The sequence below is a fragment of the Frigoribacterium sp. RIT-PI-h genome (genome assembly GCF_001297205.1).
GTDB lineage: Bacteria > Actinomycetota > Actinomycetes > Actinomycetales > Microbacteriaceae > Frigoribacterium.
In genome coordinates this window covers 1-47,125 of record NZ_LHOZ01000068.1, presented here as the reverse complement: position 1 = coordinate 47,125, position 47,125 = coordinate 1, and the positions used below count along the sequence as shown (strand labels likewise).

Here is a 47,125-nt window from a genome sequence, read left to right as displayed (position 1 = left end):
GCCCCATCCCGCCTAGCGTCCGATGCATGACCGTCACCCTGCCTCCCGCCGCCCGCCTCGACGACCGGACCGTGGTCGTCACCGGAGCCAGCTCGGGCATCGGCCGCGCCGCCGCCCGTGAGCTCGCCCGCCGTGGTGCCACCGTCGCCGTGGTCGGTCGCAACCCCGACCGCACCCGCACGGTCGCCCACGAGATCGGTGGCACCGCCTACCTCGCCGACTTCTCCGACCTGTCGACCGTGCGCGAGCTCGCCGACCAGCTGCTCGCCGAGAACCCCCGCATCCACGTGCTCGCCAACAACGCGGGCGCCACGATCCCCGAGCGTGCGCTCACGGTCGACGGGCACGAGACGACGTTCCAGGGCAACCACCTCGCTCCCTTCCTGTTGACCGCGTTGCTGACGCCGCGCCTCCTCGAGACGGCGAAGGAGGCGCCGGCCGGGTCGGTCCGCATCGTCCAGACCTCGAGTGCCGGCAACCTCTTCGGCAAGGTCGACCTGGACGACCTCGACAACGCGCGGGGTGCGTGGGCCGGCGGCTTCCGCGCCTACGGCACGTCGAAGCTGCTCAACGTGCTGTTCACCCGCGAGCTGGCCCGACGCCTGCCGCGCGCCGGCGGCGGGGTCGACGCGTTCGCGTTCCACCCCGGGTTCGTCGCCTCGGGCTTCGGTGGCGACGGCGCCTTCATGACCGCGGCCAAGCGCCTCGCGGTGTCCACCGAGGACGGCGCCGAGCCGCTGATCCGCCTCGCGGGTGCCGCGACCGTGCCGGCACCGAGCGGCAACTACTTCGATCGCCTGAAAGCACCCGGCCGCGTCGCCCGTCAGGCGAATGACGCCGACCTCGCCCGTCGCCTCTGGGAGGAGAGCGCCCGCCTGCTCGACCTCGACGAGACCATCTGACCCGGGCGGGCGCCTGCCGCCCTCGCCCGTACCGCCCCGCGCCAGACCGTCGAGTGGTCCCGAATCGTCCTTCCCTGGCGATCGAAGGACGTTCTGGGACCACTCGTCGGAGGGACGAGGAGGCGCGGGGCGGGCGAGGTGCGCGGCCCGCGACCCGGCCGCCCAAGTCCCAGCAAGTGCCCAGCCGGTGTGGGTGCACCGAGTGCGTCGCTGCACTTAGTGTAGGCAGGTGACCGTCAAGACCCTGGTGCCCGACCGCCGTGCCGCCCTCAAGGCGAAGCACCGTCAGGCCATCGTCGACGCCGCCGACGCGCTCATCGCCGAACGGGGGGCTCCCCGCTTCAGCGTCGACGAGCTCGCCGAGCGGGCCGACGTCTCCCGGCGCACGGTCTTCAACCACTTCTCGTCGCTCGACGAGGTCGTCATGACGGCCTGCACCCGCGTGCTCACGGGCGCCGTCGACGAGTTCCGGGCCGCGACCGCCGCGACGCCCGTCGGTGACGGCAGCCGCGCCTCCTTGTTCGCCGAGGTCATCCAGGCCATGCAGGGCATCGACCTGCCGGCCGTCGTCTCGTACCTCTGGGGCGTCCTCGGCGACGACGGCAGCGACCCGCGGTCGCACAGCCTGATCCAGGACGTCTTCACCCGCGTCACCGAGCAGCTCTCGATCGAGATGGCCGAGCGCAGCCCCGCCACCGACCCGCTCGAGGCCGAGGTGCTGGTCAGCTCGCTGATGAACGGCATCGCCGTCGTGGCCCGCCACTGGATCATGCGGACCGGCGCGGTCGTCGACGCCGACAGCCGCGACGTCTGGGCCGACCTGCTCGACCGCATGACGACGAGCATCCGCACCGGTTACGGGACGACGCCGACGCCCACCCCGGCAGCAGCCGCCCCGACGGCGCCCGACCCGACCACCCCCTGACCCGTCGGCCGGCGTCCCCGGCCGACCCGCACCTCCTTCTCGACGACGCGACGTGAGGCCCACCCCCGCAACCCGCATCACCCCGCACCACCCCTGGAGGAACAGACACCCATGGCATCCCTGCTCTATCGACTCGGCCGGTTCTCGGCCCGGCGGGCCTGGCTCGTCATCGTGGCCTGGCTGGTCGTGCTCGGCCTCGCCGGCGGCGCCTTCGCGCTGTTCGGCGGCACGCTGACCACCGCCCTCAGCACCCCCGGCACGGCGCCCCAGCAGGCGAGCGACGAGCGCGCCGAGACGGTCCCCCCGGCGAGCGGCGGCGCCGGCACGGTGGTCTTCACGACCACCGACGACTCGGCCTTCACCGACCAGCAGAAGTCCGACATCGCGGCCCTGCTGACCGACGCGAAAGAGCTGGACGACGTCAAGGGCACCACCGACCCCTTCGCGACCCAGCAGCAGATCGACGACCAGGCCCAGAAGATCACGGACGGCCGCGCGCAGATCACCGCGGGCGAGGCCCAGATCACCTCGGGCCAGGCACAGATCGACGCCGCCCAGGCGCAGATCGACGCCGGCCAGCAGCAGCTCGACGCCGCCAAGGCCCAGGCACAGGCCGCCGGTGGGGCCGCGCTCGCCGCCGCCACGCCGCAGCTCGACGCGCAGCAGGCCCAGCTCGACGCCGGGAAGCAGCAGATCGCCACGCAGCAGTCCACCCTCGACTCCGGCAAGGCCGAGCTCGAGACGCAGGGCGCCACGCTCGAGCAGGGCGCCTCGTTGCTCGAGCTGACCGACGGCATCCGCCAGGTGTCGACCGACGGCACCACGGCCGTCGCCAGCATCCAGTTCGACAAGGCGCTCAACCTCGTCACCAGCGAGAACAAAGAGGCCGTCGTCGAGGCGATGAACGACGCCGACATCGACGGCGTCGAGGTCGAGGTGTCGAACGACATCGCCGCTAGCATCCCCGAGATCCTCGGCCCGGGCGAGGTGGCCGGCGTCGTCATCGCCGCCATCGTGCTGTTCGTCATGCTCGGCACCCTGATCGGTGCGGGGCTGCCCCTGATCAACGCCCTGATCGGCGTCGGCGTCGGCGTGCTCGCCTCGCTGTCGCTCTCGGGCGCCGTCGAGATGCTGTCGGTCACGCCCGTGCTGGGCGTCATGCTCGGCCTCGCGGTCGGCATCGACTACTCGCTGTTCATCCTCAACCGGCACCGCACCCAACTGAAAGAGGGGGTGCCGCTGCACGAGTCGATCGGCCTGGCCAACGGCACGTCGGGCAACGCGGTCGTCTTTGCCGGCTCGACCGTGCTGATCGCCCTGCTCGCGCTCAACTTGACCGGCATCCCGTTCCTCGGCCTGATGGGCACCGTCGGCGCGGTCTGCGTGTTCGTCGCGATCCTGATCGCCATCACGCTCACCCCGGCGCTGCTGCGCCTCGTCGGCCTGCGCATCCTCACCAAGAAGGCCCGCAAGGCCGTCGGCAACACGGGTGCCGTCCGGGTGCCCACCAAGCCGATGAGCACCACGCGGGCCGTGCTGACCCTCGTGGCCGGCGTCGCCGTGCTGTTGATCGTCGCGATCCCCGCGCTCTCGATGCGCCTCGGCCTGCCCGCCGGGTCGTCCGAGCCGGTCGACTCGAGCGCCTACAAGGCGTACAAGCTGATCGACGAGAAGTTCGGCGCCGGCGTCAACGGCCCCCTGGTCGTCGTCGCCGACCTGCCGACCGCGATCTCCGAGGACGACCTCGTCTCGGAGCAGGTGCGCATCGGCACGATCCTCAAGGACCAGGACGACGTCGCCGCGGTCGCCCCCATCGGCGCCTCGGACGACGACACCCTGCTGGCGTGCCCGGTCGGGCCGACGGGCGGTCCGCCCGCCGAGTCGACCGAGCAGCTCGTGCGCGACCTGCGCGGGCTCGACATCGACGACGTCTCGTCGCTCGGCGTCGCCGGCAACGCCTCGGGCAACATCGACGTCAGCGAGAAACTCGCCGGAGCCCTGCCGCTCTACCTGCTCGTCGTCGTCGGCCTCTCGTTGATCATCCTGATCTTCGTGTTCCGGTCGATCCTCGTGCCGATCACCGCCACCATCGGGTTCGTGCTGTCGCTGTTCGCCGCGTTCGGCGGCGTCACCGCGGTGTTCCAATGGGGCTGGCTCGGCCCGGTCTTCGGGGTGCACGACCCGGGTCCGATCCTGAGCTTCCTGCCGATCCTGATGGTCGGCGTGCTGTTCGGGCTCGCGATGGACTACCAGCTGTTCCTGGTCAGCGGCATGCGCGAGGCGTACGCCCACGGCTCGTCGGCCCGCCTGGCGGTGCAGCGCGGCGTCCACGCCGGTCGCACGGGGGTCACGGCCGCGGCCCTGATCATGACGGCGGTCTTCTCGGGCTTCGTGTTCTCGAACTCGGTGATGATCCAGTCGATCGGCCTCGGCCTGGCGCTGGGCGTGCTCGTCGACGCGTTCGTCGTGCGCCTGCTGCTGATCCCGGCCGTGATGCACCTGCTCGGCGACGCCGCGTGGTGGCTGCCGAAATGGCTCGACCGCATCCTGCCCGACGTCGACGTCGAGGGCGCCTCCCTCGAGCGGTCGCAGCCGCACGCCTCGGCCGGTGACGCCGCGGGTGCGGGCTCGGACTCGGGCGCAGGTGCAGGTGCAGGTGCGGGCTCGGCCTCGGCCTCGGCCTCGGCCTCGGGTGACGGGCACGTCTCGCACGTCGACCCGGCGGCTCCCATCGACGCCGTCCCCGACGGCAGCGACCCCGACCACCACGGGCGCCACGCGGGCTGACCCTGCGCGTCGCACCACCGACCGGACGTCGTACCGCCGAACACGGCGGTGCGACGTCCGTTTCGTGGTGCCTCGGGGCCGGCGCCCGCCTCGTGGACGCGACCCGCGCCTCCGGAACCGGCGAAGCGTTCCGGGTCGAACCGTCGATGCGCCGTCGAACCGCGCATCTGCATGGTTCGACGGCGCACCGGTGGTGCGACCCCGACCGCAGGAGGCGCGGCCCCGTTGCCGCCGGAGCCCCACCGCCCTAGGGTGGCCCGGTGATCACCCCGTCCGCACCTGCGACGCCCTCCGGGCGTGAGGGGGTCGTCGGCGCCGCGTGCGCCGGCTGCAGGTAGTCGTGTCTCCGCAGCGGATCGGCCGTCCGGGTCGATCCGTGCATCGCCGTGCCGCGCGGGCTTGAGCCCCGGCACGGTCCCACGAGAACACCCGGGTCGGCCGACGCGTCGACGGCGGGCAGCCGGGCGGTCACCGACCGCCCGTGCCCGCGGACGTCGCCGCCCCGGGCCCGACGACCGGAGAACCACATGATCCCCCTGACCGAGAAGACCGTCCGCGCCTCGTTCGTCAACGCGAGCCGCAAGGAAGCCACCGACCTCACCCTGCCCCCGGGCTTCGCCGACCTCGACTGGGCCGACCTCGAGTACCTCGGCTGGCGCGACCCCAAGCTCGCCCGCCGGGCCTACGTCGTCGTGCCGACCCTCGACGCGGACGGCCGCCCGGGCCCCGCGGTCGCCGGCGTCGTGCTGCGCCAGGCCGAGGCGTCGCCCCGTCAGCGCGCCCAGTGCACCTGGTGCCAGGACGTCCGACTGCCGGCCGACGTGCTGTTCTACGCCGCCAAGCGCGCGGGCGCGGCCGGACGCAACGGTGACACCGTGGGCACGCTCGTCTGCGGCGGGTTCGAGTGCTCGGACAACGTGCACGTGCTGCCGCCCGAGGCCTACCTCGGGTTCGACGTCGAGGCCGCCCGGCTCGAACGCATCGCGAGCCTGCGCGTGCGGGCCGCGGGGTTCGTCGAGAACGTGCGCCGCGCCTCCTGACCCGCGCCGCGCCTCCTGACCCGGCGAGAACCGGGACGCAGGAGGCGCGGGTCGGCCCGCTCACGGACCCCGGCGGTACCCTGGTGGGCATGTCGTCCCCCGCCTGCCCGTCCCGCGCCCCGCGGCGGACGCGCACGGCGCAGCAGGCGTTCCCGAAGCGGCTCGTGCTGACGAAGCGCACCTGCGGCACGAACGGCTGGATGAGCCTCTGGGGCAGCAACGCCCACGGCGAGATCGCCGGCTGCCCGCCGCCCGTGGCGTAGAACCGCTCCTCGTCGTTGACGGGTCGAGCGGACGCCCCGCCCTCCTCACCGACGCTCCCGAAGGACGACGCCCATGACCGACCCCACCCCCCCCGCCGCTACGCCCACTTCTCCTGCTCCCGCCCACGCGCCCCACGCCGAGGGTCGGGCCGCACGCCTCTCGCGCTTCCTCAGCCGCGACACGACCGGCGGCCTGCTGCTGCTCGTGGCGACCGTGCTCGCGCTCGTCCTGGCGAACAGCCCGGCCGGCTCGTTCTACTCGGCCGTGCGCGACGTGTCGTTCGGACCCGAATCCCTGCACCTGAACCTCAGCGTCGGCACCTGGGCGGCCGACGGCCTGCTCGCGATCTTCTTCTTCGTCGTCGGTCTCGAGCTGAAGCAGGAGTTCGTCGCCGGCTCGCTGCGCGACCCTCGCGTGGCCACGCTGCCCATCGCGGCGGCGGTCGGCGGCGTCGTGCTGCCCGCCCTGATCTTCACGCTGGTCAACCTGAACGCCGGCCCCGACGCCCTGCAGGGCTGGGCGATCCCGGCCGCGACCGACATCGCGTTCGCCGTCGCCGTGATCGCCGTCGTCGGCAAACGGCTGCCCCCGGCACTGCGCACCTTCTTGCTGACGCTCGCCGTGGTCGACGACCTGATCGCGATCACGATCATCGCCGTGTTCTACACGGCCGGCATCGCGTTCGTCCCGCTGCTGCTCGCCCTGCTGCCGCTGGCCGCGTTCGCCGTGCTCGTGCGGCGTGGGGTTCGCTCGTGGTGGCTGTTGATCCCGCTGGGCGTCGTCGCCTGGGCGCTGGTGCACGCGTCCGGTGTGCACGCCACCATCGCCGGCGTCGCCCTCGGGTTGCTCGTGCCGGCGGTCGCCACCGCTCGGGCCGGCGTGACGCACGTCGGCCCCGACGGCCACGAAGAACGCCACCCGTTGACGCATCACTTCGCCGAGAAGTGGAGCCCGATCTCGTCCGGCATCGCCGTGCCGATCTTCGCGTTCTTCTCGGCCGGAGTGACCGTCGGCGGCTTCGGCGGACTGACCGAGTCGCTGGGCGACAGCGTCGCGATCGGCATCGTCGTCGCACTCGTCCTCGGCAAGTCGATCGGCATCACGGGGGCGTCGCTGCTCGTCACCCGCCTGCCCGGCATCCGGCTCGACCCGAGCCTGCGCTGGGGCGACGTGCTCGGGCTGTCGTTCGTGGCCGGCATCGGGTTCACCGTGTCGTTGCTCGTCGGCGAGCTGGCCTACGGCACCGGCAGCGAGCAGGACGACGTGGTCAAGGTCGGCGTCCTCGTCGGCTCGCTCGTCTCGGCCCTGATCGGCGGCACGATCCTCGCCGTGCGCGGTCGGGCCCGGGCCCGCCTCGACGCCTGACGGGCCGCCGTCCGCCGAGACCCCCGGAACCCTCCGAGACCCCAGGAAGTCGCCGAGACCCCGGGGCGCGCACGAGGGTCTCGGCGAGTTCCCGGGGTCCGGCCGCCCTCCGTGCGCCGTCCTGCGTCGGCCGGGCCGCGCCTCCTGCGGTCGCGTGCCTCGGTCACGGCAGGGCAGGAGGCGCGGGTCAGCTCGCGGGCCGCGTCGCGACGGTCGCCTCCGCGGCCGCGACCAGCAGCGACGTCATCTCGGGCGTGGCGCCGCTCGCGTAGCCGACCTGGAGCCACGATCCGTCGCTCAGGAGGTCGATGTAGCACGAGCTGCCCTCGCGGGACACGCAGGTGACCGTCGCGGCGTCGGCCCCGGCGACCGTCACGGCCCGGCTGTCGTCGGTGGGCTCGTAAGCCCACTCGCCACCGGGCACGATCGTCACGCGGAACTCGCCGAAGGAGCCCTCCGGGAGCGGCCCCGTGGGGGGTGCGACCCAGCGGCAGTCGAGCGACGAGTCCTTCGTGTCCGAGATGCCGTCGACGGGAGGCGTCGAGACGTGCTCGTCCGGGCCGACGAGCGCAGGCGATCCGAGGATCGTCGGGATCGACGTGGCCTGCAGGGAGGCGCACGTCGCGTCGGCCCAGACGGTCTCGGGCGGTTGCCAGGCGGCGGTGGGAGCGAGCCCGCCCAGCGTCGACGTCAGGCTCTGCAACGCTCCCGAGACGTCGGCCTGCGCCCCCGTCGAGTCCCAGCCGCTCGCGGTCGGGTCGAACGAACCGGACGTGTCGTCGAGGAACGACAGCGAAATCCACCACGGTGCCGACACGACGGAAGCGCGACACGACGCCATCCCGTCCTCGCCACACGAGATCGACGACGTCTGCCCCACGCCCAGGCCGGGTTCACCCGCGGCCCGACGCTCCGCGTTCCACCGCGAGCCGGTCGTCACGTCGTCCGACACCCGGACGGTCACGTTCGCGAACGAGCCCGCCGTCGAGGTCCAGACGCACGAGAGGACGCCCTGCTGTGCCAGCCCCGCCTGACCGGTGCGGTCGTAGTCCGACGGCAGCAGTGCCGGGGCGTAGACCGGGTCGGGCACGAACGAGGTCAGGTCGATGCCGCTCGCCAGCGTCGCGCAGTCGATCGGCGCCGACGGCACCGGCGCGACCACGGGTGCCACCGTCGGCGTCGGCCGTGACGTCGCCGTCGGCGTGACGGTCGGCGTCGGGGTGGGCGTGCTCGTCGGCGTCGCCGGTGCCGAGGCCTGGAACGGCGAGGGCAGCATGCCGAGCGCCAGGGCCCCCGAACCACCGCCGATCGCCAGCAGGGCGGCCAGGCCGAGGCCGAGGCCGAGGTTCCGGTTGCGCTTGCGACGCGGGGACTCCGTGGTGCGTTCGAGGACGTTCTGCTTCATCGTGACGAGCATGCTGTTCAGCTCGTCCCCGGTGGGGGGCTCAGAGTTCATCGTTCATCACCGCCTTCTTCTTCAGTCGCGATCGGGTGCGCGACACGCGTTGCGTCACGGCGCCGATGCTCAGGCCGACCTGGGCGGCGGCCTCGCCGTAGGGGCGCCCTTCGATCAGGCAGAGCTCGACGATCTGCCGGTCGACCGGGCCGAGGGCGTCGATCTCGTCACGGACCCACCGCAGCCGGTCACGCGCCTCCTCGCCGTGGTCCGGGGCGACGAGGTCGTCGGGCAGCTCGTCGGTGGCGGCACGGGCCTGCTTGCGGCGCAGGTTCGCGGCGTGGTTGCGGCAGACGACCAACAGCCAGGGCAGCAGCGAGTCCTCGGGCAGGTCGATCTGGTCGACCTTCTTCCAGAGGGTCACGAACGTGTCCTGCACGATCTCCTCGACGTCCATCCGGGTCGCCGCCAGCGCCCACGCGTAACGGGTCACCGTCGCGGCGTGCCGGTCGAACAAGGCCGACAGGGCCCGTCGGTCACCCCCGACCGTGCGTCTGACGAGCTCGTCGTCGCCCTCCGTGTCGTGATCCACGTCCACCCCCTTCACTAGAGGAGTGTCGCGGAACCGGCGAACCTGACACGGGACCTCGGACGGGTCGGCGGGCGTCCCGTCTCCGTCCCCCGAGACCCCGGGAAGTCGCCGAGACCCCGGGGCGCGCACGAGGGTCTCGGCGAGTTCCCGGGGTCCGACGCGGGCCCGTCAGGGGCCCGGCCACCTGGGGTGGGTACGGTGTGCGCATGACCTCGACCCGCGCCTCCGTCCTGTTCGTCTGCCAGAAGAACGGGGGCAAGTCGCAGATGGCCGCCGGGCTGATGCGTGACCTCGCCGGCGACGAGGTCACCGTCGTGTCGGCCGGCACGAAACCCGGCACGGACCTCAACGCGCAGTCGGTCGAGTCGCTCGCCGAGCTCGGCATCGACCTCGGCGACGAGCACCCCAAGGCCCTCACCGAGCAGATGGTGCGCGACGCCGACGTGGTCGTCGTCCTCGGTCAGGAGGCGCGGGTCGACGAGGTCCCCGGCACCCGGTTCGAGACCTGGGTCACCGACGAACCCTCGGAGCGCGGCATCGAGGGCATGGAGCGCATGCGCCTCGTCCGCGACGACATCCGCGCCCGCGTCGCCGAGCTGCACGCCCGCCTCTGACGCCGAGACCCCAGGGGGTCGCCGAGACCCCGGCACGCGCCGGGGGGTCTCGGCGACTTCCCGGGGTCTCACGCGCGAACGGAGGCGGTGGCGACCTCTCAACGTCACCACCGCCTCCCGGGCCGCCGCTGCCACGGCCACGGCCCACCCGCGCCGACCCCCACCGTGAACCGGGGGTCGGGCGGGAGTCGAGCCGCCTACCCCTTGACGCCGCCCGCGCTCAGGCCGGACTGCCAGAAGCGCTGCAAGAACAGGAACGCCACGACCAGCGGCAGGATCGACACGAACGAGCCGGTCAGCACGGTCGAGAACAGCACCTGGGCGCCGCCGCCGCCGGTGGCCGCCTGCTGCCACTGCGCCAGGCCGACCGTCGCCGGGAAGAGCGACGGGTCGTTCAGCATGATCAGCGGCAGGAAGTAGTTGTTCCAGGTCGAGACCAGCGCGAACAGCAGCACCGTGACGATGCCCGGCGCGAGCAGCCGCGACGCGATGGTCAGGAAGATCCGCAGCTCGCCCGCCCCGTCGATCCGGGCCGCCTCGAGCAGGCTGTCGTCGACCGCCTCGCTCGCGTAGACGCGCATCAGGTAGACGCCGAACGGGCTGACCAGCGACGGCAGGATGATCGCCCAGGGGGTGTCGACGAGGTTCGCCGCGCTGAACAGCAGGTAGGTCGGGATCGCCAGCGCCGTCAGCGGCACCATGACGGCGCCGAGGATCAGCCCGAACACGAACGACTTGCCCTTGAAGACGTACTTGGCGAGCGAGTAGCCGCACATCGTGGCGAGCACCGCGGCACCGACCGAGCTGACGACGGCGTAGAGCACCGTGTTGCCCATCCACTGCACGAAGATGCCGTCCTGGAACGTGAACAGCTGCGCGAGGTTGTCGCCCAGGGCGAAGGTGCGGCCGAAGGCCAGGCCGAACGTCGAGAAGATGTCGCCGTTCGTCTTGGTCGCCTGGATCGCCAACCAGATCAGCGGCAGCAGGAAGTACGCCAGCGTGATCCACAGGAGCACGGTGAGGATCGGCGTCTTGCGCTTCGACCGCTCGACGCGACGTCGCGGGCGGCGCCGGCCCGCGCCTCCCGAGCTCTCGAGGCGGCGGACGGGGCGGTCGACCGACGTGGCCCCGGCGGTGTCGACGGGTGCGGGTGCGATCGTCACGACAGTCGCTCCTTGCGTGAGGTGGCGAGCTGCACCACGTAGCTGATGATCATGATGAGGAACCCCAGCAGGAACGCGATGGCCGCGGCGTAGTTGACGTCCTGGTTCTTGAACGCGACGTTGTACGCGTAGAGGTTCGGGGTGAAGTCCGAGCCGATCGCGTTGGGCGCGATGCTGTACAGCAGGTTCGGCTCGTTGAAGAGCTGGAACGACCCGATGACCGAGAAGATCACGGTCAGCAGGATCGCCGAGCGGATGGCCGGGATCTTGATGCTCCACGCCACCCGCCAGGGCCCGGCTCCGTCGATCTCGGCGGCCTCGTACATCTCGGTCGGCACGCTGCGCAGTGCGGCGTACAGCACGATCATGTTGTAGCCGATGAACTCCCAACTGACGATGTTCATCGTGCTGCCGAGCACGTTCTGCGGCGACAGCAGGTCGGGCGGGGTGAGCCCGAGACCGCTGATCACCTGGGCGATCAGGCCGGACTCGCGGCCGTAGAGGTAGCCCCACATCAGCGTCGCGACGACGCCGGGCACGGCGTAGGGCACGAAGATCGCGAGGCGGACGAACTTGCTGCCGGCGACCCGACCGGTGTCGAGGGCGAGCGCGACGAACAGGGCGATCACGAGCATGATCGGCACCTGCACGAAGAGGAACAGGGCGACCCGGCCGAGGCCGGCCCAGAAGCTCGGGTCGTTCAGCGCGCGGCTGTAGTTGGCGAGGCCCGAGAAGACCTGCCCGCCGACGAGCTGCGAGGTGAAGGTGCTCAGGTAGCCCGCGTAGCCGAGCGGCACGAGGAACATCGCCGCGAAGACGACCAGGAACGGGATCGCCAGCGCCCAGGCCGCGACGAGCTGCGGCCGGTGCAGCGAGCTCGTGCGCCGCGGGGTGGCGGGCTGACGGGACGAGGAGGCGCGGGTCGCGTCTCGACGAGGTGTGACGGAGGTGGACATGGGGGCTCCTTGCCGGGCCGAGGGGTGCCGCCCGCGGGCGGGCGGCACCCCGTGAGCGCTATTTGACGGTGAAGCCCTGCTGCTTCGCGTAGGCGGTGACGTCGTCCTGCCACGCCGTGAGGGCGGCGGACAGGTCGGAGTGGTCGGCGATGGCCTTGCCGAGCGTGTCGTTGAAGCTCGAGTAGACGTAGTCCATGAACGGCAGCCACTGGAAGTCGGTGCTGACCGTGTCCGAGACGCCGGCGAAGAGCTCGTTGACCTTCTGACCGCCGTAGAAGTCCGAGGCGGTGTCGGTGAAGTCGCTGCTCGACAGGGTGTCGGTCGTCGTCGGGAACAGGAACTGCTCGTTCGCGAAGGCGAGGGTCGACTCGGGATCGCTGTTCAGGAACTTGCTGAACTCGGCCGCGGCGATCGGGTTCTGCGTGCCCGTGATGACGGCGTCGCTCGATCCGCCCCAGTTGCCCGAGACGTCCTCGCCGGCCTTCCACTGCGGGATCTTCGCGGCGGTCCACTTGCCGCTCGTGTTCGCCGCCGTGCCCTGCAGGAAGACGGGGCCCCACGCGGCGGTCTGCCAGCTGGCGTACTTGCCCGACGAGAAGCCCTGGTACCAGGCGTCGTTGAAGTCGGCGTCGGTCGAGACGAGGTCCTTGTCGATGAGGTCCTGCCAGAAGGTCACGACCTTCTGCGTCTCGGTCGAGTCGAGGTCGATGCCGACGGTCTTGTCACCGTCGTACGAGAACGGCTTGGCGCCGGCCTGCCAGAACAGCCCGACGATCTGGCCGGGGTCGTTGCCGGGCAGGTTCGAGATGTACGAGTCGGTCTTGTCCTTGATCGTCTGCGCGTCGGTGGCGAAGTCGGCCCAGGTCTCGGGTGCCTTCGTCAGCCCGGCCTGCGCGTAGATGTCCGAGCGGTAGAGGTTGCCGAGCGGGCCCGAGTCCTGCGGCACCGACCAGACGCCGGTGTCGTCCGCGACCTGGTTCCAGACCCACGGGACGTACTTCGACTCGAGGTCCGCGCCTCCGTAGGGGGTCAGGTCGACGAGGCTGCCCGTCTGACGGAACGACGGGATGTACTGGTACTCGATCTGGGCGACGTCGGGCGCGCCCTTGCCGGCCTTCAGGGCCGTCCGCAGCTTCGGGTACTGCGCGGTGCCGGTGCCCACGTTGACGACGTCGACCTTGATCTTCGGGTACTTCGCCTCGAACAGGTCGACCTCCTTCTGGACGTCGGGCACCCAGGTCCAGAAGGTCAGGGTCGTGTCGGTGTCCATGGCCTCGTCGATGTCGGCCTGCGAGACGGGCGCGGTGTCGCCACCGCCACCCGCGCCTCCGCCGGACGGAGCGCAGCCGGTCAGCACGAACGCCGACACGACGGCGAGTGACACGAGCGCCTTTGCTGTGGTCTTTCTCTTCATGGTGGTTCTTCCTCGAGGGGGTGGGGGAGTGGTGCGGCCGGGCGGGCGGGGGCGCGGCGGGGTCGCGGTGGGCGGCACGGACGAGGGGGATCTCATGACCGATCGGAACGACGGAGCGGACGAGCAGGGTGGCGCGGTGCCGCCGTACGGGCGGCCTCCGCAGGGCGGGCAGCCGCAGGGCGGACAGCCGCAGGGCGGGCAGCCCCAGCAGCCGCCGTACGGGCAGCCGACGCCTCCGCCGTACGGGCAGCAGGCGCCGTCCGGGCACCCCCCGCCACCGCCCCTGAACGACCCGCCGCAGCCCGGGTCCGCACAGCCCTCGTACGGCCAGCCCTCGTACGGCCAGGCGCCGTACGGCCAGACGCCGCAGGGGCCCGCCTCCGGCCAGGGCGGGGCCGTTCCCCTCTGGGCGCCTCTGTACGGAGCGGGTCCGGTCGCCGCGGTGAAGCGGTTCTTCAAGAAGTACGCCGACTTCACGGGGCGGGCGAGTCGCAGCGAGTACTGGTGGGTCGTCCTGGCGAACACGGTGATCTGGTTCGTGCTCAGCATCGTCGGGTTCCTCGCGGGCCTCCCGGGGAGCACGACGGACTACGACGGCACCCTCGAGCCCGGACCGGGTTTCATCCCCTTCGGCTTCGTCCTCGCGGTCCTGCTCTTCGGGACGATCGTGCCGTTCCTGTCTCTCGGAGCCCGACGACTGCACGACATCGACCTCAGCGGGTGGTTGCAGCTGATCAACCTCGTGCCCTCCCTCGGCGGGTTCGTCCTCTTCATCCTGTCGCTGCTCGGCCCGAAGCCCGCCGGTGCCCGGTTCGACCGGCCCAGAGCCTGAGGGCCGAATGCGTCGACCGTGGTCAGGGGCTTCCGCGGAGTCTTGCGTCGACGGGACGTGACCGTCGGCGAACCGCGCCGCAGTCAGGCCCGGCGGGATCTCGTCGATCGGGTGCTCGTCGAGTTGAACGCACTCGACCCGTACGGGCTCGAGCCCGGTGCCGAGGACGGCGCCCCGTGGGACGAGTACGAGCTCGAGGCCGTCCCGATGGTGCGTGAGCTGATCTCGGCCGGGGGCATCACCGGCGACCGGGTCGACGCGATCTGGACGGCATGGTTCGGCGAGACGCTGAGCGGGCGCACGGACCCGTCCCGGTTCGAGGCGTTCCTCGCCCGGTTGAACGCGGTGGGGCCGTGGCCTCAAGGGCGCTCGTAGCACGTCGACTCCGGCCGCATCGAGGTGCATCTCCGGCGGTAGCGTGAACCGGTGTCCTCCCACCTCCGCCTGATCGACCCGCGAGACGCCTCCGAGCTGGCACGAGCGTTGACGCGCAACCGTGAGTTCCTGGCTCCTTGGGACCCCGTGCGCGGTGACGCCTACTTCACGCCCGAGGGGCAACTGTCGGTCATCTCGTCGCTGCTGGCGCAACGGTCCCGGGGCGAGGCGCAGCCGTTCGTCATCGTCGACGAGGGCGCCGTGGTGGGCAGGCTGACCCTGAGCGGGATCGCCCGGGGCCCGTTCCGGTCCTGCGACCTCGGCTACTGGCTGTCGGAGGACCGCAACGGGCGGGGCATCATGACGTCGGCCGTCGGCGAGGCCGTCGACTGGGCATTCGGCGAGGCCGGCCTCCACCGCGTCCAGGCGGGGACGCTCCGTCACAACGTCGCCTCGCAACGTGTCCTGCGGAAGGCCGGCTTCGAGCAGTACGGCATCGCGCCGTCCTACCTCGAGATCGCGGGACGCTGGCAGGACCACGTGCTGTTCCAGCGGATCGACGACTCGACAGGCCGGTGATCCGCCCGAGACGGTCCCTGCTGTTCCCTCCGAGGACGAGACCCCTGCTGCCGTTCGCCCGCCTGATCCGGTAGGTACCGGATCGAGTGATGAGCGAGGTCCCCCTAATGGAAGAGCAGACGCGGGTGGACGGGCAGTCGCGGTTCAGGGCGTCGCGAGCAACGCGGTGATCGCAGTCCACGCCCGCGCGCCGAGCTCTCGGTCCGCGGCCTCGGTGCCGCCCCGCCGCATGGTCGAGCCGCCCCACACCACCGACTCCCCGGGCAGGATCGTCCGGTGCCCGGCAGCGGCGCCCGCCACCACGACGGTGTCGGCACCGTGCTCCGCCCGCCGACGCCGGATGTTCTCCGCATGCTGCGCGCTCGACCACACCTGATCGTCACCTCCCGCGACCACGACGACGTCGGCGATCCGCTCGACCGCGATCACCGCCGCGGCCACTCGGTCCGCGAACATCCGTCGCGACCGCTCGTACACCGGCAAGAAGTGAGGAAGCGCGTCCGTCCCCCAGTCGTCCTGGTCGACCGGCACGAACGGCACGGGTGCCCCACCCCACGACCAGTGCGAGCGTTCGGCACCGGCCGGGTCGTAGCCCGCCCACACGACGTCCGACGGGGCGAACGCGACCACACCCGACGCCTCCGGGGCTCGGGCGGCGGTCACCAGGGCGGCTTCGGCCCCGAACGACGTCCCGACGATCCAGACCCGGTCGCTCTCGCTCGCGAGGGCGTCCCCCCGGTCCACGAACGTCTCGAGCGGGACGGCCCACGGCCCGACACTCTGTCCCTCACCCCCGAACCACCGGATCGACTCGGCCAGGCAGCCCCGCGACGCGCAGAGCCGAGCACGCTCGACGCCCACCCGCCCACCCGAGCCCGCCAGCACGAGGACGCCGTCGCCCGAGTGGTGCTCGGGCACCCAGCGCACCCCGTCGGGCCGGACGAGGTCGATCCGACGGAGGCCGGGCACGGCGGGCGGGGCCGGCACAGCCCAGCGACCCCGCCGAGTGCGGCCCTGAGCGCCCCGCCCTGCCGCGGACCGCCGTGCCCCTCGCCCGCGACGACGGTGAGGGTGCTCGCCGGCCACGCGCGATGCAAACGCCACGGAGTGGCTGCGGGGCCGCTCACATCGCGGCGGCCGTGCACGAGCGCGGCGGGAACGCGATCGACCCGTGGCAGCCGCGCCATGACCGACCGCTCGCCCGACAAGAAGCCGTCGTTGCTCCAGTAATGGGTGACGAGCGTGGCGAACGCCTCCCGTCGCCCGGGCCCCAGGTGCCCCTGCGCGCGGGAGTCCGGGTCGTCGAGGCTGACGTGGACGCTCTCCCACCGGTCCCAACTCGCCGCGGCGGCCGCACGATCGGCCTCGTCGTCGGAAGCCAGCCGTCTCGCGTACGCGTCGGCCGGTCTCTCGTCGTCGCGCCGCCTGCTCTCGCGGTCGAACACGGCCCACTCCTCGGGGAACAGCCGTCCGACCCCCTCGGTGATCCAGTCGACCTCCTCGCGGCTCGTGGTCGTGACCGCCATGAGCGCCAGGGCTCGGACGCGGTCCGGGTGCTCCTCGGCGTAGGCGAGCGCGAGCGTGGTTCCCCACGAGACCCCGCCGACCACCCAGCGCTCGATGCCGAGCCGTTCGCGGACCTCCTCGAGGTCGGCGACGAGCCGCGGTGTCGTGTGCCGCCCGAGCCCGGCCAGGTCGTCGACGACGTTGGGGGTGCTGCGCCCGGACCCGCGCTGGTCGATGCCGACCAACCGGAAGGCCCGTGGATCGAACGACCGTCGGTAGCCGCCGAGACCGAGCGAGCCGCCGGGTCCGCCGTGCAACCAGAGGGCGGGGACGCCGTCGGCACGCCCCGACTCCTCGACGTAGAGCGAGGCGCCGTCCGTCGTCTCGAGGAAACCCGTCCGATACGGGTCGTGCGGCGGGTAGGTCATGCGGCCACCGTAGTCACCGACCCGCCGCACGTGCGGCGAACCCCGCGCGGCTGCCGGGTCGTCCCGTCGGCAAATCCTGACTCCTGTCGCGGCCGCGCCCGTCCCACGCCGATCCCGGCACCCGGCCGCAACGCCAGCCCGGAATTGCCGACACCGACACCGGCGGAGAACCCGAACCACTGAGGGCCCGCGCCGTCGTGCGACGGCAGGGGAGGCAGCCCCGACAGAGCCCCGTGTCCCCGGCGGCGAGCGCCGAGCGGCCCGTCAGGGCCGGCAGGAGGCGCGGTGCGTCAGCCGCCGGAGCATCGGCCACGAGGGCGCCGAGCACGACCAGCGACTGACGACCCGCGACCTCGGGAGCCTGCCCGTCGAGCCCGCCGGCCGTCCGGAGATCGCCCGTGTGCACCATGAGCTCGAGGACGCGCGTCGGCAGGTACTCCTCGAGCCGCCACTCGCCGACCGGCGTCTCCACCCGCGCGTCCGCAGTCCGTCCGGCCACCACGCCGGTCACCCGTCGCACAAGGGCCTCGACGCTCTCGGGCAGGTCGGCGCCGAGGTCGCGTCCCGCGCGCCTCCCCCTCTCGGCGACCTCGTCCGGATCGGCGCGGCCGCCCCGGACCGCCCGGTGGTAGTCGACGGCGAGGCGGTCGGGCTCGGCCGGCCCGGGCCGCAGGTACTGCTCGACCGTGAGCAGGGCCCTCGACGTGTGCCCGACGAGGTCACGGCGGCTCCACGCGCCGAGGGCCGGGGCCTCCCACGGGGCCGGGGGCCGGTCGAGCTCGTGCACCGTCTCGGCGAACCAGCGCGCCGCCGCCCCGAACGCGTCGCGGACCGTCTCGAAGCTCTCGTCCACGGGGTGAGCCTAGATCCGGCCACGACCCGCGTTCCAGGGCGTTCCGCCGGCCGTCGCCATGCCCTAGCCTCGCCCTCGTGGGGAAACGTCAGATCTACGTCGAGACCGTGATCGACGCCGACCTCGACCGGGTCTGGGCCGCCACGCAGGACCCCGCTCAGCACGTCCGTTGGGACGTCCGCTTCTCGAGCATCACCCCCGGGCCACCGGACGCCGACGGGTCGACACCGTTCCACTACGTCCGTCGCACGCCCGTCCACACCGTCGAGGGCACGGGCGTCAGCATCGGCGAGCGCCACGGCCCGGACGGCTCGCGCACCTCGGCCCTGCGGTTCGCGACCGACGACGTCCTCTCGCCGATCCGGGCCGGGCCCGGCTACGGGCGCCCCCTCCCGCCCGCCGCCGGACGGCCCCGCTCCGTCACCGGGTACGACTAGGACTCGGGCTGGGGTCCGCTCGCCCTGGTCGTGCGTCCGCTGCTCGGTTGGGCGACGGCGTTCAGCTTCGACCGCCTGCGCCTCTGGCTCGAGACCGGCCGCGAGCCGGAGCGGTGGCCGCTCACCAGCGCCCTCGCGTTCTGGCGTCGGGACCGGCCCCGCGCCTCCCGCACCCTGCGTGCGCCCGCGGGCGGCACGCGAGCGGGCGACCACCTGCGGGAGGCGCCGGTCACCCTGGCCACGCTGCCCGACCCCGCGAGGCGGTCACCCCGATGACGTCGATCTTCGAGCAGGCCCTCGGCGACGAGTTCGCGCGCCTGCACCCGATGATGCAGCGCCGATTCGGCGTCGGTCTGGACTCGGGCGAGGCCTGCGTGGGCCGGGGCGTCATGTCGTCGATCCGGCGGGGCCCGTGGTGGACCGTGCCGTTCCTGCAGATCGGGCGGTTGCGCAACATCCTGGTGCCCGACGTGGGCCACGACGTGCCCTTCGTCATCGAGAACTACCCGTACCGAGACGGGCTCGGACGCGAGACCGTCACCTTCGTCCGCTCGTACTCCGTGCCGCGCCGCCGCGTGGGCCGACGCCCGGTCCGCTTCGACGCGACGATGGTGCTCGACCGCGGGCGGGTGCTCGACTACCTCGGCACGCACCAGCACCTCGCGGTCGACCTCGACCTGACGGTCGACGACCGCGGCGGCCTCGTGCTCCGCTCGGAGGCGCAGCGCTTCCACGAGGGCCCCGTCTCGTTCCGCTTCCCGATGCTCTTCAGCGGCCGGGCCGAGCTGCACGAGTGGTGGTCGGACGAGGACGAGTCGTTCCACGTCGACCTCGAGGTGCACAACCACCGCTTCGGGTTCCTCTTCGGCTACCGCGGCCCCTTCACCTGCGAGTGGGTCGCCGCGTCCGACGCACCCGACCGGCTGAAGCCGAGACGCACCGAGGCCCGTCTCTAGGCCACGGAGGCGCGGCCCGACCACGGGGATCGAACGGGCTCACGAGCAAGCCCCCACCCCGAAGCGCGTCGGCATCTCCTGACCCCTGTCGCGGCCGCGCCCTTTCCAGGCCGATCCCGGAACAGCGCTGCCGCACCGACCAGGACTTGCCGACTCCCACGCCGCCTCCCACGCCGCCTCGGACACCGACGTCGAAACCGGGTGGCCGAGGGCCGGGCCGTCGTCGAGTCCGGCGGGGCGGCCCGCCCCGCACGTCCCGAGGACGACCCGCCCCGTCGCGGTCCGCAGCGTCAGAAAGTGGACAGCGCGCTGACCGTCATCTGCTGCACCCGGGCGTTCGCGCACGCCTCGAAGCTCGACCCCGAGGCGGGCACGAAGATCGACTCGAGCGAGCCGGGCGGGGAGACGCGGAAACCGTCCGTCGCCTGCGGTCGGCACTCGGACGCGTCGGAGTTCCCCGTCTGCGCGATCTGCACGATCGTCTGCACCTCGCCACCGGGGGCGAGGGTGTGGGTCTCGTGCGAGGACGACCGGTCGAGCGTGGCCGAGGCACCGATCTGGGTGCCGTTCCCGTCGCCGACGAACGAGACGCCCGGCCAGCCCTGCAGGGTGCAGGACCGCTGGCCGCTGTTCGTCAGGATGAGCGCGACGCCGTGGCTGCCGGCCGCGCCCCCGCCTCCGTCGGCGATCTCGGCGGTGAGCTCGCCCACCGTGCCCCGCGAGGCCGCGGCCCCGGGGGCACCGCCGCCCAGGTCGCCACCGCCTCCGGACGCCCCGTCGGGGCCCGGCGTCGCCGTGGCGGCAGCGGTCGGCGTGGGCGTCCCGGTCGACGGCGAGGCCGAGACGGTCACGGTAGGGGCCGCCGTCGTCTCGGAGCCGCCCGACGACGAGCAGCCCGAGACGACGACGGCGAGGGACGCCACGACGATCGCGGCGGGGGCGAGGGCACGGAACGAGCTGTTCATGCTTCTACCGAATCACGATCAACACCCTTTTTGCACAGTCTGCAAAACTCTCTGCGAACCGCGTTGTCAAGCCCCCCGCCGTCGGGATGCGCGGGGGGCGGTCCCTGCCTAGGCTCCATCGCACCAGGCCAGCATCGTCGATCGCGTGACGGGGGTTTCTTCGAGCCGTCCCCGTGACGGCATCTCTCCCGCCGATGCGAGGCCTCCATGCTGTCCGCCGTCACCCACGCGCTCGCCCGCCCGCTGATCCGGACCTGGCTCACCGCGAGCCCCCACTCGTGGGAACGCCACGTCGTCGCGACCGACTCCCCCCACCTGCACGCGCCGGGCACCGACCCCGACCGCGTGCTGCTGGTGGGTGACGGAGTGGCCACGGGCCGCGGCGTCCGGACGCACGAGCTCGGCCTCCCCGGTCATCTCGCCCGCAGCCTGACGGCGCTGACCGGGCGGGCGACGGACGTCGACATCGTCGTCGACGGTCGGATGACCGTCCGGCAGGGCCCGGCGGCCGTCGCCGAGATCGACCTCGCGCGCTTCGACGCCATCGTGTTGTCGTTCGGCGCGAACGAAGCCCTGTCGCTGATCGACGTCGCGACCTGGGCCGACGACCTGTCGGCCCTGCTGACGGACGTGGCGAGCCGTGCTCCCGTGGCGACCACCACCTACGTGCTCGGCATCCCGTCCTTCACCGTGAACCCGCACTTCCCGTCGCGACTCGGTCGGCTCGTCGACCGGAACTCGGTCCGCCTCAACGACGTGATGCGGCGGGTCGTGGCCCGCCCTCCCCCGATGGTCTTCGTGCCCGAGGCCGAGGGCCACGCCTTCGAGGCCGAGAGCGCTCCCGTCTACGCCCGGTGGGCCGCCCCGATCGCCCTGCACATCAGCGACGGGCTCGACCCGGCCCGCCCGGCGGCCGAGGACACCGTGCAGGCGGACGAGAAGGCACGCCTCCGCTCACTCGACCGACTCGAGCGACTCCGCGGAACCGACGACGACCCCGAACTCGACCAGCTCACCGACCGGGCCCGACAGCTCTTCGGCACGACCCTCGCGGCGGTCACCCTGATCGGCCGCGACACCCAGGAGATGAGGTCGGTGTCGGGGACGGACGCCCTGTCCGTGCCCCGTTCCGAGTCGTTCTGCGACACGACCATCCGCCGCACCGGCCACCTGGTGATCGAGGACGCCAGCCTGGACTCGCGCTACGCCGACTACTCGGTCGTCGCAGGCGAACCCGGCATCCGGTTCTACGCCGGCTACCCCCTCGAGGCCCCGGACGGTCAGCGCGTCGGCGCGCTGTGCGTCATGGACACGGAGGCGCGGCGCTTCTCGACCGAGGACGCCACGGCCCTGAGGGCGCTCGCCCTCGCGGTGCAGCGGCACCTCTTCCGGCACGAGCCGGACGGCGGCTGAGTTCCCGCCCGGTCGGGACCGGGGGGACGACGAAGGGCCCGACATCCGCGGATGTCGGGCCCTCCGGGGTGCCGACCGGGGTCGGCGGGACGATCAGCTCTGGCCGAGGTCGTCCTTGGCCTTCTCGGTCTCGAGACGCTCTTCGCTCATGTGCTGGTCCTTGTGGCCCTGCTTCGTGAGCTCTTCGTCGTCCGTGCGCTTGCCGACGGCCTCTTCGGCCTTGCCGGCGGCCTTCTGGACGAAATCTTTTGCCTTGTCGCCAACGGACATGACGTACCTCCTGGTTGTGGGGTCGACCGGACTGACCCGGTACCCCCGTGACGGTAGGCCGGGTGTCCGCCCACCGCCGGGGTTCACAGGCTGTTCCAGGCTCGTACCCGCCCCGGTACCGGACCGATCGGTCTCGACCCGGCCCACCCCGTCCCCTAGGATCATCGCCGAGGGGGCACCATGGCCCGACACGCACCAGGGGCGGGCGACGACGACGACGTCACGCCCGGTCACGAACTCTTCGCGCCCCGCGCGTCCGACACGGGCGACGACCCCGCGGCGGACCACGCGCCCGACGGCACCGGACCCCGGCTCGTCGCATGGTCGCACCGCGGCGTCGCAGGCACGGCCGGTGCCGCGGCCGCGTCGTCGGCCGACCCGGCGAGCGCGACCGACGACGACCAGGACGACGAACCCGCACCCCGGTCCGGCCGCCGCCGCCTCGCGATCGTCGGAGGCGTCGTCGCTGCCGCGGCCCTCGTCTCCGTCGTCGTGAGCGCAGTCCTCTTCACGAGCGACTCGGCCCCGCTCGCGGCCGGTGCCTCGACGGAGTCCGCGCGCCCGACCACGGTCGCCCGCACCTCGACGCCCACCCCGAGCGCGACCCCCCCGCCGACGCCGACCACCCCCGCGACACCCTCGCCCCGGGCGGCCACCCCTCCGCCGCAGGACGCCGCCGTGCCGGCGCCCTTCATCACCCCGGTCGCGGCCGGCACGGTCGTCGCCGAGGGCGACCTCGCCTCCCCCAAGGGCAGCATCCACCTGCACTACCGCGTGGTGGCCGGGGGCGACGACACCTACGCGACCGAGCTCACGAACGCCACTTCGAGCCTGCCCGTCCCGGTGGGGATCGCGTTCTACCAGGTCGCCCCGTCCGTCGGCGACGGCGTCACGTACGGCGGCGACGGGAGTGTCGAGCTCGGAGCGTCCGTCACGACCCCGACGGCGGCCTCGGGAAGCTTCGGCTCGATCAGCCAGCCATCGTACCTCTCGGCGCTCGTCGTCCACTCGACCAGCACCTCCTCGGACGTCCCCGTCGAGATCTCGGCCGGCAAGGTGCTCGCGGTCTCGTCGGTCGCCTGGTCGGTGCCGCCGCGGCAGACGAACATCGTCCCGGTCGACTCCGGTGCGGTGGCCTTCGCCTCGGGGACGCTCGAGGCGACCACGGCGTCCGGGGCCCCCAAGCGGTACACCGTCGCACCCGACGACCTCATCGACGTCGTCGCCCAGCGCTTCGGCATCTCGGTCTCGGCGCTCCTCTACATGAACCAGGGCCTCCAGGTCATCGACGACGCGCAGCACCTTTTCGAGGGCACGACGCTCGTCCTCGACCCCGACAGCGTCTGACCCGACCGGTCGAGGTGTCACGACGTGCCGCTCACCTCCGGAGCCGCGCGGCACGTCGTGACATCTCGGCACCCGAACGGCTGCAGGCCTAGGGTCGAAACGGTGCCCCACCTCACCGTGCTCGTCCGTCACGCCGCGTGGTGGGTGCAGGACTACGCCTACGCCGCCGTCTGGCAGGTGCGCGCCGTCATGAGTCCGCGCGACCCCGACCGCTACCTGGGCGGCACCGGTCGGCCCGTGCTCGTGATCCCCGGCGTGTGGGAGACCTGGTCCTTCCTGCGGCCGATGATCGAACGCCTCCACGCCGAGGGCCATCCCGTGCACGTGCTGGACGACCTCCGCTGGAACAGCCGTCCGGTCGAGGCCACCGCGCGCGACGTCGCCGCGTACCTGCTCGCCCACGGACTCACCGCCGTCGGGATCGGCGCCCACAGCAAGGGGGGCCTGACCGGCAAGTACGTCATGGCGCTGCTCGACGAGACCCGCCGGGTGCGCTCGATGGTCGCCGTCTGCTCGCCGTTCTCGGGGTCGCGCTACGCCACCTGGCTGGTGCTGCCCGCCCTCCGCGCCTTCTCGCCCCGTGACGCGACGACGATGCTGCTCGCCCGGGACGAGTCGGTCAACGGCCGCATCACCTCGGTCTTCGGCGAGTTCGACCCGCACATCCCCGAGGGCAGCGAGCTGCCCGGCGCCATCAACGTCCGCCTCCAGACGGGCGGGCACTTCCGGGTGTTGGCCCACCCCCGCACGATCGCGACCGTGCTCGCCGCCGCCGCCGGGCCCGCCTGACGGCCCGTCCCACCTGACGGCCGACCCCGCCTGACGGCCGGACCCGCCGAGCAGGTCAGGCCGGCGTGAGCAGCTCGCGCTCGAGCACGTCGGCCACGGCCAGCACCTTGTAGCCCTCGCTCTCGAAGAACACCGTCATGCGGTCGGCGTCCGTGCTCATCACGGTGCCCTCGCCCCAGGTCGCGTGCACGACGCGGGCGTCGGCCGCGAACGCGGGAGGCGCGGTGTCGGTGGCGTCGTCCTGCCCACCTTCGCGCGCCTCCTCGGGGTCACCGGCCCTCTCGGCGGCCCGGCAGCCGTCACAGTTGCCGCACCGCTCGGGCGATTCCTCACCGAAGTAGCCGAGCAGGAAGTGCCGCCGGCAGCCGGGAGCCTCGGCGAAGGTGCGCATCATCTCGATGCGCGAGCGCTCGACCCGGTCGCGCGTCTCGGCGACCCCACGCGCCGCCTCGGCCGCGCTCCGGGCGTCGAACCCGTCGACCGGCTCGAACCCCTTCGTCGACTCGGACAGCGCGCCACCCTCGAGCAGCAGGTCGATGAGACGCGAGACCGTCCGCGCCCCGAGGGCCAGCTGGTCCGCCACCTCCGACCGGCGGACCGGCCGGCCCGCCGCCGAGAGCGCGGTGAAGACGCCACGCAAGTCGGCCCGCCCGGGCAGCCCCGAGGCGAAGAACGTCCTCAGCGAGAGGTCCGCGGGCCGGTGGTGCAGGGTCGCCGTGGCGGGGTCGCCGTCGCGACCGGCCCGACCGTTCTCCTGGTGGTACGAGTCGGGCGAGTCGGGCACGTCGGCGTGCACGACGAACCGGACGTCGGGTTTGTCGATGCCCATGCCGAACGCGCTCGTCGCCACGACCACGTCGACCTCGCCCGCGTGGAACCGCTCGTGCAGCTCTCCCCGCTCGGCCGACCGCTGGCCGCCGTGGTAGCCGACGACGGTGCGGTCGGGGCAGCGCTCGGCGATCGCCGCGGCGTAGTGCTCGGTCGCCTTGCGGGTGGCGACGTAGACGATGCCCGGCGTCGTGGAGGCGGCCACCTGCTCGACCACGGCGCGGGCCTTCTCGTCGTCGTCCTCGTGCCGCACGACCTCGAGGGAGAGGTTGGGGCGGTCGAAGCCGTGGCTCAGGACGAGCGGGTCGTCGAGGCGCAGTCGCTCGACGATCTCGTCGCGCACCGGGCCCGACCCGGTCGCGGTCCGCGCCAGCACGGTCGGGCCGCCGAGGCGCTCGACGACCTCGCCGAGGGGCAGGTAGGCGGGCCGGGAGCCGTGGCCCCACGACGACACGCAGTGCGCCTCGTCGACGACGACGAGGGCGACCCCGGCCTCGCGCAGGCGGTCGACGGTCTCGTCCCGCGCGAGCTGCTCGGGGGCGAGGAAGACGGAGGGGACTTCGCCGGCGGCGAGACGGCTCCAGCCCTCCTCGTTCGCGGCGTCGGTGTGGCCCGAGTTGAGGGCGACGGCCGGCGGCGCGTCGGGGCGACCCACGAGCCCGGGGACCTGGTCCGCCTGCAACGCGATGGGGGGCGAGACGACGACCGTCGGCCCGTCGGGCACGGCGCCGGCCCCCTGGTAGATCGCCGACTTCCCGAAGCCGGTGGGCATCACCGCGAGGGTGTCCCGTCCGGCGACCACCGCCTCGAGGGCCTCGAGCTGGGCGGGGTGCAGGTCGCTCCAACCGAAGAGGTCGGCGGCGGCACGGGTGATGTCGTCGGTGCGGTCGGTGCGGTTCGTGCGGCTGCGTGCGGGGCGCTTCGTGGTGCTCATGTGGTCCTCGTTCCGGTGGGGCAGAGGTCCATCCCAGGCACGTGCGGAGCGACACGCGCAGGCCTGCCAGCCGATGCCCGGCCCTCGCGTACCCCACCCGCCGCGGGACGGGCATGGTACCCCTCGCCGCTCGATGCGAGTCGTCGGTCACGACGGGAGGCGCGGGTCCAGCCGTCGCGGACCCCCGGGGCGTAGCGTCCCGTCCATGAGCGACGAGAAGCAGACCGAACCCGTCATGGACGGCGCCACCGAGGCCACCGACCACGAGAAGCTGAGCGGCCTGATCGAACAGGTCGAGGCCGACCACGGCGACGAAGGTGCGGCCTCGATGGCCGACCACCTCCGCGACCGCATGGACGAGACCGCCCAGGCCGACGAGAGCCCGGCCGACGCCGAGGAGTGAGCCCCCGGGCTCCACCGCGAGGTGGAGCCCCCGGGTCTCGGTCGTGACCTAGCGTCGAGGGATGTTCTCCAACGGCTTCTCCCTCGTCGGTGTCCTCTACCCCGTCTTCTTCGTGGTGATGTTCGCCCTGGCCGTCACGCTGGGCGTGCTCCTCATCCGCACCCTGCTCTGGGTGATCCGGGCCTTGACGGTCTACACACGCGAGCGCGAGCTGCGCATCGACCTGTTGCTCGCCGGCGACGACGATCCGGCTGCGCCCACCCCTCCAGCGCCCTCCGGCGGACCATCGGGGCCCGTCGTCTGACGTCGAGGAGGCGCGGGTGACGTCGACGCCTTCACATCCTGCCTCGAACTGGTTACAGTCATCGCAGGCCCAGACCCCGCCGACCCTGCCCTGCGCCGTCGTCCGAGCGACCGACGACCCCCGCCGTGGCCCTGGGGGCTCGGCGACCTGAATCCGCCGGGCTCCCACCCGGCAGAGCTCTCCACGTGGTCGCTCGCGGCGGCCGGTGAGACGGTCAGACGCGCTGCTGCCGGGGCACGACGACCCGCTCGAAGACGACCACTCCGGCCGTCGCGATCGGGATGGCGACGAGGGCACCCAGGACGCCGCCCAGCGCCCCTCCGCCGAACGCGGCCACGATGACGAGGGCCCCCGGCACCGCGACGGCCTTCGACATCACCCGCGGGGTCAGCACGTAGGCCTCGACCTGGGCGTAGACGAGCAGCACGATGCCGACGACGACCGCGGTGACCGGTGAGACGGTGATCGTGGCGGCGATGATGATCACGTAGGCCACGACGGTGCCGACCACGGGGATCAACGCTCCCAGGAAGGCGAGGGTCGCGAAGAGCACCGGGACCGGTCCGCCGGCGATCGTCAGCACGACGAAGACGAACACGGCGTTGACGGCGGCGGGCGCCACCTGCCCGGCGACGTAGCGGCCGACCGACAGGAAGATCTCGTCCGAGATGCTCATGACGTTCTCGCGGTGGCTGCGCGGCACGGCACGGCTGAGCGAGCGCAGCATCTGGGGCAGCGTGATCGCGAAGTAGAGGGTGAGGATCGCGACCACGATCACGGCGGTGATGGCGTTGGTGATGCCCTGGCCGACGGCGAGCAGTCCGCCGCCGAGGGCGAGCAGCTGGTCGGGGTCGAGCAGGTACGAGGTGACGGCCCCGACGGCGTCGTCGACGTCGACGTCGAACCCGACGGTCTCGACGGCCTGCTGCACCCACGGTTGGCGCGACAGGTCCTGCAGGGCGCCGGGTGCGGTCTGCACGACGTGCCCGATCTGCTCGATCAGCGCGGGCACCACGGCCGCGACGATGCCCACGACGATCCCGACGACCAGCACGACGGCGACGATCACGCCGACCCACCGCGGGGCACCGGCGCTCGCGAGGCGTCGGACGACCGGCTCGAAGGCGAGGGCGAGGAAGAACGCCAGCCCGATGTAGACGAGGATCGTCGACAACGCCATCAGGGCGACGATGATCCCGACGCCGAGCCCGCCACCGAGGGTCGCGATGAGCCCGAACCGGAACGCCCCGGGGCGCTGCATCGGGCTGGGCGGGGTGTCGGTCGGCGCGGCGGTGCCGGCCGATCGACGCACGAGACGGGCGCGGGGTGACGAGGGCATCCGACCATCCTTACGCGTCGGGCGCGCCGAGGGCCGACACCGCCGAGGAGGCGCGGGTGCAGACAGAGGGCTACACGACAGCTGGCAAGGTCGTCAACCCGTCACCGGACCCCCCGGACGGGGCGCAGGCTGAGGGAGACGGCAACGCGTCGCCAGAACACCGAGGAGGCTCCATGTACTTCCACGCACAGACCTGGATCAACGAGATCGCCGACGGCGAGCCCGACCCCGCCGCCGCCAACGCCCTGCAAGAAGGGCTCGGCGGTCAGTTCGGCGAGATGCGCACCATGATGCAGTACCTCTTCCAGGCCATGAACTTCCGGGGCCCGTCGGCCAAGCCCTACCGCGACCTCATCCAGGGTGTCGGCACGGAGGAGATCAGCCACGTCGAGCTGATCGGCACGACCATCTCGCGTCTGCTCGACGGCAGCCCCGAGTACACCGGCAAGCTGACCGACCCGCTCGACACCCCCGGTGCCGGCGGAGCGACCCCGCTGAACATCGCGCTCGACACGGGCAACATCCACCACTACCTCGTCGGTGCCCAGGGTGCGCTGCCGGTCGACTCGGTCGGCAACCCGTGGAGCGGCAGCTACGTCTACAACTCGGGCAACCTGCCGCTCGACCTGCTCTACAACGTCATGCTCGAGTCGACCGGCCGTCTGCAGAAGTGCCGCATCTACGAGATGACCGACAACGCGGTCGCCCGCAGCACCCTCGCCTACCTGATCGTCCGTGACCAGGCACACGAGAACGCCTACGCCAAGGCGCTCGAGTCGCTCGGGGTGAACTGGAACAAGCTGCTGCCGATCCCGAAGACGAACGCCGAGAAGTTCCCCGAGGTGAAGAAGCTGCTCGACCTCGGTCTGCAGAGCAAGCAGTACAGCTTCGACCTCGACGGCAAGAGCGAGGCGAGCAAGATCTTCCGCGGCCCGTCGCCGTCGAACGACGGCACCGAGCTGACCGCCACCGAGCAGGCCCCGCAGGGCGTGCCGTCGACGATCAGCCCCGAGCGCCTCGAGGAGTTCTCGCCCGGCCTCGACGCCGACCTGCTCGAGCTGATCCAGGCGACGGCCGACCTCGAGCTGCAGGAGATCGAGTCGTACTACGGTCCCACCGCGAGCTGACCCGACCCGTCACACGGGAAGGCCCCCTGCACGTTCTCCTTCGACTGCTGGGCGCTGTCCTTCACGTCGCCCGCGGCGCTCGAGGCGTCGTTCTTCACGGTCGAGGCGGCGTCCTGCGCCGTGCCCTTGACCGACGCGAACGCCTCCTGAGCCGGTTCCTTCAGGTTCGACGCCACGTCCTGCGCCGCACCCTTGACCGAGTCGAGCGCCGGGCCCGCCGCGTCCTTGGCGTCGGAGACGAGCTCCTTCTCCTTGTCCGTGGCGGGGATCAGCGACGACACGAGCCAGCCCGCGCCGAAGGCGATGAGGCCGACGGCGAGCGGGTTGCCCTTCGCCTTCCGCACGGCCGCCGACGAGGCGTCCGAGACGCTGCCCGCGGCGTCGTGGCCGGCACCCTGGGTGGTCGAGGCCGCGTCGTACGCCGCGCCCATGACGGACTCCTTGACGCCCGAGAAGCGGCTCTTGACCTTCTCGGTCTGACGGTGGGCGATGCTCGACGGGTTCACCTTGTCGGCGAGGGCGTCGACGTCGTAGCTGAGGCCGGCGCGCGTGCGCTCGATCTCGGCGCGGATCTCGTCGGGCGTCCGGCTGCTGCCGTTCTGGTCGGTGGTGCTCATGCGGTGCCTCCAGGCGTCACGGTCTCGGGGATCTTCTTGAGGGAGTCGACCGTCTTCGGTGCCCCCTTGATGCTCTTCAGTTCTTTCTTCCCGCGCAGGAACAGCACGAGGGCGACGATCGCGTAGACGACCGCGATGATCAGGGACGACCAGCCGAGGCCGATCAGCACGCCCAGGCCCCACATGGCGGCCAGCGAGACGAACAGCAGGGCGAAGAGGGCCGTGAGCCCGGCTCCGCCGAACATGCCCGCGCCCTTGCCGGCCTTCTTGGCCGACTCCGTCAGCTCGGCCTTGGCCAGCTCGACCTCCTGGCGGAAGAGCGTCGAGATGTCGCCGGTCACGCCGGTGAGCAGGTCGCCGAGCGACGTCGTCGCGGCCTTCTCCTCGGGGGCGGGCGACGTCGACACCGGCTCGAGGAACGGGTCGCTCCCGCGCGCGTCCCCGAGGTGCCGGGCCACGTGGTGGGCACGCTGGTGTCCGGCGTCTGCTTCCCGAAGCCGGGAACGTCGCCCTCGGTGACGACGTCGTACTCGCCCGCCACGGGGCCGACGTCACCGACGAGACGGCTCGGCACGGGATCGGACGCAGGAGGCGCGGGCTGGCTCGCCGCGCCTCCTGCCGTCTCGGTCGTGGCAGCGTGCTCGTCCTTCGCCTCGGCCGTCAGCGACTTCACGACGCGTCCGGCGAGCAGGCCCGAGATTGCGGCGATGGCGATGAAGGTGCCGGGCTTGCGGGCCGCGTACGACTTCACGTCGTCGAGCAGGCTGCCCGGGTCGCGACCTTCGAGCCAGCCGGCGCCGCCGTGGGGGCGACCGGACAGGGGGCGGACGAGCTCGCCCGCGACGCCGCTGTCGGCCGAGGCGGCCATCGAGCCGAGCTGCTCGCCGACCGGACGGGGGCCCGCCGCAGCTTTCTCCTGCTGGGCGCCGGCCTGCTCCTTGAGCTCAACGGTCGCCGGGCCGAAGAGCTGCTTCGCCTGGCCGGTGGCCTCGGAGGCGACCTTCGAGGCCTGCTCCTTGGCGCTGCCGGCGACGTCGGAGGCCGCGGACTTCGCGTCGTCGGCGACGCCTGCCGCCTCGTCCTTCGCGGCGCCGGCCTTGGCCTTCGCGGTGTCGGCGGCGCCGGATCCGGCATCGGGTCCGGTGTGGTCGTGCGCGGGGTGCTCCACGACGACCGGGGCACCGGTGGCGCTGAAGTCGCTGGCGGTGGCGTCGGGGTCCGTGATGTCGGCGTACGCGCCGACCTGGTCACCCAGATCGGTCACGGCGTCGTCGCGGCGCAGGTGGTCGTGGCCGGACGCGACACCGGGCTGCGGCTGCCCTCCGGTGGTGCGGTCGTAGACCGGGGTGGACGGGACTCCGTCGTAGCGCTTGTCGTCGCTCATGTCGTGCCTCTCGGATCGTCGGCGACCGCCTGGTGACGGTCGGGATCGGGGTCGGACCTGTCACTCTGTCCCCCTGTCGGGGGACGGTGGCCGGAGATTCCGAGAACGGCTCAGGGGGTTGACATCCGCGGCCTGCCGTCGAACGCGCGGACGGGACGCGAAGCCCGTCCCGACCGACGGCCGACGGGGCCCACCGGGCGGATCTGCCCCAGGCCACGCGGCGTACGGTCCACGAGGACCGGCTCGTGACCCTGACGTCGCGTGTCCGTTCCTCCCGACCCCACCTCACAAGGAGAACACCACGGCAGGACGCGACACCGTCATCCGCAGCATGCACGACCTCGGCATGGCCGCCTGGTTCGGAGGCAGCCTGATGGGCGCCGTCGGCCTCAACGGCGCCGCGGCCGGCGCGAAGGACCCCGTCGAACGCCTGACCCTGTCGTCGCTCGGCTGGGCCAATTGGGCCCCGTTGCAGGTCACCGCGATCGTCGTGCACGGCATCGGCGGCGCCGGACTGATCGTCTCGAACAAGGGCCGCCTCGCGACCCAGAAGGAGGGGCGGGCCAACACGGGCGTCAAGCTCGCGCTGACCGTCGCGGCCGCCGGCACCACCGTGTGGTCCGCCCTCGCCGGCGCCCGCATGGCGAAGCACGCGTCCGAGGGCGCCGAGGGCACGACCGAGCCCGGGGCGGACTCGTCGAAGGCGCTGGCGAGCGCCCAGCGCCAGCAGAAGGTCCTGCAGTGGGTGACGCCCGTGCTGACGGGTGTTCTCGTCGTCCTCGGCGCCCAGCAGGGCGAGCAGCAGCGACCCCTCGCCGGTCTGCTGAACCGTCGCTGACCGACCTCGTCGGCAAGACACGACATGCCGCTCACGGACGAACGTGAGCGGCATGTCGTGACTTCTCGGGGCCGGAGCCCGGGTGGCTAGCTGTCCTTGCCGTCCGAGACCTCGCTGTCGTCGCTCTCCTCGGAGTCGTCGACGAGACCCTGCTTCGACCCGTCGGCCAGGTCTTCCGTGTACTTCTTGTCGTCCTCGGTGATGTCGGTCGAGCCGTCGGGGATGCCGTTGTCGTTGGTCATGCCCGCACGCTACTCCGAGCCCGCCGCCCGGGGTGTCAATGGAACTGGGGAACGATCATCCAGAGCCCGAAGAGCACGGCAGCCGTCCCCACGGCGAAGCACAGCCCGCCGCCGACCGTGGCCGTCAGTGGTCTCGACCGCGACGGGTGCGTGTTCGACGCGACGGCACGGGACCCGCCGTCGGACTCCACGGCGCCGTCGGCGAACAGACGGATGCCCAGCGCGAACGAGGTCACGATGACGGCGGTCACGGCGAGCGCGGGCACGAAAACGACCACGAAGGCGCCCCAGTCGATTCCCAAGAACATGGTCACTCCCCTCGTCCGCGGCTCGCGCCGACCTGCCCGGCGGCCGGTCCCTCGTCGGGGTCGTTCACGGTCGCGAGCGCCGCCGGGGGCCGGGGGGAGAGGAAGGCGGGGGCGCGCCGCCGGCCAGGGCGAGCACCGCGCCCACCACCAGGCCCGCCGTGCTCGAACTCGCGAGCCAGGCCGAGAGCCCCCCGACCAGCGCGGCGGCCGGCAGGGTGAGCACCCAGGCCGAGGCGATCTTGCCCACGACGCCCCAGGGCACCGTGGCGAGCTTCTTGCCCAGCCCCGCCCCGACGATCGACCCCGACGTCACCTGGGTCGTCGACAACGCGAAGCCGAGGGGGGACGAGATCAGGATGGTCGCCGCCGAACTCGTCTCGGCCGCGAACCCCTGCGGCGCCTGCACGTCGGTGATCCGCTTCCCGACGGTCCGCATGATGCGCCAGCCGCCGAGGTAGGTGCCGAGCGCGATGGCTAGGCCGCAGGCGAGGACCACCCACAGCGGCGGGGCGGGGCCCGCTCCCTGGGAGCCGGCGGCGATCAGGGGCAGCGGGATGACACCCATCGTCTTCTGGGCGGCGTTGGGGCCGTGCGCCAGCGAGACCAGGGAGGCGCTGACGGGCTGTCCGTGCCGGAATCCGGCGGTCGACCCCCGCAGGGTGGCCTGTCTGGTGACCCGGTAGGCCGCGTACGTGGCGACCAGCGCGACGACGCCGGCCACGACGGGCGAGATCAGGGCCGGCAGCACGACTTTCGACAGGACCACGTCGAAGTCGACCGCACCGACCCCGGCACCGATGACGGCCGCACCGATCAGGCCGCCGAAGAGTGCGTGGGACGAGCTGGACGGCAGTCCGAGGTACCAGGTGGCGAGGTTCCAGATGACGGCGCCCACGAGACCCGCGAAGATCATGACGGGCGTCACCTGCACCCCTCCGTCGCCCTCGCGGATGATGCCGTTCGAGACCGTGCTCGCGACCTCGGTGGAGAGGAACGCGCCCACCAGGTTGAGCACGGCCGAGATGAGGACGGCGACCTTGGGCTTCAGGGCGCCGGTGGCGACGGAGGTCGCCATGGCGTTCGCCGTGTCGTGGAAGCCGTTCGTGAAGTCGAAGACCAGCGCGATGACGATCACGAGCATCACGGTGACGAACACGTCCATCGGTACCGCCCTCCTGGAGGACCGTCGGTCGCCGATCGGTGACCGCGGCACGATCGCCCCGATGTGACGCTAGGCCTCCCGGACGAGGGGGAAAGTGAACGACGAAAGAATCTTGCACATCATGCAAATCGACCCGGGGGGCTCACGACCTGCCGTCGGGGTGCGGTGCGGCGAGCTCGAGGTTGACGTCGTCGGGGTCCTGCAGGGACAGGATCACCAGCCCGAAGGCCGGCAACGGCGTCACCTCGCCGTGTTCGACGCCCAGCTCGTCCAGGCGCCGGACGGCCTCGTGCAGCTCGTCGACCGATCCCACCGAGAAGCTCAGGTGGTCGAGCCCGACGCGGTCGGGATCGAAGCGGTCCCCGGCGGGCGCGACGGGTCGGAGCCCGAGCGTCTGGTCCGCGAACCTGAACGAGCAGCCGCCGTAGGTGCGCTGCGGGTCGTCGTGGATCGTCGGGTCGTCGATCTGGTCGCTGAAGTCGCTGCCCGGGCGCATCCCGAACAGCTCCTGGTAGAAGGCCTTGCTGCGGTGGATGTCGGTCACGGTGAGTCGGACGTGTGAAAAGCCGCGGGGCGTGACGATGGGGTCGCTCATGGCGTCATCCAACCCCCGCCTGCCGGAGCGACGACCCGCTAGAGTCGTGCCGATGGCCCCTGGGCCTTAGTGGAGGAACCCGTGTACCCGTCTCCACCTCATCCCTCGACGCGCGACGCGCACGAGGCCCGACGTGGCTGAGGCGAGCGCCGTCCGTGCGGCCGCCGCCCTGCTCGCCCGGGCCACCGGCGTGGGCAGCGACCCGTGTCGGCCCCTCCCCGACCCGTTCGGCGTGACCGGAGCGGCCGTCTCCCCCCTCGGTGGCCCCCTGGGCCCCGGCGCGGTCGGCGCGAGCGACCCCCCGTCGGCCCGCCGGGACGAGATCCAGTTCGACCTCGGCGAGGGGCCCTGCTGGCAGGCCCACCGCACGAACCGTCCGGTGATCGAACCCGATCTCGCGACCGCCCCACCACAGGCGTGGCCCGCCGCCGCCACCGCCCTGAGCGGAGCCGGCGTCGCGAGCGTCGCCGCCTTCCCCCTCTCGTACGGTCGACTCGACCTCGGGGCCGTCGACCTCTACAGCGACGACCGCCGCGAACTGACCGACGACGAGGTCGACCAGGCCACGACGCTCGCCTGCATCGCCGGCAAGAGCGTCCTCACCCGGGCGCTCGAGGCCCTCGAGGCGGGCGACGACAGCCCCTTCCCCACCCCCCTCCCCCGTGAGGTGCACCAGGCCTCGGGCATGGTCATGGTCCAGCTCGGCGTCAGCGTCGACGAGGCCCTGCTCGTCATCCGCGGCCACGCCTGGTCGAGCGGTCGAGCGCTGCGCGAGATCGCCAGTGAGATCGTGCTGCGGCGACTGGACTTCTCGTGAGGCACGACGACGGTCGTCGGCGACACGGCCTAGGCTGACGCCCGTGACCGACCGCGACAGAGAGACCCAGCTCCTGCAGACGTTCGTCACGCTCGCGGACTCGCTCGTGACCGGCTTCGACACCATCGACGTGTTGCAGATGCTCGTCGAGCGCGCCACGGCCCTCTTCGACGCCGCCGACGCCGGCATCATCCTCGCCGGTTCGACCGGCGAGCTCGAGGTGATCGCCTCGACCAACGAACGCAGCAAGCTCCTCGGGCTGCTGCAACTCCGTGCCGGCGAGGGCCCCTGCGTCGAGTCGTACACGACGGGCTCGGTCGTCTCGGTCCCCGACCTCGGCGAGATCGACGAGCGCTGGCCCGTCTTCGCCGCCCTCGCACGCGCCTCGGGCTACGGCTCGGTGCACGCCATCCCCCTGCGGCTTCGCGACCAGACGTTGGGCTCGCTCAACCTCTTCCGCGACACGACCGGCGTCCTGAACGAGGACGACGCGACGGCCGCCCAGGCGCTGGCCGACGTCGCGACGATCAGCATCCTGCAGGAGCGCGCGCTTCGCGAGATCGACTCCACGAGGGACCAGTTGCAGCGGGCCCTCGACAGTCGCATCGTGATCGAGCAGGCCAAGGGCGTCGTGTCGTACACGCAGTCCGTCGACATGGACGAGGCGTTCCAGCGCATCCGGCGGTACGCCCGGGCGAACCGCCTCCCGTTGGTCGAGGTCGCGGCCGACGTCGTGGCGCAGCGCCTGACCGTCTGACCGATGCGCTAGGCGCAGCCCCCCGAGGCGCGTACGGTGGGCCCCGGCAGCCCCAGACCCCGGTCGCCCTCCTCTCGCACCTCGCGGAGGCGGCCAGACTGGAGCCCCCCGTGAACCCTGATCCGATGGAACCGATGCCCCGCAACCCGCTCGACGAGACAGCCACCGACCAGCTACCCGGGTGGCCGTCACTCGACACCGAAGACCATCTCGAGGACGATCCCGCCCTCTAGGAAGGGTCTCGTGGCTCCCGAGCATCGAGCCGAAGTGCGCGAGCCCAGGCGTCAGGCCGCGGTGCGCGAACGCCGCGAACGGGCCAGCACGAACGGCAGCTGCGTCTCGTCGACCACGGGGACGCCGTAGCGCAGGGCCTTCCGCACCTTGCCCGACGGACAGGCGACGTCCGCCGCGACGACCAGGGACGTCTCGGTCGTGACCGCCGGCCAGACCACCAGTCCGGCCCGTTCGAGCGTGCGCGCCAGTGCGTCCCGCCCCTGACTGAGCGATCCCGTGAGCGCGACGTGCGCGCCGGGCGCCAGCGGACCGACGTCGGGGCGGGCGTGGGGCGGCGGCCGGGGCCCGGACGCAGCCCCGAGGGACTCGTCGAGTCCCTCGATGACCTCGAACTCGTCGAGCTCGTCGTCGTCCGCCGGACGGGGTGCGCGCTCGAGCACCGACGGCACGAGGGCCGCGCCGCGTCGGTGCGGGGCGATGCCGAGCATCTCGGCCACCGCCTCCACCTGCCGACGCTCGTCCTCGGCGGGCACGTCGTGCGCCCACACGGTCGAGCCGAGCGAGGCGAAGTAGCGGTCGTGCAGCACGACCCGCGACGGCTCGTCGAGGTCGGGTGGGGCGGCGAGGGTCGTGAGGTTGCCCCCCTCGGCCGTCGACAGGTACCCGTGGGACAAGGCCTTGTCGAGCATGGCCGCGTACTGGTCCTGCCGACGACCGAGGTCGAGTCGGGGCAGCAGTTCGGTCGCCCGCTCGAGGAACCTCGGCTCGACGGGCGCCGGGGGTGCGGGCGTGAGCTCGGGCACCCGGGCGACGCGGCGCCGGGACCGCCAGGCCGCGCGGCCGGGACCGTGGCCTCCGTCGTCGGCGCCGCCCGCGCCTCCTGCGAACCCGGGGTGCGGGGTGGTCCGCGGGGTCTCGGCGGTCGGCCACTGCTGCAGGGCGGCGTAGCGGCCCCAGTCCTGCCACCAGCCCGACTGGGCGTCGCCCATGCGCAGGTACGCGGACAGCAGGCGGGCCGTCGCGGTCGCGTCCGCCAGGGACTCGTGGGCGACGGAGAGGTCGACGTCGAGGGCCGCGCAGCAGTCGGCGAGCGTCCGACCGCTACCGGGCAGGTACGTGGGGGCGAGCTTCATCGTGCAGAGGGCGCCCGCACCGTCGGGCCCGAGCGGCGAGACCAGTCCGAGGCGCGCGAACTCGGCGGCGAGGAACTGCGCCTCGAAGCGGGCGTTGTGCGCGACGGCGACCCGTCCGCGCAGACGGTCGCAGAGCCCGTCGACGATGTGCTCGAACCGGGGCGCGCCGCGCACGTCGGCGCTTCGGAGGCCGTGCACGTGGATGGGTCCGAGGTCGCGCGAGGGGTCGACGACGGTCTCGAACGATGCCTCGACCTCACCGTGGGCGTCGAGGTGCACGATGCCGATCTCGATGACCCGGTGGTGCCGCCCGGGCCAGAGACCGGTCGTCTCGACGTCGATGACCGCGTAGCCGCCGTGAACCATGTCATCCCTTTCGTCGCGCCGAGCCTGGCAGGCTGCCCGATGGGCAGCCAGCCCGCAATCGGGTGACACCCGTCGTGGGGCGGTCGGGGGACGCGGGCTCAGGAGGCGCGGGCGGCGCTTCCCGGCGGTCGCCCCGGCCCCCCCGATGGTGGGCATGACCGCCCCCCCCGCCCCCGTCCCCGCCGCGACCGCCTCCGTCACGGCTCCGAGCGCCTCCGTCACGGCCGTCTGCCGGGTGTCCGCCCTGCTGCCCGACTCGGGCACGATCGGCGTGACCGCGATCGACAAGCGCCCCGTCGACGGGCCCGTGCACGTGCGCCCGCTCGGCCTCCGCGCGGACGTCCAGGCCGACCGCAAGCACCACGGCGGCCTCGACCAAGCGGTGTACGTCTTTGCCGACGAGGACGCGTCCCATTTCGCCGACCTGCTCGGACGCGAGGTGACGCCGGGGCTGTTCGGCGAGAACCTGCGGACGTCGGGCATCGACGTCGCCGGCGCCGTGATCGGCGGGCGCTGGGCCGTGGGCGAGACCCTCGTGCGCGAGGTCACCAAGCCGCGCATCCCGTGCGGCACGTTCGCCCGGCGGCTCGGCGAGACGCAGTGGGTCAAGCGGTTCTTCGCCGAAGGGCGTCCCGGCACGTACCTGCGGGTGGTGAAGGCGGGGCCCGTCGAGGCCGGTGACCCGGTGACCGTGCTGTCGCGCCCGTCGCACGGGGTGACGATCGGAGAGGCCTTCACCGGGCTCGATCCGGACCGGGCCGAGGCCCTGCTCGCGGCCGTCGACGGGCCCGATCGCCTGAGGCTCACCGACGAGGTCCGGGGCTTCGCCGAGAAGGCCCTGCGAGGGCGCGTCCCCGCCTGAGCGCGGGGGGACGCGCTCCACTCCCCTCGACGACGAGGGCCCGGACGGGGCCCGCGCCAGAGGAGGCACCCCATGTTCGAAGCCGAGAACATCCGCGACTGGATCGGCATGCCCGTCGTCGACCCCGACGGCGACAAGGTCGGCTCGCTCGAGAGCATCTACTTCGACACCGCCGCCGACCAGCCCGCCTTCGCCACGGTGACGGCCGGCCTGCTCGGCCGCTCGCGCCTGGTCTTCGTCCCGCTGCAGGGCGCGGTCGTCGCCCCCACGCACCTCACGGTGCAGTTCGCCAAGAAGCTCGTCACGGGCGCCCCGCCGATCGAGACCGACGGCGAGCTCGAGGCCGCCCGCGAGCCCGCCGTGTTCGAGCACTACGGCCTCGTGTACCAGACCGGTGCCGCAGGCGACCGCCGCCTCGGCCGCCGCTGACCGCGGCACCGTCTCCGCCCGAAGGGTCCCGCCGAGTCGGCGGGGCCCTTCGGCGTCCGTGGTGACGGCGGTGCGCACTCGAGTGCAGAACGTGCAAAAATCAGGAGGCGCTGGTCGGTGACCAGCGCCTCCTGCGTCCCGCGCTCGCCCCGACGCCGCCGTCACGCGCTCCGGCCCCGTGCCGCCCCACACCCCTCGCCTCGCCTCACGGCCCGTGCCGCTGCCCGAAAGGCTCCCCCATGACCGACGCCTCCGCCGCCCCCTCGACCCGCGCCTCCTCGGCGTCCTCCCCCCGGCCCGGCCCCGGCCAGCCCGCCGGCGTGCCGCGTCACGCCTGGTACGCCCTCGTCGCCCTGCTGCTCGGCATGTTCATCGCCCTGCTCGACACGACGATCGTCAACGTCGCCCTGCCGACGATCCGCACGACGCTCGACGCCTCGGAGTCGACCCTGTCGTGGATCATCTCGGGGTACGCGCTCGCCTTCGGCCTCGCGCTGATCCCCGCCGGACGCATCGGCGACCGCATCGGCCACAAGTGGGTCTACTTCACGGGCGTGCTGCTCTTCACGCTCGCCTCGCTCGCCTGTGGCCTCGCCCAGGACGACACCCAGCTCGTCGTGTTCCGCGTCGTGCAGGGACTGGCCGGCGGAATCTTCGTGCCCGCCGTGACGGCGTTCATCCAGTTGCTGTTCCCCGGTCGCTCGCGCGGCAAGGCCTTCGCCATCATGGGTGCCGTCATCGGCGTCTCGTCGGCGCTCGGCCCGATCATCGGCGGTCTGATCATCCAGGCGTTCGGCGACGAGAACGGCTGGCGTCTCGTGTTCTACGTCAACCTGCCGTTCGGCATCATCACCCTGATCGCCGCCGCGGTACTGCTGCCCAAGCGCGACGAATCGGTGCCCCGCCCCGACCGCGGGCTCGACTGGATCGGCCTCGTGCTGGTCTCGGGCGCCTTCGTCGCCCTGCTCGTGCCGCTGATCCAGGGGCAGGACGAGGGCTGGCCGTTGTGGACCTACCTGACCATCGCCGCCGGTGTCGTGCTGCTCGCCCTGTTCGGGCTGTGGGAGGTCGCGTACCCGAAGCGCGGCAAGCCCCCCCTCGTCCCGCCGAAGCTCTTCGCCCACCCGTCGTTCACCGGGGGCGTCGTGCTCGCGCTCGTCTACTTCGCGGCCTTCACCAGCATCTTCTTCACGATCTCGCTGCTCTGGCAGTCCGGACTCGGCCACAGCGCACTGGCCTCGGGCGCCGTGGCGATCCCGTTCGCGGTCGGCAGCATCATCAGCTCGTCGCAGAGCAACCGCATCGCGGCCCGGCTCGGGCGCGGCGTGCTGATCCTCGGCACGGCGCTCGTCACCGTCGGCCTCACCTGGATGTGGCTCGTGCTCGTGACGGTCGACGCCTCCGACCTGACCAACTGGATGCTGCTGGTGCCGCTGCTGCTCGCCGGCCTCGGCAACGGCTTCTTCATCGCGCCGAACGTGCAGTTCATCGTGGCGACGGTCGACCGGCAGGACGCCGGCTCGGCCAGCGCCGTCATCTCGGCCATCCAGCGCATCGGCTCGGCCGTCGGCATCGCGATCATCGGCAGCGTGCTCTTCGGGACGCTGACCATCTCGGGTCGGACGCCGGCCGACGTCGCCACCGGGTTCACCGACGCAGCAGCCCACGCCATGCTCGTGAGCGCGATCTTCGCCCTGGCCTCGTTCGTGCTGGTGTTCGCCCTGCCGCGTCGCGTCCCGCAGCAGCGCGGGTAGCGCCCTCCTGATGCCGCCCACGAGCGGGTGGGGCCGGGATGCGAACCCGGCCTCCTCGTTCGGGCGGCACCAAGAAACGTGAGGCACACTGCAACGATGCCCTCAGCCCTGCCGACCACAGAGCCGACCGTCCGCCCCGTCTCGACCACCCGTCGAGACCGGGTCCTGCCGCTCGACGGCCTGCGCACCCTGGCCATCGCGCTCGTCGTGCTGTACCACCTGCACGTGCCGGGTTTCGGCAGCGGGTTCGTGGGCGTCAACGTGTTCTTCGTGCTGTCGGGCTACCTGATCACCACCCTGCTGCTGCGCGAGCACGCCTCGACGGGACGCATCCGGCTCGGCCGGTTCTGGGTCCGTCGCCTGCTCCGGCTGTACCCGACGTTGCTCGCCGTCGTCGTGGTCGGAGTCTCGCTGTGGTGGCTCGTCGGCGACTACCAGGGCTCGACGCTCGGCCCCGTCGGGGCCGCCGTCATCGCCCTGACCTACTCGGGCAACATCGCCCGGGCCTTCTTCGACACCTCGCAGGGCGTCTTCGCCCCGATGTGGAGCCTGTCGATGGAAGAGCAGTTCTACCTCGTCTGGCCGCCGGTGCTCGTCCTGCTGCTCGCCGTCGCGGTCAAGCGCAAGGCCCTGGTCGCCGGACTCTCGGTCGTCGTCGTCGCCTCGGCCGTCGCGACCTGGTTCCTGTACGACCGTCCCTCGGGCAGCGCGACGCCCGACGTCTACTTCAGCCCCGTCCTCAACGTGGCCCCCCTGTTGATGGGCTGCGTGCTGGCGATCGTCCTGCGGTCCGACCGCGTGCGGGCCGCCCTGGCTGGCCGATGGGGCGCGCTGGCCACCTGGCTCGGGCTCGCCGGGGTCGTGGGCTCGTTGTTCGCCATCGGATCGGGCTGGCAGCAGAGCGTCGTGACCTTCGCGGTCGCGCTGCCCGCGGTGGGCCTCGCCTCGATGCTGTTGATCGGCGGGCTCGTCACGGCGTCGTCGCCGGTCGCCTGGGTGCTGTCCCTCGCCCCGGTCGCCTGGTTCGGACGGGCCGTCTCGTACCCGCTCTACCTCTGGCACGTCGTCTTCATCGCGCTCCTCGAGCCGTACGTCCAGGGTGCCCTCGGCGTCGTCCTCGTGCTCGCGGCGGCGATCGGCACGTCGGTGCTCTCGCACCACGTCGTGGAGAAGCCCGCCCTGAAGCTCAAGGGGCGCTTCGAGCCCCGGGAGCCGCGCCGCGCCTCCTCGTCCGTCGCGCGCGACCGCGAGCTCACGAACGCCTGACGCTCGACGGACCCGGCGTCAGAGCCAGCCGCGTTCGCGCGCGACCCGGGCGGCGGTGTGACGCGACGAGCTGCCGGTCTTCTGCATGGCCGACGACAGGTAGTTGCGCACCGTGCCGGAGGCGAGGTGCAGCCGGGCGCTGATCTCGCGGACCGAGAACCCGTCGGTCGTCAGGCGCAGCGTGTCGAGCCCGCGCTCGGTCAGCGGGCAGTCGTCCATCATCGCCGACGCCGAGATGTCGGCGTCGATGTAGCGCCGGCCGCCGTGCCCCTGCACGATCCCCCTCTCGAGTTCGTCGGGGTCGACCGACTTCGGCAGGAATCCTCGCACCCCGGCTCGGAGGGCCCGCCGGAGCACGCCCGGGCGACCGTGACGGGTCAGCAGCACGACCGCCTGGTCGGGTCGTCCGCCCAGGATGGCGATCGCCGCGTCGATGCCGTCCATGCCGGGCATCTCGAGGTCGAGCAGCACCACGTCGGGCTGGTGCAGGGCTGCGAGCGCCACCGCCTCGGTGCCGTCGGCGGCCTGGGCGACGACCTCGACGGTGTCGCTCAGGTCGAGCAGGGCGGCGATCGACCGGCGGAGCAGGGTCTCGTCGTCGGCGAGCAGCACCCGGATCACGCCGCACCCCCACGCAGCGCCGCAGCGGGTGTCCCGGCCGCGCGGGCCTCGACGCGGAACTCACCGTCGACCTGCCGGGTGGTCACGGTGCCACCGACCTCGCCGAACCGTTCGCCGAGGCGGGCCAGGCCGCTGAGCCCTCGCATCGGTTCGGCCGCGCCGTCGTTGACCACCTGGACCGACTCGGGGCCGAGCACGATGGTGACCCGTTCGGCCTGGGCGTGCCGCAGCAGGTTCGTGGTGGCCTCGCGCACGACGTGACCGAACAGGTCGTCGGCCGGGTGCCCGACGGGAGGGACGCCCGTGACCTCGAGCTCGATGCCCGCAGCGCGGATGAGCTCGGTCGAGTTGGCCAGTTCGCCGGCGAGCGTGAGGGTGCGTTCGCCGTAGGCCAGACGGCGGGTCTCGGCGATGGTCTGCACGATCAACTGCTCGGCCTCGCGGAGGTGCTGGCGCGCGGCGACGGGGTCGCGGTCGAGCGTCTTGTCGGCCAGCTGCAGCTGCAGGCGGCTGACGTGCAGGGCCTGCCCCTGGATGTCGTGGAGATCGACCGAGAAGCGGTAGCGCTCCTGCATCACGGCGAGCTCGGACTGCGTCTCGCGGGCGAGGTCGATCTCGAGGTAGAGGTCGAAGGCGTACCGGTTGAGCCGACAGACGCCGTACATCGCGAGCACGGCGATCGCGACGGCCACGAGCTGGGCCACCGCCGCGCGCAGATCGTCGGTCGAGGTGAGCACGATCGGCACCAGGGCGAGCACGAGGCCGACGACCAGCCACCGCGGGGCGGCGAGCGGCGCCGTCGTGGTGGCGTAGCCGAGCGTGATCCCGAAGAAGAACAACACCACGGGGTTCTGCTCGCCGAAGGGCACCGTCAGCCAGAGACCGTACGAAGCGGCCAGGGTGGTGACGGTGAGCCACCACGGGCCTCGACGCTCCCAGAAGAACGACTGGGCCGTGACCAGCGCGCCCACGACGCCGACGACGACCACGAGCACCGGTGACGCCCCCTCGGCGATCAGCATCGCGCCGAAGACCACCGTGTAGAACGCTGCCAACCCGACGAACGACCAGGTCACGTAGCGCCGCATGCGTGCCAGTGGTGGGAGTCGGGAGCCCGTGACGAGGCTCGCGGTACGAGCGGTCAGCGTGCGGCGGGACATGACCCCACGCTAACGGAGCGTCCGCGCGGACGGACCCGCCCGATGTCACGCCTGTGCGTGACCGATGTCACGTCGAACTGGTGGCGCCGTGGCACTACGACGGCGGCGCCGGACGCGAGATCGTCGGAGCCATGACGAACTCCATCGACACCACGCCCCGCCCGGCCGTCACCCGTCACCCGGCCGACGAGGCCGACACCGTGATCTCGGCACGGGGCCTCACCTGCTCGTACGGGTCGTTCACCGCGGTCGACGGCGTCGATCTCACGGTGCGCCGGGGCGAGCTCTACGCGCTGCTCGGTACCAACGGAGCCGGCAAGACCACGACCCTCGAGGTGCTCGAGGGCCATCGAGAGGCCACCGGCGGCACCGTGCGGGTGTTGGGCAGCGACCCGACCGACCGCCGCCGGACGCGCCCCCGCATCGGCATGATGCTGCAGGACTCCGGCCTCGCCCCCGAACTGACCGTGCGCGAGAGCGTGCGGCTCGCGGGCGCCGTCTCGGGCCGCGACGACGACGTCGACCGGGTGCTCGGCCTGGTCGGCATCGACCACGAGGCCCGGGCCCGGGTCGCCCAGCTGTCGGGCGGCGAGCGCCGTCGCGTCGACTTCGCGGCCGCGGTCTGGGGCACCCCCGAGCTGGTCTTCCTCGACGAGCCGACGACCGGCCTCGACCCGTCGGCCCGCGACGAGCTCTGGGCCGTCGTCGCCGAACTGCGGGAGGCGGGGGTCACCTTCGTCCTGACGACCCACTACCTCGAGGAGGCGGCCGAGAACGCCGACCGCATCGGCCTGATGCACGCGGGCACGATCCGCCGCGAGGGCAGGGTCGCCGACCTGACGGCCGGGAGCACGACGAGCATCCGGTTCGTCGCCCCTGCCGCGATCGACGACCTCCCGTTGCCGATCACCCGCACCGAGAACGATCTCGTGGTCGTCGAGACCGACGACGCCCAGCGCGACGTCGCGACGCTGCTGCGCTGGGCGGCTGACGCCGACCACACCCTGGCCCGCTTCACCGTGCACGAGTCGGGACTCGACGACGTGTTCCGCGACCTCAGCCGTGCCTCCTGACCCCCTCGATCCGCCGTCCTCGAAAGGACCCCTCATGACTTCCGTGACCACCGCCTCCCCCGCCTCGACGGGGCCGACCGGACCCGTCGGCACGTCTTCCTCCGCCTCGAACAGGTCGGGTCCCGTCGCCATCGGCGTCGCCGAGCTGCGCATGCTCGTGCGCAACCGCACCGTCGCGCTCTCGGCCCTGCTCTTGCCCCTCGCGTTCGGAGCCGGCACCTTCCTGTTCGACCTCTACGGCACGGGCGGCATGCTCGCGGGCGTACAGATCGTGGGCATGGTGGGCCTCGGGGTCTACATCACCGCGACGACGACGCTGGCGGCCCGTCGACAGTCGCTCTACCTGAAGCGGCTGCGCAGCGGTTCGGTGAGCGACACCGGGATCACCGCGGGACTCGTGCCCCCGCCATGGCGGTCAGCCTGGCGCAGATCGTGATCGTGCTCGGCATCCTCGCCGTGCGCGAACCACCGGTCAGCCCGGTGTTGGTGATCACCGCCGTGGTCATCGCCGAGATCATGTTCGCCGGATTCGCGTTCGCGACGGCCGGCTTCAGCACCTCACCCGAGCACGCCCAGTACACGACCATGCCGATCTTCATGGTCACGCTCGGCGTCGCCATCTGGTGGACGATCACCGGCGCCGACGACCTGCTCTGGCTGAAGCGTCTGCTGCCCGGTGGCGGACTCATGGAACTCGCCGTCCTCGCCTGGAACGGCGGCGACCTGTCGGTCGTCCCGGTGCTGCTCGCCCCCACGCTGGTCTGGGCCGCGCTGGCCGTCGTCGCGGGGATGCGACTGTTCCGCTGGGAACCTCGCCACTGAGGTGGGCTCAGGCCTCGGCGCGCGGCCGGGCGATCGCGGGCACGCCCACCGCGACGGACCCGGGCGGGACGTCCTTCGTCACGACGGCGTTGGCCCCGACGACGCTGCCGCTGCCCACGGTGACGCCGCCGAGCACGGCGGCCCCGGCACCGATCATCACGCCGTCACCGACGGTGGGGGGCCGGCGGCCGAGCGCGCCTCCTCGTCCCTTGCCCCCGAGGGTCACGCCGGGGAAGATCGTGCAGTCGTCACCGACCACCGCCGTCTCGCCGATCACGACGCCCATGCCGTGGTCGATGAAGAGGCGGGCCCCGAGGCGCGCCCCGGGGTGGATCTCGACGCCGGTCAGCGACCGCGCGACCTGCGAGAGCAGCCGCGCGGCGAACCGTGACCCGAGGAGGCGCGGTGCCGGCCCCGCACGCCACAGTCGCGAGGTCACGCGGTGCGCCCACACCGCGTGCAGGCCCGAGTAGACCAGAGCGGTCTCGAGGCGTCCTCGGGCAGCCGGGTCGCGCCTCCGGACGGTGTCGAGGTCTTCGCGGAGGCGGGCGACCAGCTGCACCCTAGGCGTCCGCGAGGTCCTGGAAGAGCACCGTCGACAGGTAGCGCTCCCCGGTGTCGCAGACGATCGCGACGATGCGCTTGCCGGCGTTCTCGGGCCGCTTGGCGATCTCGAGTGCGGCATGGATGATCGCGCCGGACGAGATGCCCGAGAGGATGCCCTCTCTCGTGGCGAGGTCGCGCGCGACGCGCAGGGCGTCGTCGAGCTGGACGGGGAAGACCTCGTCGATCTGCGAGCGGTCGAGCACCTCGGGCACGAAGTTCGCCCCGATGCCCTGGATCTTGTGCGGCCCGGCCTTGCCCTCGCTCAGCAAGGGCGAGTCGGCGGGCTCGACGGCGACGACCTTCACGCCGGGAACCTTCTCGTGCAGCACCTGCCCGACGCCCGTGATCGTGCCGCCGGTGCCGACGCCCGCGACGAAGAAGTCGATCTTCCCGTCGGTGTCGCGCAGGATCTCGGGCGCGGTCGTGCGGCGGTGGATCTCGGCGTTGGCCCGGGTCTCGAACTGCTGCGCCCAGATCGCGTTCTCGGTCTCGGCCGCGATCTGCTTCGCTCGCTCGACGGCGCCCTTCATGCCCTCGGGACCGGGGGTCAGGACGATCTTCGCGCCGTAGGCCTTCATGACGGTGCGTCGTTCGACGCTCATCGTCTCGGGCATTGTGACGATCACCTGGTAGCCGCGGGCGGCGCCGACCAGGGCCAGCGAGATGCCGGTGTTGCCGCTCGAGCCCTCGACGATCGTCCCGCCGGGCTTCAGGTCGCCGGACGCCTCGGCCGCGTCGACGATGGCGACGCCGAGGCGGTCCTTCACGCTGGCACCCGGGTTGTAGAACTCGAGCTTGGCCAGCACCTCGGCACCGCCCTCGGCGGGCAGCGAGTTGAGCTTGACGAGCGGGGTGTTGCCGAAGGCCGAGGTGATGTCGGCGTGGATTCCGGGCATGCGCGGGTCTCTTCCGTGAACGGGGTCTGTGCGGACGGATCGATGCTCATCTTAGGCAGCCCCCCTGCGCCGTCCCCCTG

General features: G+C 72.4%; 53 protein-coding genes. 29 read left to right on the top strand and 24 right to left on the bottom strand.

Features of this window, described 5'->3' with window-relative positions:
* Nucleotides 1-26 precede the first annotated feature (26 nt).
* The 6 genes from AEQ27_RS08715 (at nt 27) to nhaA (ending at nt 7,283) form a co-directional block, all read left to right on the top strand.
* On the top strand, nt 27-902 hold the full coding sequence (locus tag AEQ27_RS08715; protein ID WP_054146289.1) for an SDR family NAD(P)-dependent oxidoreductase: 876 nt from the start codon (nt 27-29) through the stop codon (nt 900-902).
* Nucleotides 903-1,131: 229 nt separating this feature from the next.
* The gene (locus tag AEQ27_RS08710; RefSeq protein ID WP_054146288.1) at nt 1,132-1,827 is read left to right on the top strand and encodes a TetR/AcrR family transcriptional regulator; all 696 of its coding nucleotides are present in this window, start codon (nt 1,132-1,134) and stop codon (nt 1,825-1,827) included.
* Between the two features lie 111 nt (nt 1,828-1,938).
* The gene (locus AEQ27_RS08705) at nt 1,939-4,614 is read left to right on the top strand and encodes an MMPL family transporter (protein ID WP_082383373.1); all 2,676 of its coding nucleotides are present in this window, start codon (nt 1,939-1,941) and stop codon (nt 4,612-4,614) included.
* A gap of 527 nt (nt 4,615-5,141) precedes the next feature.
* Entirely contained in the window at nt 5,142-5,654 is a 513-nt protein-coding gene (locus AEQ27_RS08695; protein ID WP_054146286.1) for an FBP domain-containing protein, read from the top strand.
* A gap of 89 nt (nt 5,655-5,743) precedes the next feature.
* The gene (locus AEQ27_RS18075; RefSeq protein WP_200908349.1) at nt 5,744-5,917 is read left to right on the top strand and encodes a hypothetical protein; all 174 of its coding nucleotides are present in this window, start codon (nt 5,744-5,746) and stop codon (nt 5,915-5,917) included.
* Nucleotides 5,918-5,990: 73 nt separating this feature from the next.
* Nucleotides 5,991-7,283 (top strand): Na+/H+ antiporter NhaA, encoded by a 1,293-nt coding sequence (gene nhaA, locus AEQ27_RS08690; protein WP_054146285.1) that lies wholly within the window; start codon nt 5,991-5,993, stop codon nt 7,281-7,283.
* Nucleotides 7,284-7,470: 187 nt separating this feature from the next.
* Here the strand turns inward: nhaA and AEQ27_RS08685 are convergent, their stop codons facing one another.
* Complete coding sequence (locus AEQ27_RS08685; RefSeq protein WP_152970246.1) at nt 7,471-8,739, bottom strand: hypothetical protein; 1,269 nt, start codon at nt 8,737-8,739, stop codon at nt 7,471-7,473.
* On the bottom strand, nt 8,729-9,271 hold the full coding sequence (locus AEQ27_RS08680; RefSeq protein ID WP_082383376.1) for an RNA polymerase sigma factor: 543 nt from the start codon (nt 9,269-9,271) through the stop codon (nt 8,729-8,731). The genes AEQ27_RS08685 and AEQ27_RS08680 overlap by 11 nt, the downstream gene beginning before the upstream one ends.
* Before the next feature lie 206 nt (nt 9,272-9,477).
* On the opposite strand from AEQ27_RS08680, the gene AEQ27_RS08675 reads away from it, so the two are divergent.
* On the top strand, nt 9,478-9,885 hold the full coding sequence (locus tag AEQ27_RS08675) for a low molecular weight phosphatase family protein (protein WP_054146295.1): 408 nt from the start codon (nt 9,478-9,480) through the stop codon (nt 9,883-9,885).
* Nucleotides 9,886-10,082: 197 nt separating this feature from the next.
* On the opposite strand, the gene AEQ27_RS08670 is transcribed toward AEQ27_RS08675, so the two are convergent.
* The 3 genes from AEQ27_RS08670 to AEQ27_RS08660 are packed head-to-tail and all read right to left on the bottom strand — an operon-like array spanning nt 10,083 to nt 13,418.
* A complete protein-coding gene (locus tag AEQ27_RS08670) occupies nt 10,083-11,042 on the bottom strand; it encodes a carbohydrate ABC transporter permease (protein WP_054146294.1) in 960 nt (319 codons plus the stop codon).
* Between the two features lie 2 nt (nt 11,043-11,044).
* Nucleotides 11,045-12,004, bottom strand: coding sequence for a carbohydrate ABC transporter permease (locus AEQ27_RS08665; RefSeq protein ID WP_071256095.1), 960 nt, complete (start codon nt 12,002-12,004; stop codon nt 11,045-11,047).
* A gap of 58 nt (nt 12,005-12,062) precedes the next feature.
* The gene (locus AEQ27_RS08660; protein ID WP_054146282.1) at nt 12,063-13,418 is read right to left on the bottom strand and encodes an ABC transporter substrate-binding protein; all 1,356 of its coding nucleotides are present in this window, start codon (nt 13,416-13,418) and stop codon (nt 12,063-12,065) included.
* Nucleotides 13,419-13,512: 94 nt separating this feature from the next.
* Here AEQ27_RS08660 and AEQ27_RS08655 point away from each other — a divergent pair, with 94 nt between their 5' ends.
* From AEQ27_RS08655 to AEQ27_RS08645, 3 genes are read left to right on the top strand one after another with little or no spacing between them, the layout of a single operon-like run.
* The gene (locus AEQ27_RS08655) at nt 13,513-14,250 is read left to right on the top strand and encodes a DUF805 domain-containing protein (RefSeq protein WP_235451033.1); all 738 of its coding nucleotides are present in this window, start codon (nt 13,513-13,515) and stop codon (nt 14,248-14,250) included.
* A gap of 57 nt (nt 14,251-14,307) precedes the next feature.
* Nucleotides 14,308-14,625 carry a hypothetical protein gene (locus tag AEQ27_RS08650; RefSeq protein WP_054146281.1) on the top strand — a complete coding sequence of 106 codons (318 nt, stop codon included), beginning with the start codon at nt 14,308-14,310 and terminating at the stop codon, nt 14,623-14,625.
* A 51-nt stretch (nt 14,626-14,676) separates the two neighbouring features.
* Nucleotides 14,677-15,204 carry a GNAT family N-acetyltransferase gene (locus AEQ27_RS08645; RefSeq protein ID WP_054146280.1) on the top strand — a complete coding sequence of 176 codons (528 nt, stop codon included), beginning with the start codon at nt 14,677-14,679 and terminating at the stop codon, nt 15,202-15,204.
* Nucleotides 15,205-15,348: 144 nt separating this feature from the next.
* On the opposite strand, the gene AEQ27_RS08640 is transcribed toward AEQ27_RS08645, so the two are convergent.
* From AEQ27_RS08640 to AEQ27_RS08630, 3 genes are read right to left on the bottom strand one after another with little or no spacing between them, the layout of a single operon-like run.
* A complete protein-coding gene (locus AEQ27_RS08640) occupies nt 15,349-15,867 on the bottom strand; it encodes an acyl-CoA thioester hydrolase/BAAT C-terminal domain-containing protein (RefSeq protein ID WP_235451032.1) in 519 nt (172 codons plus the stop codon).
* Complete coding sequence (locus AEQ27_RS08635; RefSeq protein ID WP_200908348.1) at nt 15,864-17,138, bottom strand: alpha/beta fold hydrolase; 1,275 nt, start codon at nt 17,136-17,138, stop codon at nt 15,864-15,866. Before AEQ27_RS08635 ends, AEQ27_RS08640 begins: the two co-directional genes overlap by 4 nt.
* A 13-nt stretch (nt 17,139-17,151) precedes the next feature.
* The gene (locus tag AEQ27_RS08630) at nt 17,152-17,991 is read right to left on the bottom strand and encodes a maleylpyruvate isomerase N-terminal domain-containing protein (protein WP_054146278.1); all 840 of its coding nucleotides are present in this window, start codon (nt 17,989-17,991) and stop codon (nt 17,152-17,154) included.
* Between the two features lie 77 nt (nt 17,992-18,068).
* Here AEQ27_RS08630 and AEQ27_RS18070 point away from each other — a divergent pair, with 77 nt between their 5' ends.
* From AEQ27_RS18070 to AEQ27_RS08620, 3 genes are read left to right on the top strand one after another with little or no spacing between them, the layout of a single operon-like run.
* Nucleotides 18,069-18,428, top strand: coding sequence for a hypothetical protein (locus AEQ27_RS18070; RefSeq protein WP_200908347.1), 360 nt, complete (start codon nt 18,069-18,071; stop codon nt 18,426-18,428).
* 30 nt (nt 18,429-18,458) lie between these two features.
* A complete protein-coding gene (locus AEQ27_RS18065) occupies nt 18,459-18,704 on the top strand; it encodes a hypothetical protein (RefSeq protein ID WP_200908346.1) in 246 nt (81 codons plus the stop codon).
* A complete protein-coding gene (locus AEQ27_RS08620) occupies nt 18,701-19,384 on the top strand; it encodes a DUF4166 domain-containing protein (RefSeq protein WP_054146277.1) in 684 nt (227 codons plus the stop codon). Before AEQ27_RS18065 ends, AEQ27_RS08620 begins: the two co-directional genes overlap by 4 nt.
* Before the next feature lie 290 nt (nt 19,385-19,674).
* Here the strand turns inward: AEQ27_RS08620 and AEQ27_RS08615 are convergent, their stop codons facing one another.
* Nucleotides 19,675-20,349: a DUF4232 domain-containing protein gene (locus AEQ27_RS08615; RefSeq protein ID WP_054146276.1), complete on the bottom strand. Its 675-nt coding sequence runs from the start codon at nt 20,347-20,349 to the stop codon at nt 19,675-19,677.
* 207 nt (nt 20,350-20,556) lie between these two features.
* Between AEQ27_RS08615 and AEQ27_RS08610 the strand changes: the two genes are divergently transcribed.
* A complete protein-coding gene (locus tag AEQ27_RS08610) occupies nt 20,557-21,762 on the top strand; it encodes a GAF domain-containing protein (RefSeq protein WP_054146275.1) in 1,206 nt (401 codons plus the stop codon).
* A gap of 93 nt (nt 21,763-21,855) precedes the next feature.
* Here AEQ27_RS08610 and AEQ27_RS17180 read toward each other — a convergent pair whose 3' ends face one another.
* Nucleotides 21,856-22,032, bottom strand: coding sequence for a CsbD family protein (locus AEQ27_RS17180; protein WP_123518567.1), 177 nt, complete (start codon nt 22,030-22,032; stop codon nt 21,856-21,858).
* A 180-nt stretch (nt 22,033-22,212) separates the two neighbouring features.
* Here AEQ27_RS17180 and AEQ27_RS08605 point away from each other — a divergent pair, with 180 nt between their 5' ends.
* On the top strand, nt 22,213-23,379 hold the full coding sequence (locus AEQ27_RS08605; RefSeq protein ID WP_054146274.1) for a LysM domain-containing protein: 1,167 nt from the start codon (nt 22,213-22,215) through the stop codon (nt 23,377-23,379).
* A gap of 102 nt (nt 23,380-23,481) precedes the next feature.
* Nucleotides 23,482-24,168 (top strand): triacylglycerol lipase, encoded by a 687-nt coding sequence (locus AEQ27_RS08600; RefSeq protein ID WP_054146273.1) that lies wholly within the window; start codon nt 23,482-23,484, stop codon nt 24,166-24,168.
* Nucleotides 24,169-24,223: 55 nt separating this feature from the next.
* Here the strand turns inward: AEQ27_RS08600 and AEQ27_RS08595 are convergent, their stop codons facing one another.
* On the bottom strand, nt 24,224-25,930 hold the full coding sequence (locus AEQ27_RS08595) for an ATP-dependent DNA helicase RecQ (RefSeq protein ID WP_054146272.1): 1,707 nt from the start codon (nt 25,928-25,930) through the stop codon (nt 24,224-24,226).
* A gap of 205 nt (nt 25,931-26,135) precedes the next feature.
* On the opposite strand from AEQ27_RS08595, the gene AEQ27_RS08590 reads away from it, so the two are divergent.
* Both AEQ27_RS08590 and AEQ27_RS08585 read left to right on the top strand, forming a co-directional pair.
* Complete coding sequence (locus AEQ27_RS08590) at nt 26,136-26,333, top strand: hypothetical protein (protein ID WP_054146271.1); 198 nt, start codon at nt 26,136-26,138, stop codon at nt 26,331-26,333.
* A gap of 61 nt (nt 26,334-26,394) precedes the next feature.
* Nucleotides 26,395-26,637, top strand: coding sequence for a hypothetical protein (locus AEQ27_RS08585; RefSeq protein ID WP_054146270.1), 243 nt, complete (start codon nt 26,395-26,397; stop codon nt 26,635-26,637).
* Between the two features lie 214 nt (nt 26,638-26,851).
* On the opposite strand, the gene AEQ27_RS08580 is transcribed toward AEQ27_RS08585, so the two are convergent.
* Nucleotides 26,852-27,976 (bottom strand): AI-2E family transporter, encoded by a 1,125-nt coding sequence (locus AEQ27_RS08580; RefSeq protein WP_054146269.1) that lies wholly within the window; start codon nt 27,974-27,976, stop codon nt 26,852-26,854.
* A 173-nt stretch (nt 27,977-28,149) separates the two neighbouring features.
* Here AEQ27_RS08580 and AEQ27_RS08575 point away from each other — a divergent pair, with 173 nt between their 5' ends.
* On the top strand, nt 28,150-29,103 hold the full coding sequence (locus AEQ27_RS08575) for a manganese catalase family protein (RefSeq protein ID WP_054146268.1): 954 nt from the start codon (nt 28,150-28,152) through the stop codon (nt 29,101-29,103).
* On the opposite strand, the gene AEQ27_RS08570 is transcribed toward AEQ27_RS08575, so the two are convergent.
* Genes AEQ27_RS08570 through AEQ27_RS08560 form a run of 3 tightly spaced genes read right to left on the bottom strand, consistent with a single transcriptional unit; the run spans nt 29,082 to nt 31,104 of the window.
* Nucleotides 29,082-29,720: a DUF3618 domain-containing protein gene (locus tag AEQ27_RS08570; protein WP_054146267.1), complete on the bottom strand. Its 639-nt coding sequence runs from the start codon at nt 29,718-29,720 to the stop codon at nt 29,082-29,084. The two genes, AEQ27_RS08575 and AEQ27_RS08570, sit on opposite strands and share 22 nt — an antisense overlap.
* Complete coding sequence (locus AEQ27_RS08565) at nt 29,717-30,127, bottom strand: phage holin family protein (protein ID WP_054146266.1); 411 nt, start codon at nt 30,125-30,127, stop codon at nt 29,717-29,719. The genes AEQ27_RS08570 and AEQ27_RS08565 overlap by 4 nt, the downstream gene beginning before the upstream one ends.
* Complete coding sequence (locus tag AEQ27_RS08560; protein WP_054146265.1) at nt 30,058-31,104, bottom strand: hypothetical protein; 1,047 nt, start codon at nt 31,102-31,104, stop codon at nt 30,058-30,060. The genes AEQ27_RS08565 and AEQ27_RS08560 overlap by 70 nt, the downstream gene beginning before the upstream one ends.
* Nucleotides 31,105-31,435: 331 nt before the next feature.
* Here AEQ27_RS08560 and AEQ27_RS08555 point away from each other — a divergent pair, with 331 nt between their 5' ends.
* On the top strand, nt 31,436-31,942 hold the full coding sequence (locus tag AEQ27_RS08555) for a hypothetical protein (protein ID WP_054146264.1): 507 nt from the start codon (nt 31,436-31,438) through the stop codon (nt 31,940-31,942).
* A gap of 86 nt (nt 31,943-32,028) precedes the next feature.
* On the opposite strand, the gene AEQ27_RS17765 is transcribed toward AEQ27_RS08555, so the two are convergent.
* From AEQ27_RS17765 to AEQ27_RS08540, 4 genes are all read right to left on the bottom strand, one after another.
* Nucleotides 32,029-32,184, bottom strand: coding sequence for a hypothetical protein (locus AEQ27_RS17765; RefSeq protein WP_157485592.1), 156 nt, complete (start codon nt 32,182-32,184; stop codon nt 32,029-32,031).
* 35 nt (nt 32,185-32,219) lie between these two features.
* Complete coding sequence (locus tag AEQ27_RS08550) at nt 32,220-32,492, bottom strand: hypothetical protein (protein ID WP_054146263.1); 273 nt, start codon at nt 32,490-32,492, stop codon at nt 32,220-32,222.
* A gap of 64 nt (nt 32,493-32,556) precedes the next feature.
* Complete coding sequence (locus AEQ27_RS08545; RefSeq protein WP_082383370.1) at nt 32,557-33,654, bottom strand: inorganic phosphate transporter; 1,098 nt, start codon at nt 33,652-33,654, stop codon at nt 32,557-32,559.
* A 142-nt stretch (nt 33,655-33,796) separates the two neighbouring features.
* Nucleotides 33,797-34,249, bottom strand: coding sequence for a VOC family protein (locus AEQ27_RS08540; protein WP_054146262.1), 453 nt, complete (start codon nt 34,247-34,249; stop codon nt 33,797-33,799).
* Nucleotides 34,250-34,382: 133 nt separating this feature from the next.
* On the opposite strand from AEQ27_RS08540, the gene AEQ27_RS08535 reads away from it, so the two are divergent.
* Nucleotides 34,383-35,066, top strand: a complete 684-nt coding sequence (locus AEQ27_RS08535; protein WP_054146261.1) for a GAF and ANTAR domain-containing protein — start codon at nt 34,383-34,385, stop codon at nt 35,064-35,066.
* 43 nt (nt 35,067-35,109) lie between these two features.
* Nucleotides 35,110-35,823 (top strand): GAF and ANTAR domain-containing protein, encoded by a 714-nt coding sequence (locus tag AEQ27_RS08530; RefSeq protein ID WP_054146260.1) that lies wholly within the window; start codon nt 35,110-35,112, stop codon nt 35,821-35,823.
* A 284-nt stretch (nt 35,824-36,107) separates the two neighbouring features.
* Here the strand turns inward: AEQ27_RS08530 and AEQ27_RS08525 are convergent, their stop codons facing one another.
* A complete protein-coding gene (locus AEQ27_RS08525) occupies nt 36,108-37,556 on the bottom strand; it encodes an exonuclease domain-containing protein (RefSeq protein ID WP_054146259.1) in 1,449 nt (482 codons plus the stop codon).
* Nucleotides 37,557-37,710: 154 nt separating this feature from the next.
* Between AEQ27_RS08525 and AEQ27_RS08520 the strand changes: the two genes are divergently transcribed.
* From AEQ27_RS08520 to AEQ27_RS08505, 4 genes are all read left to right on the top strand, one after another.
* Nucleotides 37,711-38,418: an MOSC domain-containing protein gene (locus AEQ27_RS08520; RefSeq protein ID WP_054146291.1), complete on the top strand. Its 708-nt coding sequence runs from the start codon at nt 37,711-37,713 to the stop codon at nt 38,416-38,418.
* A 72-nt stretch (nt 38,419-38,490) separates the two neighbouring features.
* Nucleotides 38,491-38,847 carry a PRC-barrel domain-containing protein gene (locus AEQ27_RS08515; RefSeq protein ID WP_054146258.1) on the top strand — a complete coding sequence of 119 codons (357 nt, stop codon included), beginning with the start codon at nt 38,491-38,493 and terminating at the stop codon, nt 38,845-38,847.
* 239 nt (nt 38,848-39,086) lie between these two features.
* On the top strand, nt 39,087-40,601 hold the full coding sequence (locus AEQ27_RS08510) for an MFS transporter (RefSeq protein ID WP_054146257.1): 1,515 nt from the start codon (nt 39,087-39,089) through the stop codon (nt 40,599-40,601).
* A 96-nt stretch (nt 40,602-40,697) separates the two neighbouring features.
* Nucleotides 40,698-41,867 (top strand): acyltransferase, encoded by a 1,170-nt coding sequence (locus AEQ27_RS08505; RefSeq protein ID WP_054146256.1) that lies wholly within the window; start codon nt 40,698-40,700, stop codon nt 41,865-41,867.
* An 18-nt stretch (nt 41,868-41,885) separates the two neighbouring features.
* Here AEQ27_RS08505 and AEQ27_RS08500 read toward each other — a convergent pair whose 3' ends face one another.
* Both AEQ27_RS08500 and AEQ27_RS08495 read right to left on the bottom strand, forming a co-directional pair.
* A complete protein-coding gene (locus AEQ27_RS08500; protein ID WP_054146255.1) occupies nt 41,886-42,488 on the bottom strand; it encodes a response regulator transcription factor in 603 nt (200 codons plus the stop codon).
* On the bottom strand, nt 42,485-43,648 hold the full coding sequence (locus tag AEQ27_RS08495) for a sensor histidine kinase (RefSeq protein ID WP_082383368.1): 1,164 nt from the start codon (nt 43,646-43,648) through the stop codon (nt 42,485-42,487). Before AEQ27_RS08495 ends, AEQ27_RS08500 begins: the two co-directional genes overlap by 4 nt.
* A 131-nt stretch (nt 43,649-43,779) precedes the next feature.
* Here AEQ27_RS08495 and AEQ27_RS08490 point away from each other — a divergent pair, with 131 nt between their 5' ends.
* Genes AEQ27_RS08490 through AEQ27_RS08480 form a run of 3 tightly spaced genes read left to right on the top strand, consistent with a single transcriptional unit; the run spans nt 43,780 to nt 45,543 of the window.
* Nucleotides 43,780-44,721: an ABC transporter ATP-binding protein gene (locus AEQ27_RS08490; protein WP_082383374.1), complete on the top strand. Its 942-nt coding sequence runs from the start codon at nt 43,780-43,782 to the stop codon at nt 44,719-44,721.
* Between the two features lie 34 nt (nt 44,722-44,755).
* The gene (locus AEQ27_RS08485; RefSeq protein ID WP_152970245.1) at nt 44,756-45,157 is read left to right on the top strand and encodes a hypothetical protein; all 402 of its coding nucleotides are present in this window, start codon (nt 44,756-44,758) and stop codon (nt 45,155-45,157) included.
* Complete coding sequence (locus AEQ27_RS08480) at nt 45,130-45,543, top strand: hypothetical protein (RefSeq protein ID WP_054146252.1); 414 nt, start codon at nt 45,130-45,132, stop codon at nt 45,541-45,543. Before AEQ27_RS08485 ends, AEQ27_RS08480 begins: the two co-directional genes overlap by 28 nt.
* 7 nt (nt 45,544-45,550) lie before the next feature.
* Here the strand turns inward: AEQ27_RS08480 and epsC are convergent, their stop codons facing one another.
* Entirely contained in the window at nt 45,551-46,105 is a 555-nt protein-coding gene (gene epsC / locus AEQ27_RS08475; protein WP_054146251.1) for a serine O-acetyltransferase EpsC, read from the bottom strand.
* Between the two features lies 1 nt (nt 46,106).
* A complete protein-coding gene (gene cysK, locus AEQ27_RS08470; RefSeq protein WP_054146250.1) occupies nt 46,107-47,045 on the bottom strand; it encodes a cysteine synthase A in 939 nt (312 codons plus the stop codon).
* Nucleotides 47,046-47,125 lie beyond the last annotated feature (80 nt).

What these genes read in the sequence shown, in the direction of transcription:
- AEQ27_RS08715 (WP_054146289.1), top strand. Translation starts at nt 27, where the DNA reads ATGACCGTCACCCTGCCTCCCGCCGCCCGCCTCGACGACCGGACCGTG.
- AEQ27_RS08705 (WP_082383373.1), top strand. Translation starts at nt 1,939, where the DNA reads ATGGCATCCCTGCTCTATCGACTCGGCCGGTTCTCGGCCCGGCGGGCC.
- AEQ27_RS08695 (WP_054146286.1), top strand. Translation starts at nt 5,142, where the DNA reads ATGATCCCCCTGACCGAGAAGACCGTCCGCGCCTCGTTCGTCAACGCG.
- AEQ27_RS18075 (WP_200908349.1), top strand. Translation starts at nt 5,744, where the DNA reads ATGTCGTCCCCCGCCTGCCCGTCCCGCGCCCCGCGGCGGACGCGCACG.
- nhaA (WP_054146285.1), top strand. Translation starts at nt 5,991, where the DNA reads ATGACCGACCCCACCCCCCCCGCCGCTACGCCCACTTCTCCTGCTCCC.
- AEQ27_RS08685 (WP_152970246.1), bottom strand. Translation starts at nt 8,739, where the DNA reads ATGAACTCTGAGCCCCCCACCGGGGACGAGCTGAACAGCATGCTCGTC.
- AEQ27_RS08675 (WP_054146295.1), top strand. Translation starts at nt 9,478, where the DNA reads ATGACCTCGACCCGCGCCTCCGTCCTGTTCGTCTGCCAGAAGAACGGG.
- AEQ27_RS08665 (WP_071256095.1), bottom strand. Translation starts at nt 12,004, where the DNA reads ATGTCCACCTCCGTCACACCTCGTCGAGACGCGACCCGCGCCTCCTCG.
- AEQ27_RS08660 (WP_054146282.1), bottom strand. Translation starts at nt 13,418, where the DNA reads ATGAAGAGAAAGACCACAGCAAAGGCGCTCGTGTCACTCGCCGTCGTG.
- AEQ27_RS08655 (WP_235451033.1), top strand. Translation starts at nt 13,513, where the DNA reads ATGACCGATCGGAACGACGGAGCGGACGAGCAGGGTGGCGCGGTGCCG.
- AEQ27_RS08635 (WP_200908348.1), bottom strand. Translation starts at nt 17,138, where the DNA reads ATGACCTACCCGCCGCACGACCCGTATCGGACGGGTTTCCTCGAGACG.
- AEQ27_RS08620 (WP_054146277.1), top strand. Translation starts at nt 18,701, where the DNA reads ATGACGTCGATCTTCGAGCAGGCCCTCGGCGACGAGTTCGCGCGCCTG.
- AEQ27_RS08615 (WP_054146276.1), bottom strand. Translation starts at nt 20,349, where the DNA reads ATGAACAGCTCGTTCCGTGCCCTCGCCCCCGCCGCGATCGTCGTGGCG.
- AEQ27_RS08610 (WP_054146275.1), top strand. Translation starts at nt 20,557, where the DNA reads ATGCTGTCCGCCGTCACCCACGCGCTCGCCCGCCCGCTGATCCGGACC.
- AEQ27_RS17180 (WP_123518567.1), bottom strand. Translation starts at nt 22,032, where the DNA reads ATGTCCGTTGGCGACAAGGCAAAAGATTTCGTCCAGAAGGCCGCCGGC.
- AEQ27_RS08605 (WP_054146274.1), top strand. Translation starts at nt 22,213, where the DNA reads ATGGCCCGACACGCACCAGGGGCGGGCGACGACGACGACGTCACGCCC.
- AEQ27_RS08595 (WP_054146272.1), bottom strand. Translation starts at nt 25,930, where the DNA reads ATGAGCACCACGAAGCGCCCCGCACGCAGCCGCACGAACCGCACCGAC.
- AEQ27_RS08590 (WP_054146271.1), top strand. Translation starts at nt 26,136, where the DNA reads ATGAGCGACGAGAAGCAGACCGAACCCGTCATGGACGGCGCCACCGAG.
- AEQ27_RS08585 (WP_054146270.1), top strand. Translation starts at nt 26,395, where the DNA reads ATGTTCTCCAACGGCTTCTCCCTCGTCGGTGTCCTCTACCCCGTCTTC.
- AEQ27_RS08580 (WP_054146269.1), bottom strand. Translation starts at nt 27,976, where the DNA reads ATGCCCTCGTCACCCCGCGCCCGTCTCGTGCGTCGATCGGCCGGCACC.
- AEQ27_RS08575 (WP_054146268.1), top strand. Translation starts at nt 28,150, where the DNA reads ATGTACTTCCACGCACAGACCTGGATCAACGAGATCGCCGACGGCGAG.
- AEQ27_RS08570 (WP_054146267.1), bottom strand. Translation starts at nt 29,720, where the DNA reads ATGAGCACCACCGACCAGAACGGCAGCAGCCGGACGCCCGACGAGATC.
- AEQ27_RS08560 (WP_054146265.1), bottom strand. Translation starts at nt 31,104, where the DNA reads ATGAGCGACGACAAGCGCTACGACGGAGTCCCGTCCACCCCGGTCTAC.
- AEQ27_RS08555 (WP_054146264.1), top strand. Translation starts at nt 31,436, where the DNA reads ATGCACGACCTCGGCATGGCCGCCTGGTTCGGAGGCAGCCTGATGGGC.
- AEQ27_RS17765 (WP_157485592.1), bottom strand. Translation starts at nt 32,184, where the DNA reads ATGACCAACGACAACGGCATCCCCGACGGCTCGACCGACATCACCGAG.
- AEQ27_RS08550 (WP_054146263.1), bottom strand. Translation starts at nt 32,492, where the DNA reads ATGTTCTTGGGAATCGACTGGGGCGCCTTCGTGGTCGTTTTCGTGCCC.
- AEQ27_RS08545 (WP_082383370.1), bottom strand. Translation starts at nt 33,654, where the DNA reads ATGGACGTGTTCGTCACCGTGATGCTCGTGATCGTCATCGCGCTGGTC.
- AEQ27_RS08540 (WP_054146262.1), bottom strand. Translation starts at nt 34,249, where the DNA reads ATGAGCGACCCCATCGTCACGCCCCGCGGCTTTTCACACGTCCGACTC.
- AEQ27_RS08525 (WP_054146259.1), bottom strand. Translation starts at nt 37,556, where the DNA reads ATGGTTCACGGCGGCTACGCGGTCATCGACGTCGAGACGACCGGTCTC.
- AEQ27_RS08520 (WP_054146291.1), top strand. Translation starts at nt 37,711, where the DNA reads ATGACCGCCCCCCCCGCCCCCGTCCCCGCCGCGACCGCCTCCGTCACG.
- AEQ27_RS08515 (WP_054146258.1), top strand. Translation starts at nt 38,491, where the DNA reads ATGTTCGAAGCCGAGAACATCCGCGACTGGATCGGCATGCCCGTCGTC.
- AEQ27_RS08510 (WP_054146257.1), top strand. Translation starts at nt 39,087, where the DNA reads ATGACCGACGCCTCCGCCGCCCCCTCGACCCGCGCCTCCTCGGCGTCC.
- AEQ27_RS08505 (WP_054146256.1), top strand. Translation starts at nt 40,698, where the DNA reads ATGCCCTCAGCCCTGCCGACCACAGAGCCGACCGTCCGCCCCGTCTCG.
- AEQ27_RS08495 (WP_082383368.1), bottom strand. Translation starts at nt 43,648, where the DNA reads ATGTCCCGCCGCACGCTGACCGCTCGTACCGCGAGCCTCGTCACGGGC.
- AEQ27_RS08490 (WP_082383374.1), top strand. Translation starts at nt 43,780, where the DNA reads ATGACGAACTCCATCGACACCACGCCCCGCCCGGCCGTCACCCGTCAC.
- AEQ27_RS08485 (WP_152970245.1), top strand. Translation starts at nt 44,756, where the DNA reads ATGACTTCCGTGACCACCGCCTCCCCCGCCTCGACGGGGCCGACCGGA.
- AEQ27_RS08480 (WP_054146252.1), top strand. Translation starts at nt 45,130, where the DNA reads ATGGCGGTCAGCCTGGCGCAGATCGTGATCGTGCTCGGCATCCTCGCC.
- cysK (WP_054146250.1), bottom strand. Translation starts at nt 47,045, where the DNA reads ATGCCCGGAATCCACGCCGACATCACCTCGGCCTTCGGCAACACCCCG.